Source organism: Pseudomonas sp. ARP3 (assembly GCF_001029595.1).
GTDB lineage: Bacteria > Pseudomonadota > Gammaproteobacteria > Pseudomonadales > Pseudomonadaceae > Aquipseudomonas > Aquipseudomonas rhodesiae.
This window is the reverse complement of the sequence record NZ_LEKF01000024.1, coordinates 57,672-103,714: the sequence shown is the minus strand read 5'-3', so window position 1 is coordinate 103,714 and position 46,043 is coordinate 57,672. Positions and strand designations below refer to the sequence as shown.

Annotated in this window: 54 protein-coding genes and 1 pseudogene; 25 read left to right on the top strand and 30 right to left on the bottom strand. The window is 54.5% G+C overall.

All coding sequences use genetic code 11. The features are described 5' to 3' along the window. The first annotated feature begins 69 nt into the window (after window positions 1-69). Window positions 70-1,050: an IS5 family transposase gene (locus ABX75_RS23240; RefSeq protein ID WP_047882739.1), complete on the top strand. Its 981-nt coding sequence runs from the start codon at window positions 70-72 to the stop codon at window positions 1,048-1,050. A gap of 665 nt (window positions 1,051-1,715) precedes the next feature. Here the strand turns inward: ABX75_RS23240 and ABX75_RS29225 are convergent. From ABX75_RS29225 to ABX75_RS23230, 3 genes are all read right to left on the bottom strand, one after another. After that, window positions 1,716-1,931: a hypothetical protein gene (locus tag ABX75_RS29225; protein ID WP_144419321.1), complete on the bottom strand. Its 216-nt coding sequence runs from the start codon at window positions 1,929-1,931 to the stop codon at window positions 1,716-1,718. 94 nt (window positions 1,932-2,025) lie between these two features. Then, a complete protein-coding gene (mobH, locus tag ABX75_RS23235) occupies window positions 2,026-3,855 on the bottom strand; it encodes a MobH family relaxase (protein ID WP_126588709.1) in 1,830 nt (609 codons plus the stop codon). Between the two features lie 381 nt (window positions 3,856-4,236). Then, window positions 4,237-4,575 (bottom strand): DUF3742 family protein, encoded by a 339-nt coding sequence (locus tag ABX75_RS23230; protein WP_047882737.1) that lies wholly within the window; start codon window positions 4,573-4,575, stop codon window positions 4,237-4,239. Between the two features lie 211 nt (window positions 4,576-4,786). Between ABX75_RS23230 and ABX75_RS23225 the strand changes: the two genes are divergently transcribed. Beyond that, window positions 4,787-5,116 (top strand): hypothetical protein, encoded by a 330-nt coding sequence (locus tag ABX75_RS23225; protein WP_053060104.1) that lies wholly within the window; start codon window positions 4,787-4,789, stop codon window positions 5,114-5,116. 2 nt (window positions 5,117-5,118) lie between these two features. Continuing rightward, window positions 5,119-6,081: a tyrosine-type recombinase/integrase gene (locus tag ABX75_RS23220; protein WP_047882736.1), complete on the top strand. Its 963-nt coding sequence runs from the start codon at window positions 5,119-5,121 to the stop codon at window positions 6,079-6,081. Between the two features lie 402 nt (window positions 6,082-6,483). Here ABX75_RS23220 and ABX75_RS23215 read toward each other — a convergent pair. Continuing rightward, a pseudogene (locus ABX75_RS23215) lies at window positions 6,484-6,660 on the bottom strand (transposase); the annotation flags it as partial. Between the two features lie 12 nt (window positions 6,661-6,672). Then, window positions 6,673-7,230: a recombinase family protein gene (locus ABX75_RS28755; protein ID WP_015279000.1), complete on the bottom strand. Its 558-nt coding sequence runs from the start codon at window positions 7,228-7,230 to the stop codon at window positions 6,673-6,675. A 356-nt stretch (window positions 7,231-7,586) separates the two neighbouring features. On the opposite strand from ABX75_RS28755, the gene ABX75_RS30090 reads away from it, so the two are divergent. Next, the gene (locus ABX75_RS30090) at window positions 7,587-8,123 is read left to right on the top strand and encodes a DUF1652 domain-containing protein (protein ID WP_371264006.1); all 537 of its coding nucleotides are present in this window, start codon (window positions 7,587-7,589) and stop codon (window positions 8,121-8,123) included. Window positions 8,124-8,492: 369 nt separating this feature from the next. Here the strand turns inward: ABX75_RS30090 and ABX75_RS23200 are convergent, their stop codons facing one another. The 3 genes from ABX75_RS23200 to ABX75_RS23185 form a co-directional block, all read right to left on the bottom strand. After that, complete coding sequence (locus ABX75_RS23200) at window positions 8,493-9,464, bottom strand: DNA replication terminus site-binding protein (RefSeq protein WP_047882733.1); 972 nt, start codon at window positions 9,462-9,464, stop codon at window positions 8,493-8,495. A 398-nt stretch (window positions 9,465-9,862) separates the two neighbouring features. Beyond that, on the bottom strand, window positions 9,863-10,228 hold the full coding sequence (locus tag ABX75_RS23190; RefSeq protein ID WP_016974326.1) for a hypothetical protein: 366 nt from the start codon (window positions 10,226-10,228) through the stop codon (window positions 9,863-9,865). An 80-nt stretch (window positions 10,229-10,308) separates the two neighbouring features. Beyond that, a complete protein-coding gene (locus ABX75_RS23185) occupies window positions 10,309-11,811 on the bottom strand; it encodes a 3'-5' exonuclease (protein WP_016974327.1) in 1,503 nt (500 codons plus the stop codon). A gap of 146 nt (window positions 11,812-11,957) precedes the next feature. On the opposite strand from ABX75_RS23185, the gene ABX75_RS23180 reads away from it, so the two are divergent. Together ABX75_RS23180 and ABX75_RS23175 are read left to right on the top strand one after the other, a co-directional pair. After that, window positions 11,958-12,272 (top strand): hypothetical protein, encoded by a 315-nt coding sequence (locus tag ABX75_RS23180; protein ID WP_016974328.1) that lies wholly within the window; start codon window positions 11,958-11,960, stop codon window positions 12,270-12,272. Window positions 12,273-12,378: 106 nt separating this feature from the next. Further along, window positions 12,379-12,720, top strand: a complete 342-nt coding sequence (locus ABX75_RS23175) for a hypothetical protein (protein WP_016974329.1) — start codon at window positions 12,379-12,381, stop codon at window positions 12,718-12,720. Between the two features lie 170 nt (window positions 12,721-12,890). Here the strand turns inward: ABX75_RS23175 and ABX75_RS23170 are convergent, their stop codons facing one another. Further along, window positions 12,891-13,757 carry a replication initiation protein gene (locus tag ABX75_RS23170; protein ID WP_016974330.1) on the bottom strand — a complete coding sequence of 289 codons (867 nt, stop codon included), beginning with the start codon at window positions 13,755-13,757 and terminating at the stop codon, window positions 12,891-12,893. 1,006 nt (window positions 13,758-14,763) lie between these two features. Here ABX75_RS23170 and ABX75_RS23165 point away from each other — a divergent pair. The 9 genes from ABX75_RS23165 to ABX75_RS23120 all read left to right on the top strand — a co-directional run bounded on the left by ABX75_RS23165 (window position 14,764) and on the right by ABX75_RS23120 (window position 23,688). Further along, on the top strand, window positions 14,764-15,243 hold the full coding sequence (locus tag ABX75_RS23165) for a hypothetical protein (protein WP_011077916.1): 480 nt from the start codon (window positions 14,764-14,766) through the stop codon (window positions 15,241-15,243). Window positions 15,244-15,444: 201 nt separating this feature from the next. Continuing rightward, complete coding sequence (locus ABX75_RS23160; protein WP_016974331.1) at window positions 15,445-16,578, top strand: ParA family protein; 1,134 nt, start codon at window positions 15,445-15,447, stop codon at window positions 16,576-16,578. 230 nt (window positions 16,579-16,808) lie between these two features. After that, complete coding sequence (locus tag ABX75_RS23155) at window positions 16,809-17,837, top strand: ParB/RepB/Spo0J family partition protein (RefSeq protein ID WP_033041644.1); 1,029 nt, start codon at window positions 16,809-16,811, stop codon at window positions 17,835-17,837. 394 nt (window positions 17,838-18,231) lie between these two features. Beyond that, on the top strand, window positions 18,232-18,537 hold the full coding sequence (locus ABX75_RS23150; protein ID WP_011077920.1) for a hypothetical protein: 306 nt from the start codon (window positions 18,232-18,234) through the stop codon (window positions 18,535-18,537). A gap of 955 nt (window positions 18,538-19,492) precedes the next feature. Further along, window positions 19,493-20,482 carry a hypothetical protein gene (locus ABX75_RS23140; protein WP_016974333.1) on the top strand — a complete coding sequence of 330 codons (990 nt, stop codon included), beginning with the start codon at window positions 19,493-19,495 and terminating at the stop codon, window positions 20,480-20,482. A gap of 65 nt (window positions 20,483-20,547) precedes the next feature. Continuing rightward, the gene (locus ABX75_RS23135; RefSeq protein WP_016502327.1) at window positions 20,548-21,174 is read left to right on the top strand and encodes a hypothetical protein; all 627 of its coding nucleotides are present in this window, start codon (window positions 20,548-20,550) and stop codon (window positions 21,172-21,174) included. A gap of 187 nt (window positions 21,175-21,361) precedes the next feature. After that, entirely contained in the window at window positions 21,362-21,721 is a 360-nt protein-coding gene (locus tag ABX75_RS23130) for a histone-like nucleoid-structuring protein, MvaT/MvaU family (protein ID WP_016974335.1), read from the top strand. Between the two features lie 144 nt (window positions 21,722-21,865). After that, complete coding sequence (locus ABX75_RS23125; RefSeq protein WP_016974336.1) at window positions 21,866-22,351, top strand: hypothetical protein; 486 nt, start codon at window positions 21,866-21,868, stop codon at window positions 22,349-22,351. 65 nt (window positions 22,352-22,416) lie between these two features. Continuing rightward, the gene (locus tag ABX75_RS23120; RefSeq protein WP_016974337.1) at window positions 22,417-23,688 is read left to right on the top strand and encodes a hypothetical protein; all 1,272 of its coding nucleotides are present in this window, start codon (window positions 22,417-22,419) and stop codon (window positions 23,686-23,688) included. A 100-nt stretch (window positions 23,689-23,788) separates the two neighbouring features. On the opposite strand, the gene ABX75_RS23115 is transcribed toward ABX75_RS23120, so the two are convergent. The 19 genes from ABX75_RS23115 to ABX75_RS23030 form a co-directional block, all read right to left on the bottom strand. Beyond that, a complete protein-coding gene (locus ABX75_RS23115; RefSeq protein ID WP_016974338.1) occupies window positions 23,789-25,048 on the bottom strand; it encodes a site-specific integrase in 1,260 nt (419 codons plus the stop codon). Then, a complete protein-coding gene (locus tag ABX75_RS23110; RefSeq protein ID WP_016974339.1) occupies window positions 25,045-25,452 on the bottom strand; it encodes a hypothetical protein in 408 nt (135 codons plus the stop codon). The genes ABX75_RS23115 and ABX75_RS23110 overlap by 4 nt, the downstream gene beginning before the upstream one ends. Before the next feature lie 312 nt (window positions 25,453-25,764). Continuing rightward, entirely contained in the window at window positions 25,765-26,520 is a 756-nt protein-coding gene (locus ABX75_RS28740; RefSeq protein ID WP_177039208.1) for a metallophosphoesterase, read from the bottom strand. Window positions 26,521-26,580: 60 nt separating this feature from the next. Further along, on the bottom strand, window positions 26,581-27,258 hold the full coding sequence (locus ABX75_RS23105; RefSeq protein ID WP_016974341.1) for a GNAT family N-acetyltransferase: 678 nt from the start codon (window positions 27,256-27,258) through the stop codon (window positions 26,581-26,583). 25 nt (window positions 27,259-27,283) lie between these two features. Continuing rightward, window positions 27,284-27,673: a hypothetical protein gene (locus ABX75_RS23100; RefSeq protein ID WP_047882732.1), complete on the bottom strand. Its 390-nt coding sequence runs from the start codon at window positions 27,671-27,673 to the stop codon at window positions 27,284-27,286. A gap of 147 nt (window positions 27,674-27,820) precedes the next feature. Further along, complete coding sequence (locus ABX75_RS23095) at window positions 27,821-28,669, bottom strand: N-6 DNA methylase (RefSeq protein WP_256203874.1); 849 nt, start codon at window positions 28,667-28,669, stop codon at window positions 27,821-27,823. Between the two features lie 58 nt (window positions 28,670-28,727). Continuing rightward, a complete protein-coding gene (locus ABX75_RS23090; RefSeq protein WP_011077933.1) occupies window positions 28,728-29,078 on the bottom strand; it encodes a hypothetical protein in 351 nt (116 codons plus the stop codon). Window positions 29,079-29,090: 12 nt separating this feature from the next. Continuing rightward, a complete protein-coding gene (locus ABX75_RS23085) occupies window positions 29,091-29,366 on the bottom strand; it encodes a hypothetical protein (RefSeq protein WP_011077934.1) in 276 nt (91 codons plus the stop codon). Between the two features lie 358 nt (window positions 29,367-29,724). Beyond that, complete coding sequence (locus ABX75_RS23080; protein ID WP_011077935.1) at window positions 29,725-30,174, bottom strand: type II toxin-antitoxin system PemK/MazF family toxin; 450 nt, start codon at window positions 30,172-30,174, stop codon at window positions 29,725-29,727. A 79-nt stretch (window positions 30,175-30,253) separates the two neighbouring features. Further along, entirely contained in the window at window positions 30,254-30,607 is a 354-nt protein-coding gene (locus ABX75_RS23075; RefSeq protein ID WP_053060103.1) for a hypothetical protein, read from the bottom strand. A gap of 363 nt (window positions 30,608-30,970) precedes the next feature. Beyond that, window positions 30,971-31,129 carry a hypothetical protein gene (locus ABX75_RS29510; RefSeq protein WP_170245417.1) on the bottom strand — a complete coding sequence of 53 codons (159 nt, stop codon included), beginning with the start codon at window positions 31,127-31,129 and terminating at the stop codon, window positions 30,971-30,973. 11 nt (window positions 31,130-31,140) lie between these two features. Beyond that, the gene (locus ABX75_RS23070; protein WP_047882730.1) at window positions 31,141-31,323 is read right to left on the bottom strand and encodes a hypothetical protein; all 183 of its coding nucleotides are present in this window, start codon (window positions 31,321-31,323) and stop codon (window positions 31,141-31,143) included. Window positions 31,324-31,334: 11 nt separating this feature from the next. Continuing rightward, the gene (locus tag ABX75_RS23065; RefSeq protein WP_047882729.1) at window positions 31,335-31,691 is read right to left on the bottom strand and encodes a hypothetical protein; all 357 of its coding nucleotides are present in this window, start codon (window positions 31,689-31,691) and stop codon (window positions 31,335-31,337) included. 77 nt (window positions 31,692-31,768) lie between these two features. Then, a complete protein-coding gene (locus ABX75_RS23060; RefSeq protein ID WP_020190240.1) occupies window positions 31,769-32,005 on the bottom strand; it encodes a hypothetical protein in 237 nt (78 codons plus the stop codon). Between the two features lie 113 nt (window positions 32,006-32,118). Next, complete coding sequence (locus ABX75_RS23055) at window positions 32,119-32,514, bottom strand: hypothetical protein (protein WP_047882728.1); 396 nt, start codon at window positions 32,512-32,514, stop codon at window positions 32,119-32,121. A gap of 275 nt (window positions 32,515-32,789) precedes the next feature. After that, window positions 32,790-33,533 carry a hypothetical protein gene (locus ABX75_RS23045; RefSeq protein ID WP_047882726.1) on the bottom strand — a complete coding sequence of 248 codons (744 nt, stop codon included), beginning with the start codon at window positions 33,531-33,533 and terminating at the stop codon, window positions 32,790-32,792. Window positions 33,534-33,803: 270 nt separating this feature from the next. Then, the gene (locus ABX75_RS23040; protein ID WP_011077944.1) at window positions 33,804-34,334 is read right to left on the bottom strand and encodes a dual specificity protein phosphatase family protein; all 531 of its coding nucleotides are present in this window, start codon (window positions 34,332-34,334) and stop codon (window positions 33,804-33,806) included. Between the two features lie 108 nt (window positions 34,335-34,442). Next, on the bottom strand, window positions 34,443-35,324 hold the full coding sequence (locus tag ABX75_RS23035) for a prohibitin family protein (protein ID WP_011077945.1): 882 nt from the start codon (window positions 35,322-35,324) through the stop codon (window positions 34,443-34,445). A gap of 282 nt (window positions 35,325-35,606) precedes the next feature. Continuing rightward, complete coding sequence (locus tag ABX75_RS23030) at window positions 35,607-35,843, bottom strand: hypothetical protein (RefSeq protein WP_016502335.1); 237 nt, start codon at window positions 35,841-35,843, stop codon at window positions 35,607-35,609. A gap of 455 nt (window positions 35,844-36,298) precedes the next feature. On the opposite strand from ABX75_RS23030, the gene sppA reads away from it, so the two are divergent. Beyond that, window positions 36,299-37,234: a signal peptide peptidase SppA gene (gene sppA, locus ABX75_RS23020; RefSeq protein WP_011077946.1), complete on the top strand. Its 936-nt coding sequence runs from the start codon at window positions 36,299-36,301 to the stop codon at window positions 37,232-37,234. Window positions 37,235-37,300: 66 nt separating this feature from the next. On the opposite strand, the gene yejK is transcribed toward sppA, so the two are convergent. Then, entirely contained in the window at window positions 37,301-38,302 is a 1,002-nt protein-coding gene (gene yejK, locus ABX75_RS23015; protein ID WP_047882725.1) for a nucleoid-associated protein YejK, read from the bottom strand. Between the two features lie 25 nt (window positions 38,303-38,327). Next, window positions 38,328-38,876: a hypothetical protein gene (locus ABX75_RS23010; protein ID WP_016971295.1), complete on the bottom strand. Its 549-nt coding sequence runs from the start codon at window positions 38,874-38,876 to the stop codon at window positions 38,328-38,330. Between the two features lie 258 nt (window positions 38,877-39,134). On the opposite strand from ABX75_RS23010, the gene ABX75_RS23005 reads away from it, so the two are divergent. From ABX75_RS23005 to ABX75_RS22970, 9 genes are all read left to right on the top strand, one after another. After that, window positions 39,135-40,625 carry a DEAD/DEAH box helicase gene (locus tag ABX75_RS23005; protein WP_011077949.1) on the top strand — a complete coding sequence of 497 codons (1,491 nt, stop codon included), beginning with the start codon at window positions 39,135-39,137 and terminating at the stop codon, window positions 40,623-40,625. Between the two features lie 95 nt (window positions 40,626-40,720). Further along, a complete protein-coding gene (locus tag ABX75_RS23000; protein WP_011077950.1) occupies window positions 40,721-40,996 on the top strand; it encodes an HU family DNA-binding protein in 276 nt (91 codons plus the stop codon). A gap of 120 nt (window positions 40,997-41,116) precedes the next feature. Continuing rightward, the gene (locus ABX75_RS22995; protein ID WP_047882724.1) at window positions 41,117-41,569 is read left to right on the top strand and encodes a hypothetical protein; all 453 of its coding nucleotides are present in this window, start codon (window positions 41,117-41,119) and stop codon (window positions 41,567-41,569) included. Then, window positions 41,566-43,032 carry a 3'-5' exonuclease gene (locus tag ABX75_RS22990; RefSeq protein WP_011077952.1) on the top strand — a complete coding sequence of 489 codons (1,467 nt, stop codon included), beginning with the start codon at window positions 41,566-41,568 and terminating at the stop codon, window positions 43,030-43,032. Before ABX75_RS22995 ends, ABX75_RS22990 begins: the two co-directional genes overlap by 4 nt. Continuing rightward, complete coding sequence (locus ABX75_RS22985) at window positions 43,029-43,832, top strand: hypothetical protein (RefSeq protein ID WP_011077953.1); 804 nt, start codon at window positions 43,029-43,031, stop codon at window positions 43,830-43,832. The genes ABX75_RS22990 and ABX75_RS22985 overlap by 4 nt, the downstream gene beginning before the upstream one ends. A gap of 247 nt (window positions 43,833-44,079) precedes the next feature. Continuing rightward, window positions 44,080-44,265, top strand: a complete 186-nt coding sequence (locus ABX75_RS22980) for a hypothetical protein (RefSeq protein ID WP_016502338.1) — start codon at window positions 44,080-44,082, stop codon at window positions 44,263-44,265. Window positions 44,266-44,439: 174 nt separating this feature from the next. Then, window positions 44,440-44,955 carry a hypothetical protein gene (locus ABX75_RS22975; protein ID WP_011077954.1) on the top strand — a complete coding sequence of 172 codons (516 nt, stop codon included), beginning with the start codon at window positions 44,440-44,442 and terminating at the stop codon, window positions 44,953-44,955. An 18-nt stretch (window positions 44,956-44,973) separates the two neighbouring features. Then, on the top strand, window positions 44,974-45,132 hold the full coding sequence (locus ABX75_RS29505; protein ID WP_016971293.1) for a hypothetical protein: 159 nt from the start codon (window positions 44,974-44,976) through the stop codon (window positions 45,130-45,132). Window positions 45,133-45,659: 527 nt separating this feature from the next. Further along, on the top strand, window positions 45,660-46,019 hold the full coding sequence (locus tag ABX75_RS22970) for a hypothetical protein (RefSeq protein WP_011077955.1): 360 nt from the start codon (window positions 45,660-45,662) through the stop codon (window positions 46,017-46,019). Window positions 46,020-46,043: the final 24 nt, after the last annotated feature.

Here is a 46,043-nt window from a genome sequence, read left to right as displayed (position 1 = left end):
TTAGGGAAACTCTGAAGAAGACTTCCTGATTTTGGCAAAATGTCCGGACTCCACCCGCCGAGTTTTCCGATGAAGCAGATGACCTTCGCCGACGCCGAGTACGCCGGCAAGCGCAAACAGACCCGCAAAGAGCTGTTCCTGATCGAGATGGATCAGGTAGTGCCGTGGAAAGGTTTGGTCGCTCTGATCGACCCGCGCTACCCCAAAGGCGAGGGTGGTCGTCCGGCGTACCCGTTGATGGCGATGCTGCGCATACATCTGATGCAGAACTGGTTTGGCTACAGCGACCCTGCGATGGAGGAAGCGCTGTACGAGACCACCATCCTGCGCCAGTTTGCCGGACTGAGCCTGGAGCGCATTCCGGATGAAACCACCATCCTCAACTTCCGCCGCCTGCTGGAGAAACACGAACTGGCTGCCGGCATCCTGGCTGTGATCAATGGCTACCTAGGTGACCGAGGTTTGTCGTTGCGCCAAGGCACTATCGTCGATGCAACGCTGATCAATGCGCCAAGTTCGACCAAGAACAAGGACGGCAAGCGTGACCCGGAAATGCACCAGACCAAGAAGGGAAACCAGTATTACTTCGGCATGAAGGCGCATATCGGCGTTGATGACGAGTCCGGCCTGGTGCACAGCGTGGTGGGGACGGCAGCCAACGTTGCAGACGTTACCCAGGTCGACAAACTGCTGCACGGTGAGGAAAACATGGTCGGTGCCGACGCGGGCTACACCGGCGTAGAGAAGCGCCCGGAACATGAAGGCCGTGAGGTGATCTGGCAGATCGCGGCCCGTCGTAGTACGTACAAGAAGCTGAGTAAGCGCAGCGCGCTGTACAAAGCCAAGCGCAAGATCGAGAAAGCCAAGGCCCAGGTGCGTGCCAAGGTCGAGCATCCGTTCCGGGTGATCAAGCGCCAGTTCGGCTATGTGAAAACACGCTTCCGTGGCCTGGCGAAGAACACGGCACAGCTGGTGACACTGTTCGCGCTGTCGAACCTGTGGATGGTGCGCCGGCATTTGCTGACGAATGCGGGAGAGGTGCGCCTGTAATGTGGGAAATGGCCGCTGCGAGGTTATCGCGGCGGCCGAAACACTGAAATGAGCGGGTGATCTGATCGTTTTTGATTGGTTTGCCGCTTTCAAAATCGGCGACGGCTGAAGTCGACTGAAAATACAGGACTACTTCAGACCATCCCTAGGCGCTTACTTGGCTGGCCTAGCTGCCCAGTCACAAGCGTTCATCAACATGTCGCTCCGCCGTAATGATGGGTAGTCCAGCCCCCTGTGTAATCCTCGATGTATGCACGGTCCTATGTGGGTGCTCTCCCTAGTTCCTTCCGTCTCGCCCGATACCAGCTTTCGACCCCTAGGGCCATTGCTCTTGGCAACACAACTGTAAAGAGCGCTACAAGTATAAGAGAACATCCGGCGAGCCATAGATAGCGCCCATTTATCAATCCTGAACCGCCTACCAAATATGAACCGTCAATAGCGCCAAGCAACATCAGCGGAACCATTGCCAACAATGCATAACCGAATAATGGGAGCCACCTCCAAACTAAGAACGAGGCGAGGAAGGACACGCGCATAGCCAGCGGCATTTTCTCCCAGTCCCGCGCAATCCGCCGCTTCCAAGCGTCGCCGTCTGCCTCAGACGAAGGTAGCGTTGATAGCCTTTCAAGGCTTGCTCGATTACTCATAGGTTTATCGTCCCCCTATGGGTTAACTACTTGACCACCCTTCAAAAATGACGACCACCATTGCTGATATTCGTCCGCATCGAACGTATGGTTAACAGTCGAACCATCAGCGAGCTTTAGACGAAACTCTCTTTGGCCATAAAGCATACCTTTATTTTCTACTTCCTCTGCCTCTAGGACCGCCAAATATTGATAGTGAGGAGAGTGGGACAGATGTTTTTTCCAGAGCATATTGAAGTCCTTAATCGCATATTGTTGTACGCGTGGCGCCAATCCGCACAACCGTTATCAGCACCGGAGCGCTGGGGAAACGGCTATCCGATACCTAATGCTCATCCTGACTCTCACAAAGTTTGAGGTTGGGGTTATCCAGCATCTCAGTTGTGAATACGTCGCCGGGTTTTTTGAGCATATAACCCTTCAATGTTTTCGTTTTCCGAGGTCCAAAGACCTCGCACGTCCAGATGTTATGTCCGTTGTTCTTCTTAACGTGAAGCTTCAGCTTTTCAAACGACTTTTGAACCTGCAGCCATGGCTGTCCTTCACCAGCCCTCGCGGAGAAGAGCGTCGGATGCTCCTGGGCATACCTTCTGAATATTTCAGGTGTCACTAGAAAAGCCGTGCCGTTAACGGTGTGAACCTTGGCTTTTGCATCATTGATAATGATCTTGTGGGTTCCTACACCCACTTTTAGCCAGTGCATGAAAAGGTGACCTAGCGTGTCGCCGATCGGGCCAGCGATGGTAGCGGTCGCGGCAGTGTCTGACTGAGCTTCGACCTCGGACGCCGCCGGCATCGCCGGGGCGGGTACCGAATTGGTCGGCGCGTCACGCATATCCATCAGATCCAGAAGGTAGTCTGTATCATCTACCTCATCGGGTTGCGGTCCATGGTCACTTGCGGGTTCGTCCCCTTGAGGCTCTGCCGCAACGGCATCGCCGCCCCCGGCAGTAAGGCTGGGCTTTTCCTCCTGCGCTTCGGAAGCTGCGGCAGGGGCTGCTTCTTCGTTGAGGACTTGCACCGAGCCGCCAAAAGGCTCCGGGCGGTCTTCGCCAGCTGCCCATATGAGTGAAGGTGAAACTCTCAAGAACGTGAATGCGTTCTTCCATCCCGTAGGGCTCAGGATTTCGGCATCCCAAATAGCTTTGCCAGCAGGATTCGCAACAATCAGGCCGTTATCCTGAAAGACATTGAAGAGAGTGGAGTTGCGGTCCGGAACACCCTCAATCCCTTGGCTGAGGAGGTGAGCACGCAGCCGATCCGAAACGGTCTTGCTGACCAGCCAGATCGCATCGGCCGTGATCCAGCCATCGGAAGCGTCTGGCTGATTCAACTTGAGCTCGTTCTTCACCAGGTAGCGCAGCCCATCGAGGAGCTGACGCTGAAGAGTGTTACGCGGTGCTGCCACAGCTCTGTCTGGATTGCCGCCAAGCTCATGGGCGACCGACGCCTGGTCAGACCTTACAACGATGTCCCCAAGAACCCCAGCGTGCTCAAACTGGCCAGCCAGTACGTACAGCAAAGCACCCCAGAGCTCTGGATACTGCGACAACCAATTCATCACCTCGGAAGGAATCACCCGCGTATACAACAGTCCTGCAGCAGCCCCATGCAGGTTGTACTGCCGCCCTTTCACATACTGAAACCGGTAATCCTCCTTCATCGGCCCGTCCCATGCGCGCCAGATCTCTCCGCTGCGAAGTTGGACTTTGACGTCGACCGCTACCTTGCCGATGTCGTGCAGGAGCGCTGCGAACACAACCGCCGCGGACCAAGCCTCGGACTGGGCCGACTGAACTTCTGGGGTGCTTCCGACCGGCAAGACGAAGGACTGACGCAGTTTTAGGGCATACGCGATGATTTCCAGGCCATGGTCGATCATGCCTCCCAAGTAGGCATGGTGATGATTCTCGGAAGCCGGCAACTGCTGGACGATTTCCGCGTACCGCTTGATAGGGTCGAGGTAGAGTTTGTTGAATTGCTCCCGGTTCACCGACGTACGGTGCCAAATGTTTTCGAGCAACAGCTGCCGACGCGGCGTGGCCAGAAGCTCATCCGCAGACTTGTAAGGGACGAAGCCATCAGCGCTTTTATGTACATTTTCGGCCGGGGCCGAGCGAATGAAGGGGATCCACGCCAGCATTCGACTACGCATAGCTGCGCTCCCAGCAGATAACGCTGTCCAGACTGATACTGCATAGACGGCACTGCCGAAGGCACGCTGCCGCCCCTTTGCCCTTTGGCCCTTTCACGAGTTATCTATCCCCTGAGGCAATTTCCAGAGCGGGTCGTTGTAACCCTTTCAGGGTAGGGCTTTTACCTTTGAAGCCCCATTCCATTAACCCCTTACCCTTTACGCTATTCCAACCTTTTACCTTTTCGCATAGTCGATCAACGGAAAAGATGATCTGGCCGACCACCCTATTTCTGAGCGCTTGAAATGGTGCAGCAGCGACCACCGTCAACGCATAAAAACGGCCCATACGAAAAAGCCCGCGTCGTGCGGGCTTCTTTCCTTTGGGATGTTCAGTGCTACTTAGCCGATTCGGGCGCCATCCTTGTAGAGGCCGAACCCTTCATTGCCTTCAAACAGCTCTGCTTCCGAGGAACTTGGCTGTGACACCAGATCCGCGACCGTCTCACCGGCCCCGATCTTGGAGATCACTCCTATTGCACACAGCATGAGCAAGGTTGGGACAAACAGGAAGTAGAGCAGCGTTGCTGCAACTGCTGCTCTAATGACGACTCGAATCGTGAGGGCGATCGATCTTGGCAGGTGACCCAGGAGACGCCCCTCGGCAGTGCCAAAACCCTGATAGGCGCGGCCAACAAACCCACCGATTCGCATCGCCGCTGACTGCTGTTTACCGGCCATAACTCCACCCTCACGTCAAGCTTTTTTCGCTAATGGTTTCAGAGTAGCGCTCTTGGCACTCAGTGGCAATTAATTAACGATAAAATACGTTATCGTTACTAACGTTTCGCTTCATGGCCACTGTGTGTAGACACGTTAGATATAGGTTGCGCGCTGCGAGATGTTCCTCTATAAATCACTGTGTATAACCACTGACTAGAGGGTAAGGATAATGAACGCGAGCAACCAAGCTGCCATCGCCGCCATCGATAACATCACTGACGGCCTGGAACGGGTCATGGCAGGATTTGCTAATTTGAAATCACTCCTCAGCCCTGAGGAGGAGGTACAGGAAATTGACCCACGCGATCCAGCGAACAAGCTCCCGGATGGCAAATTTACCGAGCGTGGGGTGGAGGTCTGTTACCGGCTCTTCGACGCAGGAAACACCCGGTACTCCGTTCGCCAGCAAATGCAGATCAGCTACAGTGCGGCCACCCACCGCCTCGAGGCTTGGAAAAAGGCGGGGGGCGTCAATCGCATCAAACTCCCTCTTGAGTAAGCATGAACCAGCTACCTGATATTCAACTAGAGGCAGAACGCCGCCTGACTGCTGCCGAGTTTCAAGGCCTGGCCAAGGTGCCGGCAGCAGCCGAGTGGTTCGCCAACCTGGACAACCCACGTACCCGGCGGGCGTACCAGGGTGACATTGCAGACGTCTGCAACTTCCTCGGCATTCATGCCCCCGAGCAATTTCGTGAGATGACGCGGGCGCATATACTGGCCTGGCGTGCCAGGCTGGAACAGCGCGGCCTATCTGGGGCCACCATTCGCCGCAAGCTGGCTGCGCTGGCCAGCCTGTTTGATCATCTGCTTGAGTGCAATGCCGTCGCCAGCGGCAACCCCGTGCACGGCGTAAAGCGTCCCAAGATCGAAAGTAACGAAGGCAAAACCCCTGCCCTAGGCGATCATCAGGCGAAGGCGCTACTCGAAGCGCCCGATGCCGCCTCTATAAAAGGAAAGCGTGATCGCGCCATCCTGGCGGTGCTGCTGTATCACGGCCTGCGCCGGGAGGAGGCCGCACGCCTAGGCGTAACTGATCTGCAGGAACGTCGAGGGATAAAACATCTTTGCGTGCACGGGAAGGGCGGCAAGCTGCGCTACCTACCTTTACATCCGGTTGCAGCCGAGCTGATCTATGCCTACCTCGAGGCGTCAGGGCATCACCTGGAGCAAGAGAAAGCACCGCTGTTTATGCCGCTACGCGGTCGCCGCACCGGTGCCGGCGTGTCGGCCAATGGTATCTATGCATTGGTGGGTGAGTACGCTCGAGCGGCAGGCATCGAAGTCGCGGGGCTCGGCGTGCATGGTCTGCGGGCGACGGCCGCGACCAACGCCCTGGAGAACGAGGCTGACATCGCCAAGGTGCAGCAATGGTTAGGGCACGCCAACATCAGTACCACGCGGATCTACGACCGGCGGCAGCATCGGGCCGAGGACTCGCCTACGTTTCGAATCAAATATTGATCGCCTGCCAGAAACGCATCCCCATTTCCATGATGCTCGGGAGGAAGAACTGCAAGGTGCTGAGAGATAGATATCTCAAGCTACTCTGAGCCGCTCTCCGATGTAGGTATATCTCGGGGCTTGATCGCTCCGCTGGGGTAGAGCCATCAGCCACATCGAGCAGGGCTACTCTGTAACCCGGACGCCTGCGCTGGTCTATGACAGCCTTATGGTGCGATACGGATACTTCCGGCCGAGTATTGTCGTTTAAGCGCTAAGGATGGTCTGAAGTAGCCATGCATTTCTGGCTGACTTCAGCCTCCGCCGATTTGAAAGCGGCAAATCGATCAAAAACGATCAGATAACCCGCTTATTTCGGTGTTTCTAGCCGCCGAGAACACCTCGCGGCGGCCATTTCCTGCATTACAGGCGCACCTCTCCTGCATTGGTCAGCAAATGTCGGCGTGCCATCCACAGGTTCGACAGCGCGAACAGCGTCACCAGTTGCGCAGTATTCTTGGCCAAGCCACGGAAGCGCGTCTTCACATAACCGAACTGCCGCTTGATCACCCGAAACGGGTGCTCAACCTTGGCCCGTAGCGTCCGCTATCTCTATTGAGAGAGTGCGCGGTATAGCGTCGCTCGATGAACGCAGAGGAGGCGTGCCACTTCAGAGACTGATTGACCTTCTTCAACCAGTCGTCGTGCATGAGCTATCTGCTCAAGCGAGAGAGCAGGTTTTGGCCCAAATCGAACGCCCCTGGCTTTTGCCGCAGCTCGGCCTGCACTTGTACGCTCACTGATAAGGGAGCGCTCAAAATCAGCGATACCGGCGAAGATCGTTAGAACCATGCGCCCAGCTGGTGAAGTGGTGTCTGCCCATGGTTCAGCAAGTGACCGCAGGCCTGCGTCTCTTTCTTTGAGCTGTTCCGCGATGTGCAGCAGGTCGGTGGTTGACCTTGCCAGACGATCCAGTCGGGTTACTGTCAGCACATCACCCGCTCGCAAATGATCCAGGACACGGCCTAGCTCTGGGCGGTCTCGTTTGGATCCACTGATCTTCTCTTCGAAAATGCGTTGGCACCCGGCCTGCGCTAGCGAACTTCGCTGTTGATCAAGATCCTGACCTTGCGTGGATACTCGGGCGTAACCGATTTGTTGGCCTGCCATGTCCTAGCCCTGTCGCATAACTTGTCGCAGGTAATCTATCACTTGCGACAGGATTATGCGACATCCTAACGGCAGAAGATCTTGGGCACGCGAGCGTGTCGCATAAGTTAGGGTTTGTGCGACAAAAGCTGTCGATCAATGTATAGCTCGGCCAGCTCGACAGCGGCCCTATGCGCCTCGACATCTGTGTTGTAAAAGCCAGGGGAAATAAAAGTCTCGCTCGCAACCAAGTCATTACTTGGGTGAACGTCAACGCGAAACGTCCATTGGCCTACGTTTGATCTTAAGCTCACTGAATACCCGACCCTGCGGTAGCTGCCTTCTTCCTTGAAGCCTTCCATATCCCATCCTTCTTGATGACAGAAGAATGTGATATTAAACTAACATCATGGTGCGGTGTAAGTCATCGAAACACTGGGTCGAGGTCGTTGCCGGAAAAGGTTAGCTCGCGAAACCTTTCCAACCATTCATCAGTGAAAGCTGATGTTGGCAAGCCGAGATGGAACAAAGCGCATAGCAAGCATGGCTTTACGCCATCACAGGCCGGTCGCAGGGATGTGAAGCTAACTCAGATGGTTAGTTGCACGAGGAGAAAGGTTGGTATGGCATTCACGTTTGGAACGGCTCGCGCTATCGTCGAAAGCTCCTTTATGCCGCTTTCTTGCCGTTGCTCGCATGAGTCGTCGAGCGCGAGAATACGCATCTATGATGCTGCCACAGGCGAGCCACACCTGGTTGTGGCGGGGATAAGCATTCATAGGTTGAACACCTCTCACGAGATCAGAAAACTCGTGGGTGAGCTTCGCTATGAACTAGAATTCTGCGCACCGCAATTGAATCGAATACCACGCCCTCTTCTTAAAAAAGGCCCTGTATCGCTACAGGGCCTTTGAAGGGCTGCGTCCATTTCTTTTTACCGCACCCTGCGGTATCTCACTTCATCCTTTGAAGCGATTGCGAACTCCGTCGCGACAACCCCATCGGGGGTATTGCCCCCAGCCGGATTTACACGTTGTTAACCTACGGGAGGGGAGGCCAAAGGTTAACAACGCGCCCAATCTCAGAGTGCCACTAATGGCATAAGTTCATCATTAAGGCATTGGAAACGGGCGGCCCCACTTTTCCCTTGGCTGCCGTGCGAAATGCTTGGTAACGGTCGAGCGGCTTGGTTTGGCGTGAGCATAGGAGGGAAGAAGGAAGGCCCCCGGATTTACCATAATCCCTATTATGCGAACTCTAAGCCATTGATTTTTATGGATAAACTATCGCTCTGAGATGTCTTTTATTGACTCTCGGTAGGTCGAAAGCACCTCGGGGCCATCTGGCCCGCCGGGCTCTTGGGTAATTGGTTCCGCAGTGGATGAGGCTACGAAAAAGCGCCCACCAGGGAGTGCCGGCAACCGGTGCTTTATGTCAGGCCGTTTTGCTGATCGCGAGTCTCTATCGAAGTCCTTGAGGCCAACGACTTTTGCAGCGGGCTGCCCATCGAGTACGAAGAATGGGAGGTTGGCATGCAGCATTGCGTCATACCGGCTTCGCTCGGAAAACCACAGCATGGCCCGTGGATGCGGAGCGATAGGCTTTGGCGCATCTAAAAGGTCGGTTTCAGCCATGTTCGCGATGGTGCGTAGATCGATCCACTGGGGGCTATTCTCCACTGGCTCGCCGGTGGCCACGGATCTTTCATGTGCCTCGGCAAGCAGTACTTCCCGGACGTGGCCAACAGTGACACGCTCTTTACCTGAGGTGTGGCCGGCCCAGGTGAATGTGATCTGCCTTGGGGCCGCATCAAAAACTTGGATTGCGCGCTTCAGCTGGTTGAGAGAGAAATTTTTCCCCAGGGCCTGGCGCATGATGTGGGAGCGGCGGCTGACGGCGACGTTGCGAAACACGCGCTCAGCCTCGATCGCATCCACCAGCGCGCTCTTGCAGCGATTCACCGCCCTACCCTCATCGAGTATCGATCCGGAGAGGAGAAAGTACCCCGGCAAACGCAGCACGGTACCTGGAGCCTGGCCGAGATCGCGCTCAAACTCGCGTAACGCCTCTACGGCGGCCTTGATCGCGTCAGTTCCTGTCAGTACCTGGACGTTGATTCGAGATGGCGTCCTCTGTTCAGAGAGGAGCGGGATGCGCCATATCATCCCGCCGACAACCAATGCGGGCCATTTCTCATTGAAAGCCCCAACGGTTTCGACCAAACGCTTGTAAGCGGAAACAATTGCGTCAGTCATCTAGGATTCCTCATAATACCACCCCTTCACTGCGGCTATGCCATGTGCCCTCCTCCCCCTCTGCTCCATGTTAACCAGGAGCAACGCAGAGGGTGCGAAAGCGATCTCGCGATTGAAGGGGTGGTATTACCAAGTATCACAAATTCCGCTCATAAAAAAACCCGTTCGAAACGGGCTTTTTTGCTACGTGTCAGCTCAGCGAGTTCGGACTGCCTCCAGAGACAGCAGATCCTCAATGTGATCCGCAGCGTCGGCTCGCAAACGGCTCTCCAACCTGTCTCGACTGATGTGTTCAGTTTCGCCCGGCTCAACGAGCAAGACTACATAGCCCTGATCCCGCAGCTGCTGAAGCAAAGCTGCCTGGTGGCTGGAAATGGACATGAGAATATCTCCTGTGATTAGCGGGTGAGTTTCAAGAATCGAAGCAACCAGGCGAAGCCTGCTTTTCGCTTCGGTTTCCATGTTTGCCAGAGCCCGTTCATTGGGCCTGAAGCTGTCAAATCATCATGAAGGCGCAACAAGAACCTGGTGATGCTCCTGCACTCAGGGCAATAGCCGCTTGCTTCAATCGTGAAGCACCACTGGGCAGTTCGGGTGACAGCTCCTCTCAGATGCTCGTCCGGGATCGTTTGGTTGCAGCCGCGGCACTCACCGGCGAACACATGCCAGGCTGTTTTATTCTCAAAACGAACAGGTAGCTGGCTGGCAATGCTCGACATCGCGAGCAGATCCAGATCCCGCTGGGTTGACTTTTTCCGACTCATTTACGGTCCATCGGTAATCTAATGGTCAAATCCAATCCTAGTGCGTGCACCGGATAACCCAATGCGATGCTCGAGGAGCACTACGCGGCAGCCGCCTGTTTCTTCCTGAAAACCATTGGGGTGTTTGGCTTGCGACCATCACGCCGGTCGACGAACTCTTTCATGATCTCCAACATCGTCGAGTTGACAGCCAGAACACGCATAGCACGCGTACACGCGACGTATAGGAGGTTCATCTCATCGATCCATGGTTCCTTTTCGTTGTCCGGATTGAACGGATCGAAGGTGAAATCCTCAGCCAGTTGCACCGCATCCCACTCCAAGCCTTTCGAGCGATGCGCGGTGCTGAGGGTGATGGTGGCTTCAAGCTCATCAGTGACCGCGTTGCGCCGCAGCTTGGCAAACAACTCCGGGAGATCCGCGCTGTACTGCTCGATGATCTTGATCGAGCGGTTCATCTCAGGGTCTTGGCTTTCATCGGCAATCTGCTTGTAGAGGTCATAATCAGGATATTCCTGGAGGAGTTTTTTCCCCTTCACTCGGTCACGCCACCCCTTCGATAGCGCATGTAGGTCTTCAAGATCCTGGAGGTTGTAACCCTCGATCCCCCCAACCCAGTAGATCTTTGCACCAGTCTCTACATTGGCCAGCGCCGTCTCGATCACTCCAACCACCGTCCGACAGAGTACGGTGCGATGTTCAAGGTCAGCCGGTAGCGCCTTTGAAACACGAGTCTCGCCACCAAGCCCAGCCAGTTGGCGGGATTCACCCTTGAACGCGAGAACCATGTTGGCGACGTGCGCAACGGCAGACCCGAACCGAAACGACTGAGTGAGGTAATGGACTTCCGCTTTGTCGAGCCAGGTCGCATTGAGAGCGTCTACAGCCCCCCTGAAACGGTAGAGCATCTGATGGCCATCGCCACAGACGACTACACCCATACCGTATGCCGCCTGCTGCGCAAGAACACCTGCAATCACTGGATTGATGTCCTGTGCCTCATCTCCAAGCGCAATATCGTAACGGTCCCGCAAGTTTGGTTTCGAGAGAGCCCAGAGCTTGAGGTACCCATCGTGCGTAATATTCGCTGCCTCGTTATGGATGTCGCACATTTGCAACCAAAGCTGCCTGGCTCCTTCGACGATGCTGCCGGCGGCGCGCTTCATTCGATCCGTCTTGAGCTTGCTTACAGGGCAGTGACAAAGCTCGATATCGTCATCCGCGCTGGCCAGATAATTGTTCAGCGTCTCTTGCACGCTGCGCACCAGCTCCCAGTTCTGTGAGCCGATAACTCTTGCAATGTCGGTCAGGCGCAGATTGCTCGTGAGCTTGTGTCTGTACTTCGATCCGATCGACGCATAAGCCAAGCCATGGGCTGTTTTGCACGTCACGTTCGGCGGAAACTTTTGCTTGGCAGCAATCTCGACGCTTTTGTTGTAGCAGAGGTAGAGCAGACGGCATTGAGGTCTAGCCTTGGCATAGCCAACAAGCGTGGTGGTCTTCCCTGTTCCAGCAAAAGCCACCAGCTTGACGATACGGGCCAACGAGTTAATCGCTGGCCCCTGTTCGTGGGTGAAGTTCATGCCTTGGATCTCCGTTCTGATATGTCTCCATGGTTGCATAGCCACGCACAAACCCAAGCGGGGCTGCCAGCTCTGCCCTCTACAGGATTTGGGTATTCCTGGAGCGGTGGCAATGTCTTCTCACACCCGGAATCAGAGCAGCAACCATGACTTACGACGAGACCCTTGCTTCCTATCAGCGTCTTCTTGAAGCCAATCCAGGGAAAGCATTGCAAATCGGCGACGATTGCTACGCGGTACTGATCAACGGAACCTTGAGCGGGGCATACGCCACCCTGGATGGGGCTGTTGATCTCGGGACGATCTTCAATTTTGACCCTGAAGGTTGGGACGCCGAATGCGAGTGTTGGGACGGTGATGTTTCTGGCATGCAAACAGCATTTTGCGTAGCCGCTCCAGCCTTTGTTGATCTTCCGCCACCACCCGCGAGGAAGAGCACGCCCAACCAGGGGGAAAAATAATGCTAGGGTTCGCCGCCAATGCGATGTCGAACAAAGCCAGGGGAATTCCGTTTGGGATTTACGAGACTGCTGGCAGGATGAATGCATATCAAGGGAGCCGTAGCTTATGACAGCCATCCAACTTTTCCAGCAGTGCCAATCGGAGCCGGTACGCACCGATCTGATTCAGATGATTCGTGACGGCATGATTCGCCGGCTCAAGCGATTTGTTGTAGAACCTTACGATGACGGCATCACCTGGGGAATTCAGACAGTCGCCATAGCAACACCAGATGCTGATGACGGCGACCAGTTTCCTGTTGTGATTGTCGATCTTCACGAAGATGACCAGGCTGCAATGTCGTTTGCTCTGAGCGTCTTCGACGCGCTCAAAACCGCAGGGCGAGCATCAGTCGAGGATGTATGCCAATGGCGGCGAAGCCTATTTACGCTGGTACCCAATTACTGAGCATCACCCGTCAATGACCAGGCCAAGAAAACCCGCCACCAAGGCGGGTTTTTGCTATGGAATTGGCACTAAACGGACGGCAAATGACGACTCGAATGCCTGGGCAGGAATGAACTGCACCGGGAGCATTGCTAGAAAAGGCACAAACGGCCGTCAGATGACGACGCATGCTAATCTGGTTGCTCTTCTTCCTCTGCCGAAACAGTGAACAGCAGCCCAGCTTCCTGAGCTTCCGCCAACTCACCCAACGGCTGAGTGGCCAGCCATTCGCTATCTTCTGCGGGTTCAAACTCAGGAAGAGGGGGAAGATCTTCAGGGTCAAGTTCCAGATTAAGCGGGAGCTGTGCAACGTCACGGAAGGTGAATTTGATTGCGACCACCTTCCGCCCTTCCCTCTTCAACTCATAGCTGACATCCAGGTTGCTCTTAGTCTTCAGCTCCACAACTGCCGGATCTATGACTCTCTGGCGGAGGTTGTTGAATCGTTGATAGGCATCCGACAATCCGAGTGCGACCCGCAAGGATTCGACCTCAATGTAGGCCCATCCTGTCTTCCGAAACTGCATCAGCATCTCAAACAGCCGGAACGAATGGCTCGAGTCCAGGCAGGCAACCCGCCGAAGATCATAGCTAGTCACTTTGCTGTACAGCATCGTGAGATAGGGCATGACATGGATGGTGAACGACAACTCAACGCGACCCTCACCATCCAAATACTTGGCCCGATCGACCCAACGCTTCCGCTCCATGCCAGAGCCGTCAAAGGTCTTAATATCGCGCTCGTACAGCTCATCAGCTGCCACTTTCATCTGCTCATAGGCATGCCTGAGCTGGACGCCGTAGATATCCGAATAGTCCACGGCCGAGACAGACACCTTTTTCGGCATGGGCCTTCTTGGATCGAGTTTACTGATAGCCGCGAGGATCAACCGCTGCTCGTTGAGCGTCAGCCGGTACGACGCGGTAATCAGCGTATTGGATTTCGTAACCCGGAGCGGCTTAGGTTCCGGCTTGGCAGGTTTGGGTAAATTGGACATGTCTGGCCCCACGATTAGTAACGGAACCCTACAGAGAGATTACGCTGTAGTCGATACCCAGGAGTCGGTTAGGCTCTAGACCCCAGTAAAAATGGGCCTCACAGCCAACCACCTCATCCAATCGCAAGACAAGGGACAAATCTGTAGTCGATAGGCAGTAGCCGTAATTTGTAGTCGATTGGCGTCCGTTCGCCACGTAGAACAGCCGTAATCTGTAGTCGATAGCGTGGGACACCTTTGATCCACAGCCGTAATCTGTAGTCGATACCGAAGATAGGGCTGCAAAACTGCCTGGTCATACTCGTCCACGCACAGCCGTAATCTGTAGTCGCATCGAGCTGATGACTGTAAAAATAGCCGTAATCTGTAGTCGATAGGTCCAACGGTGAAGCTAAAAGACTATTTATTGGCGAATCCACCAAGGTAGAGGGCAAACCACTGAAAAACGTCAAATAAGCGACGGGCAATTTAAAATATCATTTAAAAACAATGAGTTATTGCGATTTCTATCCAAAGAAACGCCACTCAGGCAAATTCAGAACACAAAATTGCTTGAAATCGAGCCATAAAAACTCAAACTCGTGCTACGTGCAGCATCCAGCAGCCGGAATCTGTAGTCGTTAGACACAGCCCAGGCCCTCCATCCGGCCTGTGGATAACGGCCGCAATCTGTAGTCGTCACAGCCGGAATCTGTAGTCGCTTCAGCCGTAATCCATAGTCGCAAAGCCGGAATGTGTAGTCGCAATGCCGTAATTTGTAGTCGATGATCCTCTGGAGGCCACGTAATACAAGGGCTCCAGCTCTCTAAAAACAAGAGAACAACAAGAGAAAAACAGTTAAAAGGCTTTTAAAACTGAAAAGCTAATTTTCTGAGGGTTGAAAAACCAAAAGCAGACTCACAATCCAATGGCTGTTTTTCCGACGACAATTCGGTTCGAAAGCAGCACACCCACCAGGTCGGCGAGGAGAAAATGATCCCATCCGAATATGACCTGGAGGAACCCAATGAATACTGCCGCTTTCGCGGGCGTCGCAGCTTATCTGCTCAGCATGGCTGTCATAGCGCCGGAGCCGGTAAGCCTGACTGTAGGCGTTACGACGATCGTCGACGTCCAGCAGCACTACACCATCATCGACAAGATTGGTACGTCCTACACCGGCGGCCCGGTACTTAATCTCTCAGAATGGGAGGTAAACCTGGAGGGTGTCACTGACATTCAGCTGGCCTTCAACGCTGAAGGGGTACTGGATGTCGCTACGGTAAAAGCTGACAAACTTCACCTGGAGGAAGTGCTAAGCGGGCTGAGAAGCCAGCTGCAAATTGGCACAGACGAGTCCAGCCACGGGTTTGAGAACATCACATTCTTGTCTGGCTCCACCGAGGTAGTGGTCGAATCGCATCCCATGGACACCCAATTCACAGTCAACTACATAAGCGCGGACTTCAAACGTGCACGCACCGATGCCCAAAAACAGTACGCCTGACCGCTGACATCGGCTCTCGCTTTACCTAGCGTGAATTCGGGTTTAGTCTCCAAAACATCAAAGCCAAGCCGAACTGTGAGATGGAAAAAGCCGTTTCCAGTTCGGTTTTACAGGCAAAAACCCAGCCTGTACCATGATTTTTCTTGAAAAAGCGACTTAACGTATTATGATTCACCTGTATTCAACAATGCAGGGATCGTCATGCAGCAGCCAAGCGAGCAGTTTGAAGAGGAATCCGTCTATTTCACGGATTTCTCCACCCTCCTCTACCCCCCCAAATTTGCAGCCGATTGTTTTGGATTGACTACCCGTCGTCTTCAGGACATTGAGGATGAAAACGGGCTGGAAATTCGCCGCATTGCTCGCGGCACTGTCCCAACTCGGGCTTATACCCTGAGTGATATTTTCGATATCGCAGCGATCCGTAGAGCGAAAGGTCAAGCAAAGGGGCTACCACGGCAGGTTGTGATATCAACCTTCGTTCCCAAGGGCGGCACGGGAAAAACGACCGTAACGGTCAACCTGGCAATCTACCTCCAGATGCAAGGGCTCCGGATTCTTATCATTGATAATGATCCCCAGGGCGACTCGTCGAGTGAGCTGGGGTATGACCCAGATTTGGCAAGGTCTGACCTTGAATCGATGGGAATTCCTCCAGAGCGCTATGTTGAGGGCAACCTAGGGAACCTTCTGAGCCCAGAGCTGAGAGGTCGACAATTCGAGCCATTGTCTTTTGAGCAAGTCATCAAAAAGCCATTCGGCGAGAACGGCCCCCACCTCATCCCAGCTGATGCGTACCTCGAGGATCTTGTTGTTGCTTTAGACGCAGAGAACAATATGGATTTCTGGTATGCAGACTGGCTAGAGCGAGCCAGGACTGGAGAGATTCCCGGTATTGATACGTCAGCCTATGACGTGATCCTTTTCGACAATGCCCCTACCGCTTCTCGACTCACAAAAAACTCCATCGTCGCTAGCGACTTTGTTATCTGCCCTGTTCGGATGGATAAATTCTCTTTCCGCGCCCTTATGCGGCTGAACGAATGGATGGTTCGATTTGCCAAGGCATACCGTCGCTCCCCTGTTGTTCTAGCAATCCCGACCATGTTCATCAGGAACCGTAAACGCATCTTGAATAACCTTGTTGTTCTGAACGATCTCTTCCCTGGTCGGGTTGCTGAAGAAAAGCTCTATTACTCAGAAGACTATGGTAAAGCGCTGGATCAAGGCATTCCTCTGATCGTATGGAAGGGCGCTACCAGCAAAACTATTGACTCCATGCGCTCAGTTTTTAGCGAAGCACTCCAAAAAGTCCGGGAGTTTGCTTCTCAGTGACTGGTGCTCGGAGCACCACTTGGATTTTGAGCTTCACTGGTGCTCGGAGCACCACCTGGTTTTGAACTTCACTGGTGCTCGGAGCACCACCTGGGTTTTGAGCTTCACTGGTGCTCGGAGCACCATCAGTCTGCTGAGCTTAACTGGTGCTCCGAGCACCACTTGAGATCTTCAGCAGGCCCAAAGATTAGATGCGCTCCACGTTACAGCGGTTAATTGACGGAGAAATTATGGCTAAGTCAGAGGATTTTCCAGGAAAGCCAAAAGATGCGCCTACCTGGATGTCTGGCGTCAAAAGGACGCCGGCGGAATTGCCTGAACCCAATTTAAGAGTTTCGGTTAGGGAAATGCTTGCTCAGCAACAGGTCAATGAGCCTGTTGCTGAGCAAGCGGTAGCAGGCATCGAGGGCGAGAATAGCCAGGCTAAAGTCTCCGGCAAGGTTCTTGAAACGGGAGCCGCGAACGGTGTCATAGCTGAGATCAGCACCAGCAATATACGGGTATCGCCATTCCAGCCACGGCTGGCATTCAGCGAGGCAGCTATCGAAGACCTTGCAAATTCGATCGCTTCTGTTGGATTGGCCAAGCCCGTCACTGTCAGGCCGATAGGTGATGGCATTTATGAGCTGGTCGGCGGTGAGCGCAGATGGCGTGCTCACAAATTGCTGGGGCGGGAGACCATTACGTCATACGTCCGTGAAATGGACGACGCTTTGGCGCAGATCCTTGCGCTGACGGACAACGAAGGCCAAGAAGCGCTCACGGAGTACGAGCGAGGTAAATCTTACGCAAAAATTTTGGATTCTGGAGGTGAGCCATCTGTCAGGGCGCTGGGCCGCCGGTTAGGAGTCAATCACTCGATAGTGAGTAGATGCCTATTGCTGATGGACCTACCTAATGAAGTGAAAGCCATTCTGGACACGAATCCAGGACTCATCGGTGGGAAGCGGGCAAAGGATTTTATTGAATTCAGCAGCAAAGAGCCCGAACTACTTCTGCGAGCCGTGACGGCTATGCGTGATGAGCGATGGACACAAGAACACGCCCTGCGTTGGCTAGCCAAGGAAATTGCTTCACGGACCCAGAAAAACTCGTCCAGCAAATTCACCGATACTGAGATCAGTGGTATTGGCCGGGTTCGCGTAGAAGGAAAAAAAGTCGAGCTTCGTTGTGAGAAAAGTGTCGACGCGAAACTGATTGCGGAGCAGTTCGAGGCCTTTTTAAAGACAATTGACCGTTCTTTGATCGAGAGCGAATGATTCACATTTGCTTTGTAACTAAATATTTCAGACGCGAAACAGGTTAGAAAACGTGCACACGAAGGCGATGTGCCATGACAGAATATGGTTTTTTAGACTACGAGATAAGGACATATGGCAACCGCAGTCGCGCAACCAGAACACAGAGTGGTGCAACCGCAGACACGATTCGCCGCTCTCGCACAGCTGTCAAAGATTGAGCCTGAGCACCTGCACGGCCTGAGCCGGATTGAGCTGTTTTCGGTAATTTCAGAGCACTGGCTGAAGTGTTCAGCCCCCGCTCGGATTCACATGTTGAGCAGCGAAGATCGGTTCATCCGCGGTGAAGCGCGGGCTCAGAACAAAGCATTAAGCGTTACGCAAATTTGCGTGGACCAAGCTCCAGGGATTATCTATGAGCAATTCAACCAAACACCGTATCTCGCTGGCGTATGAGCACGAAGGTGAGGTGCGACAGGCCTCAGCTGAGGTGAACCAAACGAAGGCGAGCATCACCTTCAGCGGGCTTCCGAGCGTAAAGTTCCAGGTGTCACTGAGCGATCCTGAACAGGTGATATTGCAGTTGCCTACAGACCGCAAAGGAAAAAAACCGACGGTTTCTTGCGACATATCCTCGATCCCTGAGTTGGAAGCGGCTATGGACGAGGTGCGCAGGCAAGGTTGGCTTGGGCCAAAGGTGTCAGTGAGTGAGTGCGGGTGAACCAGCGTCGGTGCCTTGCTCCGAGATCTGGGCGAGTGAAGTTGACCTCAAGGAATCGCACAAGCGCATCCTTTTGCACGAATCGCAATTGACCCTCCAGCTCATTCGTTACTCTGTTGCTCTAGTGCGAGCAGAGAGTAGGCCAGGAGGCCGCAGGCCTAGCAGGGAAGCTCAAAGGAGGCTGTCCCGGAGCATCCCAGGCTCCGGTCGGGAAATGATCTACATAGATCCTCGTAGTAATCTATGCTTTCACCAGCCTGTTCGCCGTCCTTGTGTGTAAAGGATCGAGCTTACGCCGGGCAGAAAACTCAAAGCATCAATTAATGAAACTAATTACGCCTTAAATGGTCTGTGATGGCCTAGTGTTTGCTGTAGACATGGCCCTAGCTTATGCTGTGCTATGAAACAACTTTTTATAGGTTTTTGCCGTTCTGCGACCCGTTTACGAGCTGAAAAATGACGACCTTTTGACGCCGTTTTTGTGTAGTGATGCGGAACTGTATATCTATACACTGATTAGCATGCAGCCTTTGCCTTGACAGAAAATACCGAGATTCAGCCATGATCACAAAGATGCCGCCCCATGTAGTCAGAAGCTTTCCCTACTGGGAAACGCCACCAGAGCCGGGCCAGGATTTGCATGAATTGAAATGGGGTGTCATGGAAGTCCTTTCAGACAAGTCGCTTAGATTCGTTGACACAAAACCGGATCAAGCAGCACTCGAAGAACTAATAAGCCAACTTCAAGAGAAGATTTAATTTAGATTTTTTTATTGTCTGGGCTTCTCTAGAACACCAACCCCTGCTTATACGGCAGGGTTTTTTTTGAATGAAGATTGAGCCTAGGGTAGCAACAATGATCGCGAATTCAGACGTAAAAACGACCTGAAAAAGCGTCACTTGTGCGCGTCTTCGACGTATCGTTCTTGGATAAAACAGGAACGAGAAGCTGCTTATGCAAAGCTATGATCTTGAGTTTCACGATTACGCTCAGCTATTTCCGCTAATCATCGGAGATGACTACGAAGCCCTGCTTGAAGATATTGATGTCAACGGACAGCGTGCCTCGATCGTTCTCTATGAAGGAAAGATCCTTGATGGGCGCAACCGGTACCGCGTTTGCAAAGATCTGCTGATCGAACCCCGAACAGAGGAATACACAGGAGATGATGCCCTAGGTTATGTCCTCTCGCTTAACCTCTATCGCCGGCAGCTCACCGTTGCACAACGGGCTTTGATCGCTGCCGAGCTGTCCTCACTGCGCGGGAGTAGCGCTATCACTGTTGACCTGGAAAAGGCCGCCGGGCAGGAGCTGGAAGCCGCAAAAATGGCTATTGAGGAGGCAGCCAAAGTACTGGGTATCAGTCCGCGCTCTGTGTCTTCTGCGTGCAAGGTTGTCCGAGACGGCACCCCGGAGCTGCTGGATGCTGTCAAGGCCGGCGACGTAAGCGTATCCGCAGCGGAGCAGGTGGCTAAGCTGGAAAAAAAAGCACAGCAAGAACTGTGTAGCCGCGGGCCTAAGGCAATTCGTAAGGCCGCGAAGGACATGAGGGAGGAGGGTAGGTCGAAACCTGCGATGCCTAATAAGCCACTTCCGCTCTCAGATAAAAACGGTCTCCTGCCTCCGCCAGTACCGCTTGACGATGATGAAAATGAAGATGGCGCATCAGCCCCTGATGCACCGGCAAACCAAATAGCCGCGATTGAGCAAGAATCGGACGTTTTCTATACCTATGAGAGAAAGCCAGCGGCTCAGCTCCTGTTCGAAATGGCTGATGCTGGAATGCAATTTGGCCAGGAAGCTGAGGGCGTTGCCGACGACATCATGAATGAGGTTGAAGAGGGCCTGGATCTTCAGTTCCTTGCATTCGTTGTGGACGTAGCCAAGAGGCTAGAAAATCGGGTGAAGGCAAAAATGCAGGCCCGATATGCTGAGGAGACATGAGTGTTGGGATTTTCTGGAAGGGTGATTTCATAGGTTAAAGCCCGAACAGAAAAGGAGTACCCCGCATGCAAACAACTCAGGACGACACCGTAATGGATTTTGGCCCGAACCTCTTCGGTGGCGAGGGTGGCTCTGCGTCCATCCCTTCCGCTGATGATGCAGATGCTACGAACAAGGCCCAGGAGGGTACGGCGAGTATTTCTCATCAGATGACTGAGGGTTGTACCGAAGAAAACACGGCCGAGGCCGGCGGCGGCCAGGCTGGTGGTAGCAGCGCTCCCTCGAGCAGCAATGTTGCACCTGGCGTGAATACTCAACAGGCAGCCACTCAAACCAAGGCAGGGAAGTCCGAAGTTGGCACCAAAGCCTTGTCCAGTGTGAAAGCAGCCGTGAAGGTTTTCGAAAGCATCAATGGCTTCGACGAGCAAAGTGCGACTCAGCGTACTGTCGTTCGCGATCTAATGTTAAAGCAGTCCGAAGCCATGGAACTCAAGCTCCAGGGCAAGAAACCTCCCGAGGGTGAAGACTTTGATTCCATTGCGAAGCAACTCCGGCGCGAGAACAACCGCCTCGACTCCCTGCTTGAAGGTAAGGAATCACTGTTCGGCAAGGCCCGGGAAGCCGCCGAAATTGCGATCGAAAACATGCAGGGCGTAATTGCCGAAATCAACCGTTTGGAGGAGGAGGCTTAGCCCTCCTGGACGCCATGAACAAGAAACTGTTCGTCGACATTCAATTTTACGCATTCTGGCCTTCCGCCGGATTCCTTGCGGGCTATGCATTCCTTGCATCGGCAGGCATGATCTAACCAGCAGCCCTAGCAAGCCTGGCGCGCACCGTCACGGCTCAGGGCCATGAAACCCAAACCAAGGAGACAAGATGTCCCTCATCACCGAGTACCGAGCCACAGAGGAAGCCATCAAGGAGCTTCAGGACCGACTGGAGAAGTTGAGCGGAAATGAAGCCCTTTTGAAAGAGATGGAGTTCGAGAAAAAGCTACGGGCCTTGATGTCTGAGTATGGCAAGAGCCTGCGCGACATCATCGCGATTCTTGACCCGGACTATCGAAAGCAAATTACCCATCAGCCTGGCAAACCTCGTGCGCAACGAGCAGTCAAGATCTACCGCAACCCCAACACGGGTGAGCTCGTTGAGACCAAGGGCGGCAACCACAAGACGCTCAAGGAGTGGAAGCAAGAGCATGGCGCTGATGTAGTCGAGACATGGCGAACCCAGTGAGTTTGCGCTTCCGCGGATCTTCTAAAATAAAAGGCCGGTGAACCCGGCCTTTTTTGTGAGTTCGGTTTGGCCACCGGGAGCTTGGTTTTTTTCAATTGAATGCGAACTTGAAATGGAGGTAAATAACTATCAACGGAGGATCAAATGGATAGCACTGAAAACGTCGATGAACGCCTGTTGGCCGCGGTTATGGATGAAGCGCAAACGGACTTCAGCATAGCCAGTATTGCAGTTGAGAAGATCCGTCAGGGAGCTGAAAGCATCGCCGCCGGCATGCACGGTCGCAACCATGTAAAGGCGTCATTCGAGCATTATGACGGTACACCGATGTCGCCTGAAGAAGCCTTGGCTCGCCAGTGTGTCCATGCGGCAAGTATCGGAAGATCCCTCGGTCAGGAGTTTCTTCTGAAGGCACCTGCTCCTCTTCTGGAGCAATTTTCCGCCGTGGCAGGGAACCGTAACGTTGCGGACAGTGGGGCAATGCTCGCCGGCCTGCTGCATGGGTTCATGATTGCATTCGCCACGAAGGAAACGGAGGAGCGAGCGCTGAAAGCGATGCTGGAGGTTGCCCGGATCTGCGACGAGGCCAACAATATTCGAGGCACCTCTTTCGGCCAAGCCAGCGAATGAATTGTTGCTCGGCGGGTAACTGGTCACCGTTTATGCCCATTGAGGCACTGGAAAGGAATTGAGTCATGTCTGACGACAAACACGTCAAAACTGAGCCACCGCGGATGCTGTTCGTGGACGAGTACAGCAACTTTTTGGGGGGACTGAATGACACGCTGAAGGAAGAGTTGCGAAAGGTGTCTGGCGTCCCTAATGCAACCTACCTGGTCAATGACGGGAAGGTGTTTGTCTTCGACAAGCTGGTACACCTGGTGAAAGAGCGCGAGCTGGATCAGCCGGATTTACCGCTTGCTGATCTGGCCCGCAGCCTGATCGTAGAGGCAACCGTTTCCGCCAAAGATGCAGTTGAGGCCTGGGGCGTTGTGCCGGTTGCCTATGAGACGGAGAAAGTCCCTTCCAAGGACATAGGTCCACTTGATACGCAGGGGTCTACCTTCTTGATCCGGCATCGGCCGTTCAACGCCCGACTGCCGGGCGCGTTCCGGGACGAAAGCGACGTGAAAACCGCGTTCGCCAACATCCTGCTGGGCGGCATTCACCCTGGGGACGGTGATTTCACCTATCGCGGGCAGGCGATGACGCTGCTCGATCCCCTGGATCTGACGTTGCTGCCAGCGCGACCAGCAATTCAAGAAGGGCCGACGCCAGAAAGCTGGGTTTACACCGCATTGGCTAACGTGGGGTTCGAGGCCGGCTTTGAGCCAGTCTCGGAGGTGATGTTCAATCGCGTGAAGGAGTTGGAAGCTGGGTGGCGTGCCAACATCGCCAGTGCCGCTAAGCACGCTCAAGCCCGGTCTGCCGAAGTGTGGGCCCAGGCGGTAGACCTGCGCCTGGACGCGCTGAACGATCCGTCCGATGAAGTGCCTGAGTACGCGCAGGAAGAGTTCGCGGAGCTGCGATCGTATTACCCTGAGCTGTCCATGCTTTCGGACGGCTCTCTCTACTCGTTGTTCGATGTGTTCCAGATGGAGTGCCGCTTCATTAACGGGTGGTCGGCGAACCGTGACGACGATTTCCTCTTCTACCTGCTCGGTAAAGTGGTAGACCGCAAAAACGATCACGAGACAGCCAAAGAGGTTGGTGAGTGGGTTGCCGACGCTCTGTTGCATGGCGAAACCCTGGATGTGGCCCTGGGTGTCGGTCGAGATGCCGATCGGTACAACCAAGAAATTGGCAAGCTCGCGCACCGGATTGCCGATGCGATGCGCTTCCTGGCTGAGGACAAGAAAGCGACCGATCTTCGTGGTCGTACTATCACGACTATGGGGGACACATTCAGGATGGGCAGGAAGTACAACGCCGCAGCTATGGTGGTGGAGCAGAAACTTCCATCCTGATCTCGCCTATGAAATATAGGAACTGCGAGGGAGAGGGCACAGTTCAGGCAAAATTGGTTGTTACTCGGGCGCTTCTGGCAGAGCGCCCTCACCTCGGTGGTCAAGCGGCCGGCAGAACCTTGGCCTGATCTGATCCAGCATCAGGGGCAAGCTCCGAAACCAGATCCGATACCTCACCTTGCACCTGAGGAGCGTTGGCGACAAGAAAGTCCCCCCAATCCTTCATCAGGGCGCGACGCTTATCCAGCAAGTCACCTCGGTTATATGCTGCTTCAACCTTACTGGTGAGGGTATGCGCGAGAGCCATTTCGCAAACCTCTCGCTGGTGATCGGTTTTTTCCGCGGCCCACGTCCGAAAAGTAGATCTGAACCCATGCGGTACGACGCCATCGACCTGGAGCTGGTCGAGCACCCTGGCCATGGCATTGCCGGGAATGGGGCCTGTTCGCCAGGAGTTGAGAAATATCCACTTGTCATGCTTTCCGACCTGCTGCCGTAGCACCTCGAGCATTTGCTCTGTAAGGGGTACCCGGTGAGCCTTGCCCGCTTTCATGCGTTCTGCTGGGATGTACCAGATTCTCTCTTCCCAATCTATTTCCGGCCACTGGGCCCCGCCCACCTCTTGGTTACGGGTCGCAGTCAGAATTGCGAATTCAACAGCACGAGCTGCTGCCCCATCCAGGGAATCGAGCCTGGCCAACAGCTCAGCAGTGCGTAAAGGTGTCGGAGACGGGAAGGGGACTACCGTATGTGATTGCTTGGGCAAGAGCTTGTCGAGATGGCCACGCCACCGTGCGGGGTTTTCACCTTGTCGAAGCTTCAGTGCCTTCGCTGCATCGAGCACGAGCTCTATGCGATTCCGGACGCGGTTAGCCGTGACGGGGATCTTGCTCCAGATCGGTGTCAGCACATCCAGGATATCGTCCGTGTCGACCTCGACTATCCGAAATCCGCCTATGACAGGGTAGACATGCTTCGTGAGTGAATTCTGCCATTGCTGGTGATGCTTCTTAGACCAACTCGACGAATGCGTGCGTATGTACCTTTCCGCCGAAGACCGAAACGTGTGGCTCGTTGTAGTTCGTGAGGCTTTGGCGGCTTTGGCCTTCGCACGCTCAGCGGCTGGGTCGACGCCACGGGCGATGTCGAGCCGGTACTTGTCAGCCTCCAGCCGTGCGTCTCTGAGGCTCAAAGCAGGGAATGTCCCCAGGGCTAGATCGTGCCGTTGCTTCGCCAGCATATAGCGAAAGACCCAACTTTTCCGCAGAGTAGCTGATACACGAAGAATCAACCCTCGGCCGTCCTGGTAGGAGCCGGGCTGGTCGATGTCCTTAACGAACTTAGGGGTCAGTTTGCTCATGAGGTGCCCTCGGTCACCGGGCCATTTTTATCAACCGCCGGCTCGTGATCCTGAAAAGCGAGAGAAATGTTCTCCGGTGGGACAAGGCGAAGGCAAGCAAGCTCGTACCCCGCATCTGAAACGAGGTGTAAACCGGAGCGATCAACGGCGAGAACGGAAATCGCTCCAGGCTCGTCATCAAGCATTTCACCAAGCCAGTTACTGAGTGCGTCTTCTACTGCCAGCATCGACCCAAAAAAATAGACCATTTCCTTGGCTTCGCCGAGTAGTTCGGAGCGAGGGCCAATCTGCGGCCGTAAGCCTTCACGGAAGATGGACTCCAGATTACGAGTTGGCGTGACGTGGTAAATCTCACCAGAAATTGGCTCGTTTTGAGCGTGCTCATTCGAATCATGGTTTTTCACTACGGATTCCTCGCGGCTCGTTTGTTCGCAGGCGCTGATACTGCAATCGCGCCAGATCTCGCCGGAATGTAGGAGGATAAGGTATCCCCATACAAAACGGCTACAGGCCACAACCTATAAGGGATTCTAGAAAACCCAAATATTACGTCCCACACCATAGCCCACAGTTGCTATCGAGCAGAATGACCCTTCCAAGCAGGTGAGGCCGACCGACGAGAGCATCAGTATCTGGACCAGGTGAGGTTGGGGAGAGGAGAGGGGGAGTCGCCCACCCGGCAGCAGGTCTGAATCCTCGGCCGGGTTGTTGCCTGATCAGATTGAATGGATGGCTTCTGAGCCGCCAATTTCAACCATGGTCAATAGCCCGTTTTCAAAAACACCACCAGTATCAATATATCGAACATTCCCTAAATCAAGGACGGCAGCGACTTTCGTGTGGCCTACAAAGATCCTGTCGATACCAGCAACGGGGATGGTTGTTTGATTTGCATGTCGAGACCTACGCCACATTGCTTCCGTGGCATGGTAGTTCCTATAAGAGTCGCCTAACTCACCTGTCAGAGCCTCTTCGAAGCGCGACCAACTTAGGCATGTGCATTCAGCATGAACAATTCCAAACTTTTCGCCGTTGCGGCCTTCGACCTGAATAGCGATGGGTAGACCATGTAAAGCAAGCCCTATGGACTTCTGCTCGTCAGAGGTAAGGGAATAAAACCATTCTCCACCGTACTTACGGTGTCCAACTGGTTCGGTATCTAGTCCGCCTTCAACACACCAGTAGTCATGATTCCCCATAACAGACTTGAACCAAGGCTTCTTCAACCAGTCATCAACTTGGTGTGATTCTGGCCCTCTATCAACTAAATCGCCTACCGAAAATAGTCTGTCTGAATATTCGTCAAATCCTACCGAAGATAACAGTTTCGATAGCTTGCTGAATTCACCATGAATATCGCCAACCACGAAATCACGCCCAAAAATATTTGCTCCATACTTCGCGTAATAGCCATTGGCGCTCACGCTGACCGGGGCATGAATTGCAGAAAGATGAGGGAATTTGGGCATCATAATAGGCTCGCGATACGCTGGAATTGTTGGCATACAGACCATTTTCGGAACGGATAGCGCCTAGATGGATAAAGGGTTCTTGCGTTGCTCAACGAAGTACGCAACCTCTTGAGATATTCGCTTTGTTTCAGCGTCATACTCATCGTTGATAGCAACAGCCCGATCCCCGCCAAGTTCGCTAATCAAGCGTTGAGCTTCTTGAGAAACCGCACTTTGCCTGTTCAGGAAGTTCGGGTCTATGACGTTCATATTGTAGGAACCGCCAATTCGCATAGCGACTTGAGCCCCTTGGGCCTCGCACATTACGAATCCGATCTTTTCATACGCCTCTACGAGTGTTGGAAAGCAGCTCAGCGCTATGTCGGTGAAGCGTGGTTTTAGGCTGGCAATCATCGCAGTCATAATTCCCTGATTGCGGTGGGCTGAATCGACACAAATATAATTGATGCCACAAGCAGTTGCGGAGTCGTTAGCACGGGTTAGGGTCATAAAACCTATAATAGTTGATGCGGAATTTACAGCGATTACTAATTCTGAATTGATCATCAGGCTAATTGCTGGGTCTAGTTGAAGTTGGATGTCAGTCAGCATCCACGCACGAACTACGCCGAACATCGGGTGGGTAGTGCTTATTGGTCGGTTGACCAAATCCTGGCTATAGCGATAGGCCATACGCAAGATTTCTTCTTTCTGCGAATCACCTAGTTCTTTAATATTTTTGATTGTAACAACTTCCATGATTGCTCCTTTGTGTTCGCTTCGGTTATTTGCTTTCAACAATATGCCACTGACCATCCCAGTTTCGGATTTTGCATTTAGCAGTCATTCCGCGCCCGGTGTGGATGCCTTGAACAACGCCCTCACCAGGCCCCGTTCTGGCAAAGTTCACACGGCCACAGTCTTTGAAGGCGACCTGATTCATGAATCCCCCCCTGCTTTGCACTGCGTCCTCCCCCGCTGCCGTATCGACTGCTCGCTGGCCGTTTGTGATGCGAGTAGCTTGAATCACGGTCGAGCCGTCTTCTGCCTTGCTGTAGTGCAAAGTGCGCTCGTGTTCGACAGCACCGGTACTGACTGCGGCCCCCGAATCTCGCGACGAGTCGCAGCCGGCCAACGAGAGGCCAACGAGGGTGTAGATAAACAGCTTGTGCATAGATGGAGCTCCAATGATGTTTGAGGAATAAGCATGCCAGCGCGGGAGAAAATGCCAACTCAAGTTGATGCATTTACTGCCCTGGGCGGGAGCAGGGCGCTGTATCTTCCTCCGGTGTGTCGGAGATATTTCCGCCAGCAATACTCATCAGAACAGTGCGATTTGTTGGCCACTGGTTGCGGGGGGCGCAGTGAGAGCGGCCAAGTCCCGGAACAGGACGGGCGTAGTATTTTCGTCTGGAGGATTGGTGATCTCGCTGGCCATGACCTGGTGGCGCGTTAGCCTGGCGCGCCATAGACCCATAACGTGTGCCGGCGTGTACCACAGCTCCCGTTCTTCCAGCGCCAGCGTGTTACCGAGGATCAGAATTGCAGGAATGTGCAGAAGGCTGAGCTGGAGGTAGGTCATATGAACTGCGCGGGAGTCGACATCCTGCGCAGTCACATGGAGGCAGCGCTGGTAGTTGAAGCCTTTGTCTCCCAACGCTTCGGCGATCGCGATCACCATAGCTCCCGCACCGGATGCTGGTTCGTTGACCGTTATAAAGCCTCGCTCATCTAATCGCTTGCGCAGATCTGCACCATCCCCAAAGAGTTGTGAGGCCATGAGCTTGCAGACTGGGTAAGGGGTGAAAAACTGTCCTCTTGAGCTGTTCCCCAGCTCCAATTCGCCGAATACCTGGCCAAGCACATCGTCAGGCCCATATTCCATTGCCATGGTGAGTTCAGCGAGCATCTGGGGAAACCGATGCACCTCGCTCGGCTCATACTTCTTAATGATGCTCATGTAGCGTTTTTCACGCTCATTACGCTGGGCCAGGTCCACGCTGTTGCTCATCGCTAGCGCGCCCATTTCGCAGAAGTCCGCAAACACATCCCACAAGTGATGGCGATGGCTGTTTGCGTTGAGCAGGCGAATGAGGTTTTTGCGGTGTTCTGCTGGGCTCGAGGATTCGGTCTTTGCGTTTGCGTGTCTTGATTTAGCCATGGTGCTCATCAGCTGCTATCGGGAACGTTAGGACGAACCTAACCCGAAGTGATGAGAACCCAAGAAGTCAGTCGATCACGATCTCTCGTACTGAATCCCAGTCGTTGGGGGAAGCATCGCCGGTGGCAAAAGCGAACCGCATACCCACGGTCGGCCTGCCTTTCTTCATGAGATAAGCCGCAGCTCCAGCGCACATCGACTCGTGCCCCGAGGGTTCATAGTTCCCCTCATCGTCCCAGTTGCCACCCCGTTTTGAATGCACGGTCTTGTGGCACTGGAAAGTAGATTGATCATCCTCGATCAGGGTAGAAATAATCCCCTCCAAGCGCCCGCGGCTTAGCGGAATGGCTCCTTCCTTGAGGAAAGGGCAATTCGCACAGGGTTTTTTCAGTCGGAAATGCTGCTTGATCGGATTCACTGAACCGCATCCTTAGCGCGAGACATCAATGGCGAAAACCTCGACTGGATCTGCGCCGAAGTGTGGATGAACGATCGTCGTCAAGCGATAGCCCTTCCAGGGCAACACAAGTCTTCGTGCGTCGTCTCCGCGCTTCGGATAGCCCCGTGTCAGCTCAATCTGGTCGAAGCTCTGTCCATCCAAACGCCGTCGCCAATAGGGCGTGGCAGCCCGGAATTCTTCCGGCTTGATCCCGGCCTTGATTGCGTCGAAATACTCGCCTTTGAGCGGCAGTACCAGAGTACGCATGAATAGGGTTCCTTTTCAGAGCGGTCGAGTGCAATCTAGGCTCCGATTATCCCATTTGCCAGGCACAACCCAAGCGCATAGCAGGTGGGATGGAATGCTGGTGGCTACCTGATAAGCGTAGGATGTGCGGTTGGAGAAAGCCGATGCTGCCTGGTTGGGAAGTGACGCCCAGCGGCAACCTCTGAAGGAAGGGGGTAGGGAAGGGGAGAGGGAATCTCAGAAAGGCAAAAGCCCGGTGATTAACCGGGCTTTGCAGGTCCCTCTAGGGGGATAAAACTCAAGTGCCTCAAGGGCTACGTGGCAAATAATAGGGTCAGCTGACACTTATGTCAACTATTCAGTAAGCATTTGACCTAGGCTATTTCAGCAATCCACCAGCGTTAACGGCCTTAATCACTGCTGTCTGAATCAGGGTAACGACCTCTCGCGATAGCACCTGCTCAAGATGACCACGCATCGCCCTGGGCTTGAATAGGCGCTGTTTGCTGACCTGCTCAACGAGGTCCGCTTTGGCCCACCTGGTCTGTTGCTTGAAGTACGGTAGCTCGTCAATCAGGTCGCTCCCCAGCTCGACGTGTAGCCCGCGGCTGAGTTTGCCCATGTCCTTTGTTGTCGATAGCGGCACGACAATGCAGGCATTTGGGTCGATGCGCGCATTGAGCACAACAACCAAGCGGTTTTTTATCATTTCGGGCTTCAAGCGATAGTCATAGTTCTTGAAAACTATGACGCCGTTTTCATCGTACTGATAATCGCCGTAATTGCATTCCAAGATTTGACCTATCTTGGGTTCAAAATTAATAGCCATCAATCGTCCTTAAATTGGGTCGCCGCTAGCGATGGATCTTGCCACAGATCAGGGGCGAGAGAGCTAAATGTGATAGTCCTCAGAATGCAAGTTCTTGCTGGCGGTCAGCATATCCGCACCAGCGGGCAAAGCAATCCGGGCTACCCACCTCTATCTCGATGTTTCCTGTATAGCCGTGTACTCGCGCGTCACGGATCAGCTCTGCGATTACCTCGGGACTGTCGCCCATCTCGAAGCAGGTATCAAAAGTGCGTTCGCCAAGTCCTTCATACCCCAGATCCCACAAGTGATAGCTGGTGATCTCACGCACGAGGTTGTGGCGATAGGCTAGCTGCACGAAGCGCACACGGGCCTTAAAGCCCGAAGCTGTTGAGAGGCCTACCTTGTTGCGTAGACGAAACAGTTCGTTGATGGTGGCGGCGTTGTGAGACATAAGGCGATCCGAACTTTCCAGGAGATGCCATCAGGCTACGGCATGAGGTGGGAATCCCAACCGGACTCAACGAGCCACGGGAGAGCCGATGCCGAATGGCGGCATGATCAAAATTTCGTAGACAGAAGGGGGCAGGGGATCAATTTGCACTCTGCTGCCGGTGTATTGGGCTGAAAGCCTCCCATCCAGAGGAAAAACGCCGTGGGGAATTTCAGGATCGGTGCCGTGCCACATCCGGGCGCAGTAGTCGATCCGGAAGAGCCCAACCTCAATCCTGTGGTGGGGAGAAACGGCCCGGCCAGCAACGAGCTGGTGGCCAAGCCGCGCTGCCTCGGCCCAACTCGTTTAGGGCTGGGCTTTTTCCTATGCATCCATCTTCGGGGGGGCTGGCTTGATGAAAACCACCACACCCAGCCAATTCATCAGTGCGTGACCTGGTGCTGAGAAGTCGCCACGTGGTAGCAGCCGGAAGCGCTTCGCAGCCCTGATTTCAACCTGTTTCGAACGAACGGTGAAGATCATGAACTTTTCCGTTAGTCGGGTTGATCGGTGACCAGCTCTACGCCGCCATCCCATTCGGCCAGGACTTCGGCACCGCACGCGGAGCAGGCCGTAGTCACCTCGGGCGATGATTCAGGCAGATGCAACTTGCCTGCTTGGCCGCACACGGTGCAGCGATACACGTACAGAACAAGCGGAGCATTGGTGATCGACATGTCATATTTTCCTATATTCCGTCGCTGTCGGCCTTGGTTGAAATGTAGCGGCATTGCTCGGAATAAAGCTCGTTAAATGGCAAAAGACATAGTTGCTGAGTGCCATCCCTAAAAGTTCGAAGCTCGACCCTCTCAGTGCGTCCAGAATCGAACACAAAATCATCGCCTACGACTGAAAACTCGTCCGTGGTCGTTTTGACGAAGTGATTATTTGATATCAGTAACTCCCCGGCCGACCGGTAACTTTTTAACGTTCGACCATGGATCATCTCCTTAACTGCCCAACAGCCCCAAGCTACTAGGGCTGCTAGAGCTATAATCGGAAATTTCTTCACAATTTTTTGCTGGTGATCTTTGAAGTTATTCATGCACGGTATTTTCCTGGTTGCCGTGGGCGCTGTTCGACCGCACTTCAGCTAGCGTCGGCAGACCCATGCGTTTTCCCTCAACCCACCGTGGGTTTGTCGGTGCCCGTTTTCAAAGGCTGGTTGGCCTCCTTGAATTCGTATTGCTTTACAGGTCGCATAGCAGCCATAAAACCATCCATGAAGAGCCAGGCAGAGAATGTGGCCCCGATTAATACCGCTACCCGGCCAACCCAGTCGTTCACTCCGGTTGAAACAACCAGTTGCATCACCATAGCCGCGAACCAAAATGCGATTGCCTTGTTACCTGAAAACATACTGACCGTCCTGTTTGGGGAGTACGCAATGTGGCGTCCTCGTCTACGTCCTCGGCCCAGCTTTTTAGGGCTGGGCTTGGGGTGTACCTGGTCGGCAGATCCGCCGCGTTTTCCTATGCCGCCGCAACGGCGCGGTCTTCGGGGTGAGCCCATTCGCGGACTTGGCCATACAACGCCGGTTCGTCGATATCGACCCACGCCGGGTTCAGTTCAACATCCTGTCGCTCTGCATGCTCCAGCAGCTCAGCGAGCAACTGCGCACGGCGTGCATTGTCTTGCTCCAGGGTGTGAATTTGCATCGACTGGTCTTCAACCTTCGAGGCTTGCTCTGCCAGGGTGCTCACCACTGCTGAGACTTCTGCCAAGTCCTCGCCTGCGCCCATATCGGCCACGTTGCGAACGTTGTTCAACACTTCTGCCGCCAGCTTTACGGCGGCGCGGTAATCCTCGCCCAGCACCGAGCTATCGCCCAGCGCGTGCAGTTTCCAAAGTGCGTTCTGAATGTCCATTTTCGGTTTCCGTGATCAGTTGTTGGGGGTTGATTCCAGAAGCTCGCGGACTTCATCCGCATACGCCCACCAGATGATGTCAGTCCGTTCAACGCTCCAGCCGTCACTACATGCCGTGCTCCAGTTTGGCTCGTCACCCTCATCAATACAGTTGTAGTCAGTGACCTTGAGGACGTGCAGGCCGTAGGTGGCAGTCAAAGCGATGAGTTTCGGTGACTCCCCGTCAATCAAGCGAGGTACATCTGAAGGTGAGTGCCTAATCATCTTGTTTTCCCTCAAGCAGCGGCTTGATCGGCCTGAGCCATGATCGCCTTGGCCGCGTGGTTGATCATGTAGAGCTGAGCATAAAGGCTGTCGCAGGTCTTCGTTATCCGGTGCTCGTACCACTCTTCGCCGAGGCACAGCACTTCGGCATTGTCGCGCATGAACTGGTGCGCCTCTTCGGTGAAACCGATGTTCTCAGCGAGGTCAAAGAGGTCGTCCCAGTGCATCCAGCGATCATCGCCATTCTCCAGATTTCGGCGATTGGCCACGGTAAGAGCGCGGAACTCCCCCCAATGCTCACCCCGAACCAAGTCCGCATCCTGCGCCCAGGCTGGAAGGGCGTCCCAAATTTCCTGGGAGCAGTTGTCGTGCAGTTCACGGCAGATGCTCGACACCAGCACCTGGCGGAACAGGGTTGTGCTGAATACCTGCTTTTTGTGGGACTCGTTGAGCTTGGTGTGCAGGTAGTAGGTGACGTCATCACCCGCAAGGAACGATATGCCATAGCCCAGGCCGACACTGAACGTGAGGTCGCCGATATCGCCGACAACGGCGATTCCGAACCGGGTCATCATGATATCGAAGGCATAGGCGGTGGTGCGCTCAGCCTTGCAACGCCAAACTTCAACATCGGATTGCTTCACCAGGCAAGTGTACTGGTGATCCTTGAGCTTTTCGGCGGCACGGGCCTTGCGCTCGGCCTCTGTCTGCCGGCGTTCTTCGATGTAGGCCGCTCGCGTTGTTTCAACATTCATGATCCGTTCCTTGACTGCATGTGGGTGACAAAAGATTCAGCTATGAGCGTACTGCGGCTAGCCGAAAACCCAATGGCTGGTTGAGCGACAGTGCGTTGCTCAAAGAAAAGCCCGCCGAGGGAAAGCCTGGCGGGCTCCGGTAATAAAACGAGCAGCTTCAGCGACACCACAGACGAGACAGGAGGGGGAGGAGTGCCTTGGGAGCGTAGCTTCTACCATGAAGCTGCCCAGGGCCTAATTTACCATGACTCGCTGCGGTCTTTTGCTCTCTCAGGAGAACAGCGATTTGATCGCCGAAAGAAGGCTTCGCTTTGGCGCTTCTGGTTCCACAGGTGTTCTTGCCGCACGGTAGGCTGCCATCAGGTGAACATCGTTGGCCAACATCCGGTAGACGCACTGGTTTGCGTCTGGGGTCGGCTTATGCAGCTGGTACCCATGATGTTTGCTGATATACAAAGCAACCGCGGCACTCCGGGATCGCCCGGCCTGGCAATTGACGGCGATATTTTCCCCTTGATCTGCAATTTCACGGATGCGCTCCCGCAGCACGTCAGCCTTGCTGCTCAGCAAGTAGTCGACGTAATTCCGCTCAAAATCTGGCCCGTATATCTCGATGACTTCTTCGTCAAAGCCAGCATCAATGAAGTGGTGGTAGCTCACGCTCTTCCACCGTGCTTCGTCGATGCAGGCCTGATCTTCAAGGCCATCAGATATCGATAACAGGTGCCAGTCGGGGCCTGGCGCGTGTGCTTCAGCGTCGCTGCGCGATAAAAAGATGCAGCTGGGTATGGTTCGGTGCATTTGTCTCTCCGTTGCCATCGGCATGACTACTGGATTGATAGATCCCTTTTTCAATGAAAAAGCCCGCGAGCTGGTCAGGGCTGCGGGCTTCTAGTGTGGAAGGATGGATTACTTCTTGGCGTCGATGAACGGCAGGGTTCCGCCTGGAAGTACCGTGGTAGGCAGCACGCCGTTCCAGCGCTCGGCTTTGGTAAGCTCGACCAGGCCGGGGTTGCTGCCCAGGGCGCGGGCGCGGGCGTCGATGGCTTTTGCTTCCGCTTCGCCGCGCAGCTGGATGCTTTCCGCTTCGGCACGTGCGGCGGCCAGTGCCGAATCCGCGGTAGCCTGGGCCTGGGTGACGACAATCCGCGCCTGGATCTGCTCAGTGGCCAGTTGCTGCTCACGAGTCTTCACGGCAACCTCAGCGCGCATGCGTTCTTCGATCGACTTCTCGTAGGCGTCACTGAAGTCGATGTTCTCGACTTGCACACTGTCGATCACCACCGGTCCACTGATTGCGCCCTTGATTGCGGTGGCGATATCGGCAACCAGCTTGCCGCGTTGCTGTACGGCGTTGACGGCGGTGTACTGACCGAAGACGTTTTCTACCTGTGTCGGGACATGGCGGCTGATCGCCCTTGTCAGCAGGCCGTCCAGATCGGCGTAGCTCTTGTAGACATCCGCGACCTCACCTGCCGGCACGTGCCAGCTGACCGAGACCGACAGCGTTGCAGCCTGCTGGTCACGGCTGTACGCCTGCAAGCCGTCCCACTTGGTGGCGTTGTTCTGTATCGAGATCGCTTTGGCGCTGTCGATGAAGGGGATTTTCCAATGCAGGCCTGGATCTGCCACCTCCATAAAGGCACCGTTGCGCAGAACTACTGCGCGCTCTTTCTCGTCGACGGTGTAAAACGAACCCAGCAGCAGACCCACGCCAATAACGGCCGAAACGGCAATCAAGCCGAGAGCCAGGGGAGATTTGGAGGAGGATGAGAAATTGTTGAATTGCATACTGATGATCCTTGGTGGTTGGTCGCCGGATAGTTTGTTAGGTACTGACTGAGGAATGTCCCGATTTCAGGCGGTTTTATCGCCTGAAAGCGGGCTAAGCTGTTTGTGGTTTGCGGTGTTTTTCTCCTCGGTTTCGGCCGCGTTGCATTGGCCACGCTATAGGCATGCCTGAAATACCCAAGTCGCCTCGATACTGCCGGCTACCTGGCTGATTGAGTCACGGGGGCTGACAGCGCGAAAAAAGGCGACACAAATGGTCGCCTGAGTTCTATGGGTCTCCGTTTAGAGGCTCTTCAACACACCCCAGTGAACTGGACGGCGATCCGCCTTTTCCAGTGCCTCCGCTGCTACCGAGGCTTGCTCGTGCGAACTCCACACGCTGTCGGAGCAACGCTCAACTCCGTGCTCCTGGTCTCGGAAAATCAGGTCAAAGGTCGGAGCCTCATACTGGTCAGAGATATCCCGCACCACAAAGCGCTCGTGCTCGAAGTTTTGTGTCACGGCGGATGTGGCGCTCATAGGCATAATCCTGCCTTCAGGGAGGCCTCGGATGCGGGCTTCGGGGGGGCTTCCAGCTGTTCTACCGAATGACCAGGGGGTGGCCCGCTCGATGCCGACCCGTCGCCTTCTGGTTGGGAGGTGGACGTTTCGATGTTCCAGCGACCAATCTCAATTCCAAGCTCATGGCTGGCCTCTTGTGAGAGCCCTTGCAAAGCGTCCTCAACGGCTAATTCGAGCTTGGCTTTCAGCCGAGAAAGCGCTTGCGGTGAGCCGATAACTCCAATGACCAGGTTGAGAGTAAGTCCAGCCCGATTCCGGGCTTGGGGCGTGACGACCTGCATAAATGGTTCTCCGTATAAGTGATCCGCCTCCTTCTCTCACGACCGCCGAGAATCCCAAGTTCCCGTTGCCTGTTCAGGATTGCTTCTCCGCAGTGTTTAATAGCCGTGTATAAATTTTCTGACGGAAATCCCATGGATCAAAGCCTCGAAGTCTTGGAGCGAACGCTGCAAGCAAGCATCAAAGAGCAGCGTGCAGCACGTCGCTGGAAGAATTTTTTCCGTCTCGCGACTCTTGGGATCGTCGTGACTGCTTTTGTGGTCGGCGGAAGGGCAGACCTTGATGGCGTTGGGGCCGATGTGCCGGTAACAGCAAAAATCAAGGTGAGGGGAGTGATTGCGGATGGGGAGGAAGCGAGCGCTGAGAACCTGAAGCGCAGCCTCGGCAAGGCCTTTGAAAATGAGAATACGAAAGCTGTGATTTTGGAAATCAACAGCCCAGGCGGAAGTCCCGTGCAGGCGGGCCATGTTTACGATGAAGTTCGTCGCTTGCGTGCACTGCATCCAGACACGAAGGTTTATGCCGTCATCACAGATCTGGGTGCCTCCGGTGGCTATTACATCGCCAGCGCAGCCGATGAGATATTTGCGGACAAGGCAAGTTTGGTCGGATCGATCGGTGTCACCGCGGCGAGTTTCGGTTACGTTGAGCTCATGCAAAAGCTTGGGGTTGAACGCCGCGCCTATACCTCCGGGGAACACAAGGCTTTCCTGGATCAATTCCAGCCTCAAAATCCTGAGGAGAGGAAGTTCTGGGAAGGGGTTCTCAAAACAACCCACAACCAATTCATTCGCTCGGTAGAGGCTGGTCGGGGAGATCGTCTGAAAGCCAAGGAGAATCCCGACCTGTACTCGGGGCTGATATGGACGGGCGAGCAAGCGGTGGGACTGGGGCTGGTTGATCGCCTTGGTGATTCTGACTACGTGGCTCGTGAAGTCGTAGGTGTGAGCAAGATCGTTGATTTCACCCGCAAACAGAATCCCCTGGATCGCTTTGCCAGCAAGATCGGCGCTTCGGTTGCCGATCAGCTCTCATTGCGGCTTGGGTTCGACGGCCTGAGCTTGCGCTAAGGCCCAGCAGGAACACTGCCAGACTAAGCAGGATCTGCCCCGTCCAGAGATGGACGGGGCATTTTTTTAGCCGCGCTTGAGTTGATCACGCAACTGAGTGGGTAGATTGCGAATGGTCAGGGTGCCGGCATTCTCGTCGTAGTCGATCTTGGAACCCAGTAGGTGGGCTTCGAAGCTGATCGACAACCCTTCGGCGCGGCCGGTGAAGCGGCGGAATTGGTTGAGGGTGCGTTTATCCGCTGGAATCTCAGGCGACAGTCCATAGTCGCGGTTGCGGATGTGATCGTAGAACGCCTTTGGTCGATCTTCATCAATCAGCCCGGACAGCTCCTCCAGCGTCATCGGCTCGCCCAACTTCGCCTGGCTGGTGGCGTAGCCAACCAGAGTATTGGTCTTCTCCCGCGCCTGCTCCTCGGGCAGATCCTCGCTCTCGACGAAATCACTGAATGCCTTGAGCAGGGTGCGGGTTTCGCCGGGAGCGTCTACACCCTCCTGGCAACCGATGAAATCACGGAAGTAGTCCGAGACCTTTCGACCGTTCTTGCCCTTGATGAACGAAATGTACTGCTTGGACTGCGTGTTGTTCTGCCATTCGCTGATGTTGATGCGTGCTGCCAGGTGAAGTTGGCCGAGATCCAGGTGCTTGGCTGGGGTCACGTCCAGGGTGTCGTTCACCGCCACGCCTTCGCTGTGGTGCAGCAGAGCGACGGTGAGGTAGTCGGTCATGCCTTGCTGATAGTGGGCGAACAGGACGTGGCCGCCGGTTGAGAGGTTCGATTCTTCCATCAGTTTTTGCAGGTGCTCGACCGCATGGCGGCTGAAGGCGGTGAAGTCCTGGCTTTCGTCGAGGTAATCCTTCAACCATCGGCTGAAGGGATAAGCGCCTGACTCCCCGTGGAAGAGACCCCAGGCCTTGCCCTGCTTGGCGTTGTAGCTTTCGTTGAGGTCCGCGAGCATGTTCTCGATGGCCTGCGAAGCTCCCAACTCTGTATCGCGGGCATGCAACACCGCGGGGGTTCCATCGGGTTTTTTGTCGATCTGATGAACGATGATGTGACGTATTGGCATGAGCAAAGTCCTTGTAGTTTTGGGGTTAGAAAGGCGTTTCGTGGGGGTGTTTCGACAAATGGGCGGTGAGCACTTGCTTACTGAAGTCGGTCAGAATTTCAGGAGCAAGAACGGAACCGGTGATTGCAGCTGCGGGGCGAAAAATCCTCTTGCCGGAAGCCGTGAGCCAATCGAACACCATGAAGTGTTGGTGTGCCCCAGTTTTGAGAGGCGGCAGCGCCTGCCAGGTCATAGTAGAACTGGCGTATAGCGACAGCGCTGATATTACGGTTTGGGACTCCGCTGCATTGCGGCGCTGCTCTGGCAAAGCGTCATAGGCGGTGAGGGTTGCGCCGAGAACATCGGCTGGCTGAAGCCCTCCAAGATTCTTCAGATCCTCGCCACCCTGCATTGCTCGATAGCCATCCAGCGTCAGCTGGCCAACGAGTCGGGGGCCAGCCACTAGGTTGTATGAGTACAGCCAGAATCCAACGGCATTTCGTGCGCCGGCTGCATCATCATCGATAACCCAGCTTGCATCGCGCAGTGACTCAGCGAACTTGCGAGCACGCGCCTCTCCTACGTCATCCATCATGCCTCCTATCTCTTGGCCTGCGTCGACGCCTGTGCGAAAGCTCAGGCAATGTCGAACACAGTCGCACGCCGGCCGGAAAACCCAAGTCAAGGCGCGAGCATCAGGAAGAGCCTGTATCGGCGTGCATTGGCAGGAAAAAATATCCCCCTCAATCAGGCTGCGCTCTGTTGCCGCCTCCATCCCACGGCTCGACCACCTGGCTTGGGTTATTTCGAAGCGATGGTTTCCTACCTGTAGTTCGTACAGCGAGAAACCTCGATGCAGCTTCGACCCTACCAACAACAGCAGGATTTTGAACTCCGCAAGGGCATAAGCCTTGGCGCGATCATTCAGATGCTGATGAGTCCCACGGGCTCCGGTAAGACAGAGGTGGCCAAGCACATCATTGCCGGTGCGCAGGCGAAGAACCGCAGGGCCTGGTTCATAGTCGACAGTGTGAAGCTGCTCGATCAGACGCTTGAGCGGTTCTACAAAGATGGATTGGTCGCCGGTGCAATTCAGTCAGACCATCCCTGCACGGACTACCGAAAACCCATCCAGGTTGCAACGATCCAGAGCTTGCGTCCGCGCCTCGACTACATGCTCAACCATCACAAACCTCACCTTGTTCTCATTGACGAGGCGCATGTCATCCATGAAGCCCACATCGAGCTGATTACGTGGTGCCGGAGGAACAAGGTGCCTGTTATAGGGCTCAGCGCTACCCCATGGCGGCGGGGCCTGGGGCGCATCTTTGACAGGCTAATCAATTGCATCTCCCTTTCTGAGCTGACAGACCAAGGCTTCCTTGTACCTACGCAGTGCTACGCGCCCTCCGTGCCTTCTCTGAAGGGGGTGAGCACGAAGCCGAATGGTGACTGGATCGAGGACGAGCTTGCCACGGTCATGGGTGACGCCAAGCTGCTTGGTGACGTGGTAACGCACTGGAAAGAACTGGGTGAAAACCGCAAAACAATGGTTTTCGCCTGCAACGTCCAGCACTCCAAAAAGCTCGCTGCTGAGTTTCAAAAAGCTGGGGTGGCCGCAGCCCATATCGATGGCTATATGCTGCCGCATGAGACCGAGGAGATCTTGCGCCAGTACAAAGCGGGCAAGATAAGGGTCTTAGTCTCAGTGGCTATGCTGATCAAGGGGTTTGATGACCCCTCGACCAGTTGCCTTGTAATAGCGCGGCCTACCAAGTCCCTGATGCTTCACTACCAGATGATTGGCCGCGGGCTGCGACTCTCGCCTGAAACTGGAAAAATCGACTGCATTATCATTGACCACTCCGGGAACCTCTTGCTTAACGGGAAGCCAACGGACGAGGTGCCCGACGCCATGGACAATGGGGAAGGGGAGCGTCTTGACCGCCGCCCGCAGGACAAAGGCGATCAGGAGAAAAAAACCAAGCCATGTCCGAAGTGCAGCTTTGTTTTCAGCGGATTGCTCTGTCCGAAGTGTGGTAATGAAATCGTAATACCGGATGGGGTGGCGGTGGCCACCGGCAAACTGGTGAAGCTAGACGATCGACGCAAAGTGCTCGGGCCGACCAGTAAACAGCACACATTCTGTGAGCTGCTTGGGTACGCCCGTGAGACCGGCAAAAAAGACGGGTGGGCTCAGTACGCATACCAGGCATACATGAAAGAGCTGCCAGATCGCGCATGGATCGGTACCGTGCAACCCAAACCACCGAGCGAAGACATGAAAAGCTGGGTGAAGGGCTATAACGTCCGTCGCGCCAAAAGCAAACGCCGATTCGGGTGAGCCGGCGGCTTGGGATTATCCAGAGCCATGTTTCAATGCTTTCAGCTGGGACTCAACACCCATGCGACTTTTCAACAACCAAGGAGTAAAAGCGAATGAATCGTCAAGAACTCGTCAAAGCGATTGCCGACGAAAGCGGGCACAGTCAGTCAACCGTGGGAGAGGTGCTGAATAGCCTTATCTCGACGGTTCAAAATGTCGTTGCCGGCGGCGACAAGGTTAGCCTCGTGGGCTTTGGTACTTTCGAGTCAACCAAGCAGGCCGAGCGTCAGGGCCGTAATCCGTCTACCGGGGCTCCGATCACCATCGCTGCCTCGATCAAGCCAAAGTTCACCCCTGGCAAGTCCTTCAAGGAACGCGTCAACCAGTAAGCCCCCTCCAGCCGCCCCGATCTGGGGCGGCGTCTGCGTAATTCAGACCAAAAAACCGCCCGAAACCAGACCTTTCCCCGCGACCTGCATGAAACGATCTCCTCACCTTAGGAGACTCACATGCCCAGCGAAAAATATCCTCCGGCGATATGCCGATCACCACTCATTGACTACCTTGCAGGCATCGGCTCGCACGCAGTCATGATTCTGACATTCAGGCACAGCGGCGAAGAGCTGCGCTCGATATCCAGTCGTCACACTGCTGGCTTGATGGCAGTAGCGGTTGGCATGGTCGTCGCCTGTACCCACTTCGCCCCAGGCTCCAGCTCCACGCATAGCTTGGTGTCTTGCGCGCTATTTGCCCTTCTCATCGCAGCGGCCTTGCGCACCTTCGGCATGCATGCCGTTGCAGGGTATGCGACGTTCCTGGTGGTGACAGAGCCGGTAGCCCTGGTTGTTCGCCATCTCCCAATGGGCGACCTGATTGATGCCGTGTTTTCGTTCTGGTGCTTAGCAGCGCTGTCTGTCTATGGCGGCAAATGTGCAAAAAACAGAATGGAGTCGCCTCAATGAAGTCGACCGCAGAACAACTCCCCATCATCGAGTACCAAGGTGACCATCTGGTGGTGAAGGCCTATGCCGGGTGCGGCAAGACGACTACGCTTGTTGCCTATGCCAACCATCACAGCCATTTGCGCATGCTCTATCTGGCGTACAACCGTGCAATTCGGGATGAAGGTGCCGAGAAATTTCCAAAAAACGTCGTGTGCAAAACTTCTCACCAGTTGGCCTGGCCACAATTTGGCCGACACTATCAGCACAAACTCGGGAATATCCGTCTGACGGATGCTGCTGGGCTCCTCAAAACACGGAACTGGGGAGATGTTCGAGACGCTATCGCTGTGCTCAATGCCTACCTTTCGAGCGCTGACGAAGAAATCAGTGAGGCGCATTATTTTGCTGCGCTCAGCGAGGAAGAGGCAGCGGAGCACGGAGCCGATCACCTTGACCGGACGATAAATTCTGCCCAGAAACTCTGGGACGCGATGATCGATACCGAGAGCAAGTTCCCCTGCCAGCATGACGCATATCTGAAGCTCTTCCAGCTCAGCAATCCACAGCTGCCGTATGACGTGATCCTTTTCGATGAGGCTCAGGACAGTAACCCTGTGACCGCCTCCCTGGTCGCAGGTCAGAAGGCGAGGAAGATTTTCGTCGGCGATAAATGGCAGCAGATCTACCGTTGGCGAGGAGCTGAGAATGCGCTTGATACTCAGATTGTGCAGGGCGCAGCGTCGATGTTCTTGACCAACTCTTTCCGGTTCGGGCCGATGATTGCCGGCGTAGCCAACGCGATCCTCAAACAGCAAGGGGAAGCTCGTCCCCTGGTTGGGTACGGTGCCCGCGACAAAGTGACGACATCGCTGCCCTCTGGATGTAACCACTACACCGTGCTCAACCGAACGGTGATTGGCGTGATCATGACGGCCATCGATGCTGTATCTGACGGCCAAGTTGTCTACTGGAACGGGGGGATTGAGGCATACCAAATCTCCGACCTCGAGGATGTTTACCATCTGAAGGTCGGCCGCAAGGATGAGATCCGCAACAAACGCCTTTTCGGGCAGTTCAGCGACTTTGGAGGGTTTGCCGAAGCGGCAGAGGAGTCGAAGGATGCCGAGATGAATCGGATGCTCAGGATACTCAAGGAGCACAACGACATTCCGAAGTTGATCGCGGCGCTACGCCGCAACTCAACAGATGATCCTCTTGATGCAGATGTGATTGTTAGCACCTGCCACCGCTCGAAGGGGCTGGAGTGGGATGTGGTTGTCCTGGAAGAAGATTTCCCAGACATCTTCGACGAAGAGAAGATCACCCCTGATCAGCGGGTTGATGAGTTGAATTTGCTCTATGTCGCAGCCACAAGAGCAAAGAAGGTGTTGGTGATCAACAGCATCACCCAGGTCGTGATCCAAAAAAGTCACGCTGAGGCCAAGCGGGAGATGGAAGCCGCAGCAGGGCAGCGCGCATGATCTACCTCTATCTCGCGCTTTTACTGGTGCCGGCCGGCGCGATTTTTGTCTGGGGTAAGCTGGTGTCACAGTTTTCGGTAAAGACGTGGATCGTCTATCGGAACACTGGAATCATCGGCGGGCCTGTACATGAAATGGCGCACGCGATTGCATGCCTGCTCTTCGGCCTGCGAATCAGGAAGCTTGCTCTATTCGCACCGGATGCAATCACTGGGCAGCTGGGCTACGTCGAGTTTTCCTACAGCCCGTTTTCTCTGCGCAACTCGATTGGTCTCCTTGTTCAGGGCATAGCGCCCTTGTTGGCCGGAGGCGCAATCGCTGTTCTCTCCCTTGGCACATCATACGATCAGAGCCTTCCCGACCAGGGATTGGTGCCGTTGGTTGTCTGGATCGGCGTTGTGGCCACCGGTTCTGTTACCGCGATCGTCGACCTGGGTACTGGCTCATTGCAGGGGTTTGCTCTGGCGTTACTCATCCTGGTTATATCGATGCACGCCATCCCAAGCACAGCCGATATCGCCCTGGGTCTCAAGGGATTCGCGATCATCGCGGTCGCTTTCGGCGGATTAATTTTCTTGCTCCAGATGATCCCATTCCAAGGAGAAGGCATAGCAATGGCGTTCATCATCAAAGCAGCGGATCTGGGGACGCGCTATCTCGAGATCGGCATGTGGCATGCACTCAACGGTGCGGTGACGGTGGTGACCTTATCTGTAGTAGCGAGCTTGGTGCTGATCCTGCTCCCAGCGTTTTTTTTCCGTCTGAAATCGTTCTGGGACGGTGCCCGAGGCCATATCTAACAGATCGCAGTGGTACGGCTAAGTTTCCCTGGACCACTGCGCCGTTGTCGCTGAATACGCAGCTGCGTAGGAAAACGGGCCTGGTGGCACGCGTCGGCCCACTTGATGATGGGCTTGGGTTCCTAGCAAGTAGTGAGAATCTGAGCCCATAACGAATACCGAGGAAAACGTACACCACAGCCCTGGCCTCGAACCGGGGCCGAGGCGGTAAAGGGAAGCAGCTTTTGCACCCATTGAGGGAAAATCAATGAATTTAGAAATGGAACATATTGTAGCTGCCGTGATCTTCGCAGGTGTCGCAGTCACAACATTTATCTGGGCCTTGAAGAAAGAACTGGGTGTTTTCGATTTGGCTATTTTGTTTGCAGTTGAGGTGATTCTTGGAACGATTTTTTATGCCGCTTACCGTTATTTCTTCTTAGGGCATCTGTGATCTAGCATAGGAAAATCCCATGCGATATGTACTCAGCGTTGCACGCCACTACCTTACCGGGAAGCTCTCGACCAGGCATGCGATCTATGCCCTTAGCCAAAGGCCGGTGGCCGTTGTCAGTAAGGGCAAAACATGGGTCATCGACCCTGACTTAGAAGTCTGAGGAAAAAAGCCATGAACTATCTGGAACGAGCGACCGACGAAGCGGGTTATCCCGCGATGGATTTTGAAGCGTTCTACCAGCAGGGCATTTCTTGCTTTGTGTGGAGGCTGCCAAAGCCACTGGTGCGCCAGGCATTCAAGCGCGTCTGTGCCGATCTGCAAGCCAAGGGTAACGCTGTGGCAACGTGGCAGGTGCGGGCGTTCGTATATGGCCTGTCAGGGCGCTATCAGGGTGGTACTCGTAAACGCATGGCTCCGGAAGGTTATCAGTGGCCCTCGCCGCCAGATCGGTCATGGGAGATGATTGTTTGCGTCTATCCGAACGGCGATTGCGAACTGGATTTTGTCCATCCAGTGAGCCGCATGTTTTGGTCTGACGGTAATGGTTTTTTGGCGCTCCCCACCGATGACTTTGCACGTATGGGGCAATGGTGGTTTGAAGAAATGGGCTTCGAAATAATGGTGATGCAGCCGATGATGCAGGCGCACGTAACCGACAGCGTACCCCCACATTTGAAGCTGGTCTGAAATTCAAGGATAGGAAACGTGATCTTCACCATTCGTTCGAAGCAGGTCGAAATCAGAGCCAGTAAGCGCTTTCGATTGCTGCCCGGTGGCGACTTCTCCGCACCAGGTCATGTATTAATGAATTGGCTCGGGGTGATGGTGTTCATCAAGCCAGCCCCTCCAAAGCTGGACGCATAGGGAAACGAGCCATGATGAAGGAACAGACCATGCAAAAGCTGAATGGCAATCGTCCAAATCTGGCCGGGGTTCGTCGTAAAGGTGAACCGCAACGGTGGTGGTCATCGTCGCGTTTATCCAGATGGCCGCATCGAGCAGATCGACTGAGGAACCGTGATCATTGATATCGACAAGGCAAACCGCGGGCGCCAAGCGCTACCCACTCCGGGCCTGCTTGACCGCAAATTTGCGTGATCCCAGAGGGTTGCAGGCATCCCTGTAAATAGGCATCATGGCCCTACCGAAAGGTGCGTAAGCTGCGCGCTATTGCAGCTCAAGAACCCTCACAGCCCCGATCGGGGCTGTTCAAGTAAGCATAAGTCCGTTTGACCTATGCTACCCCCCAGAATCAACCATCCACGCATGAGCGTAGATGTTTGTCCGTGCCTGGCACGGGTCGTTAGCTGCGACTCTAATCAGCTTAAAAACCTACCCATGCGGGGAAACCCGTATGGGATTTCTCCGCTCTGAAAACTGGAGTTGAGAATATGAGCAATACCAATGAAGTCGTTAATCTGACCAAGTTTAAAACTACCCGTGAACTCGAATCCTTCGGGGTTCGTGATCTTACGAGTTGGAAGGAATTTCAGGAGATTCGTAGTCTCCTTTTCTTCCCGGTGTTGCCGACCAAGGAAAGTGTTGCAAAGCGCGTTGAGCGACTTGCCGAAATTGCCCTTGCTGAAGCAAAGAAATCTGGCACAACTACCGTTCTGGTCAGTTGCCCGCCATGGATGATGCATTCGCTGTGTGCCGAGTTGGTTTATCACGGGCTCACACCAGTCGTAAGCTTCACCAAAAAAACCAGTGAAGACAGCCTGTCTGTGATTGATCTGGTAGTTGCTGCGTAAAACCTGCACAAAATAAACCGCCCA

Excerpts from the sequence above, each read along its gene's own strand:
- ABX75_RS23240 (WP_047882739.1), top strand. The coding sequence starts at position 70 with ATGAAGCAGATGACCTTCGCCGACGCCGAGTACGCCGGCAAGCGCAAA.
- ABX75_RS29225 (WP_144419321.1), bottom strand. The coding sequence starts at position 1,931 with ATGCTCTGGAAAAAACATCTGTCCCACTCTCCTCACTATCAATATTTG.
- mobH (WP_126588709.1), bottom strand. The coding sequence starts at position 3,855 with ATGCGTAGTCGAATGCTGGCGTGGATCCCCTTCATTCGCTCGGCCCCG.
- ABX75_RS23230 (WP_047882737.1), bottom strand. The coding sequence starts at position 4,575 with ATGGCCGGTAAACAGCAGTCAGCGGCGATGCGAATCGGTGGGTTTGTT.
- ABX75_RS23225 (WP_053060104.1), top strand. The coding sequence starts at position 4,787 with ATGAACGCGAGCAACCAAGCTGCCATCGCCGCCATCGATAACATCACT.
- ABX75_RS23220 (WP_047882736.1), top strand. The coding sequence starts at position 5,119 with ATGAACCAGCTACCTGATATTCAACTAGAGGCAGAACGCCGCCTGACT.
- ABX75_RS28755 (WP_015279000.1), bottom strand. The coding sequence starts at position 7,230 with ATGGCAGGCCAACAAATCGGTTACGCCCGAGTATCCACGCAAGGTCAG.
- ABX75_RS30090 (WP_371264006.1), top strand. The coding sequence starts at position 7,587 with ATGACAGAAGAATGTGATATTAAACTAACATCATGGTGCGGTGTAAGT.
- ABX75_RS23200 (WP_047882733.1), bottom strand. The coding sequence starts at position 9,464 with ATGACTGACGCAATTGTTTCCGCTTACAAGCGTTTGGTCGAAACCGTT.
- ABX75_RS23190 (WP_016974326.1), bottom strand. The coding sequence starts at position 10,228 with ATGAGTCGGAAAAAGTCAACCCAGCGGGATCTGGATCTGCTCGCGATG.
- ABX75_RS23185 (WP_016974327.1), bottom strand. The coding sequence starts at position 11,811 with ATGAACTTCACCCACGAACAGGGGCCAGCGATTAACTCGTTGGCCCGT.
- ABX75_RS23180 (WP_016974328.1), top strand. The coding sequence starts at position 11,958 with ATGACTTACGACGAGACCCTTGCTTCCTATCAGCGTCTTCTTGAAGCC.
- ABX75_RS23175 (WP_016974329.1), top strand. The coding sequence starts at position 12,379 with ATGACAGCCATCCAACTTTTCCAGCAGTGCCAATCGGAGCCGGTACGC.
- ABX75_RS23170 (WP_016974330.1), bottom strand. The coding sequence starts at position 13,757 with ATGTCCAATTTACCCAAACCTGCCAAGCCGGAACCTAAGCCGCTCCGG.
- ABX75_RS23165 (WP_011077916.1), top strand. The coding sequence starts at position 14,764 with ATGAATACTGCCGCTTTCGCGGGCGTCGCAGCTTATCTGCTCAGCATG.
- ABX75_RS23160 (WP_016974331.1), top strand. The coding sequence starts at position 15,445 with ATGCAGCAGCCAAGCGAGCAGTTTGAAGAGGAATCCGTCTATTTCACG.
- ABX75_RS23155 (WP_033041644.1), top strand. The coding sequence starts at position 16,809 with ATGGCTAAGTCAGAGGATTTTCCAGGAAAGCCAAAAGATGCGCCTACC.
- ABX75_RS23150 (WP_011077920.1), top strand. The coding sequence starts at position 18,232 with ATGAGCAATTCAACCAAACACCGTATCTCGCTGGCGTATGAGCACGAA.
- ABX75_RS23140 (WP_016974333.1), top strand. The coding sequence starts at position 19,493 with ATGCAAAGCTATGATCTTGAGTTTCACGATTACGCTCAGCTATTTCCG.
- ABX75_RS23135 (WP_016502327.1), top strand. The coding sequence starts at position 20,548 with ATGCAAACAACTCAGGACGACACCGTAATGGATTTTGGCCCGAACCTC.
- ABX75_RS23130 (WP_016974335.1), top strand. The coding sequence starts at position 21,362 with ATGTCCCTCATCACCGAGTACCGAGCCACAGAGGAAGCCATCAAGGAG.
- ABX75_RS23125 (WP_016974336.1), top strand. The coding sequence starts at position 21,866 with ATGGATAGCACTGAAAACGTCGATGAACGCCTGTTGGCCGCGGTTATG.
- ABX75_RS23120 (WP_016974337.1), top strand. The coding sequence starts at position 22,417 with ATGTCTGACGACAAACACGTCAAAACTGAGCCACCGCGGATGCTGTTC.
- ABX75_RS23115 (WP_016974338.1), bottom strand. The coding sequence starts at position 25,048 with ATGAGCAAACTGACCCCTAAGTTCGTTAAGGACATCGACCAGCCCGGC.
- ABX75_RS28740 (WP_177039208.1), bottom strand. The coding sequence starts at position 26,520 with ATGATGCCCAAATTCCCTCATCTTTCTGCAATTCATGCCCCGGTCAGC.
- ABX75_RS23105 (WP_016974341.1), bottom strand. The coding sequence starts at position 27,258 with ATGGAAGTTGTTACAATCAAAAATATTAAAGAACTAGGTGATTCGCAG.
- ABX75_RS23100 (WP_047882732.1), bottom strand. The coding sequence starts at position 27,673 with ATGCACAAGCTGTTTATCTACACCCTCGTTGGCCTCTCGTTGGCCGGC.
- ABX75_RS23095 (WP_256203874.1), bottom strand. The coding sequence starts at position 28,669 with ATGAGCACCATGGCTAAATCAAGACACGCAAACGCAAAGACCGAATCC.
- ABX75_RS23085 (WP_011077934.1), bottom strand. The coding sequence starts at position 29,366 with ATGCGTACTCTGGTACTGCCGCTCAAAGGCGAGTATTTCGACGCAATC.
- ABX75_RS23080 (WP_011077935.1), bottom strand. The coding sequence starts at position 30,174 with ATGGCTATTAATTTTGAACCCAAGATAGGTCAAATCTTGGAATGCAAT.
- ABX75_RS23075 (WP_053060103.1), bottom strand. The coding sequence starts at position 30,607 with ATGTCTCACAACGCCGCCACCATCAACGAACTGTTTCGTCTACGCAAC.
- ABX75_RS29510 (WP_170245417.1), bottom strand. The coding sequence starts at position 31,129 with ATGATCTTCACCGTTCGTTCGAAACAGGTTGAAATCAGGGCTGCGAAG.
- ABX75_RS23070 (WP_047882730.1), bottom strand. The coding sequence starts at position 31,323 with ATGTCGATCACCAATGCTCCGCTTGTTCTGTACGTGTATCGCTGCACC.
- ABX75_RS23065 (WP_047882729.1), bottom strand. The coding sequence starts at position 31,691 with ATGAATAACTTCAAAGATCACCAGCAAAAAATTGTGAAGAAATTTCCG.
- ABX75_RS23060 (WP_020190240.1), bottom strand. The coding sequence starts at position 32,005 with ATGTTTTCAGGTAACAAGGCAATCGCATTTTGGTTCGCGGCTATGGTG.
- ABX75_RS23055 (WP_047882728.1), bottom strand. The coding sequence starts at position 32,514 with ATGGACATTCAGAACGCACTTTGGAAACTGCACGCGCTGGGCGATAGC.
- ABX75_RS23045 (WP_047882726.1), bottom strand. The coding sequence starts at position 33,533 with ATGAATGTTGAAACAACGCGAGCGGCCTACATCGAAGAACGCCGGCAG.
- ABX75_RS23040 (WP_011077944.1), bottom strand. The coding sequence starts at position 34,334 with ATGCACCGAACCATACCCAGCTGCATCTTTTTATCGCGCAGCGACGCT.
- ABX75_RS23035 (WP_011077945.1), bottom strand. The coding sequence starts at position 35,324 with ATGCAATTCAACAATTTCTCATCCTCCTCCAAATCTCCCCTGGCTCTC.
- ABX75_RS23030 (WP_016502335.1), bottom strand. The coding sequence starts at position 35,843 with ATGAGCGCCACATCCGCCGTGACACAAAACTTCGAGCACGAGCGCTTT.
- sppA (WP_011077946.1), top strand. The coding sequence starts at position 36,299 with ATGGATCAAAGCCTCGAAGTCTTGGAGCGAACGCTGCAAGCAAGCATC.
- yejK (WP_047882725.1), bottom strand. The coding sequence starts at position 38,302 with ATGCCAATACGTCACATCATCGTTCATCAGATCGACAAAAAACCCGAT.
- ABX75_RS23010 (WP_016971295.1), bottom strand. The coding sequence starts at position 38,876 with ATGATGGATGACGTAGGAGAGGCGCGTGCTCGCAAGTTCGCTGAGTCA.
- ABX75_RS23005 (WP_011077949.1), top strand. The coding sequence starts at position 39,135 with ATGCAGCTTCGACCCTACCAACAACAGCAGGATTTTGAACTCCGCAAG.
- ABX75_RS23000 (WP_011077950.1), top strand. The coding sequence starts at position 40,721 with ATGAATCGTCAAGAACTCGTCAAAGCGATTGCCGACGAAAGCGGGCAC.
- ABX75_RS22995 (WP_047882724.1), top strand. The coding sequence starts at position 41,117 with ATGCCCAGCGAAAAATATCCTCCGGCGATATGCCGATCACCACTCATT.
- ABX75_RS22990 (WP_011077952.1), top strand. The coding sequence starts at position 41,566 with ATGAAGTCGACCGCAGAACAACTCCCCATCATCGAGTACCAAGGTGAC.
- ABX75_RS22985 (WP_011077953.1), top strand. The coding sequence starts at position 43,029 with ATGATCTACCTCTATCTCGCGCTTTTACTGGTGCCGGCCGGCGCGATT.
- ABX75_RS22980 (WP_016502338.1), top strand. The coding sequence starts at position 44,080 with ATGAATTTAGAAATGGAACATATTGTAGCTGCCGTGATCTTCGCAGGT.
- ABX75_RS22975 (WP_011077954.1), top strand. The coding sequence starts at position 44,440 with ATGAACTATCTGGAACGAGCGACCGACGAAGCGGGTTATCCCGCGATG.
- ABX75_RS22970 (WP_011077955.1), top strand. The coding sequence starts at position 45,660 with ATGAGCAATACCAATGAAGTCGTTAATCTGACCAAGTTTAAAACTACC.